This window comes from Mycobacterium sp. D16R24 (assembly GCF_002013385.1).
GTDB lineage: Bacteria > Actinomycetota > Actinomycetes > Mycobacteriales > Mycobacteriaceae > Mycobacterium.
Window position 1 is genome coordinate 1 of the sequence record NZ_MAEV01000015.1, and the last position, 57,671, is coordinate 57,671.

The window sequence follows — 57,671 nt, forward strand, 5'->3', positions numbered from 1 at the left end:
AGATCACGAGCGGTTGCAATATGCCTATGTAGGGGGAATCAAGCAAGCATGTCAGCTCCATATCACCTCTGGAATGCCGCTCGGTCATGGGCGGACTGCGAAGTCGAGACCGAAGATCAGTTCATCCCCGCGATCCGGAGTCTGTTCCCCACCGACATTCCGGACGATCAACAAGAGCTCCGACTCGATATCCAACTGATACCAGAGCTCGACCAAGGCAGTCGCGCGTCTCGAGTATCCGTCAGAGCTGGCGGCCGGACCGTCGGTTACCTCGACGAGGACGAGACCTCGAAATGGATAGCGATACTTCTACGTATCATCGGATCAGGCTTTGTACCAACGACATCTGGCCGCATCTGGATAAGCGAGTGGGATGGATGGGACGGAGTTGAGGTGAGGTGTTCAGTTCGCGTTTGCCTTGGCGCACCAAACGAGGCAATCCCAGTGAACGAACCGCCCAAAGTCGCCTACACAATGCTTCCTCAATCGTCGATCGTCCAGGTGACAAAAGAGGACGAGCACTTCGATGTCCTATCAAAATGCGTTCCTCTTGGCGGATACGGAGTACTATTCGCCACCCTCTGCGAGAACGCGCCCGGTGGTCGAGCAAAGCCGCATGTCGAAGTCCGCATAGACAACCAACGCGTAGGGCAACTGACACCGCAGATGAGCCAGCGGTATATACCGATGATCCGGCATCTCGAAGCTCGCGGTCTTGTTACCGCATGTTGGGCAGACATCACGGGCTCTGCTGTCGCAGCTGAAGTACGCATCGCAGCTGTAAAGGCCAACGAAGCATCGACGGATGTCCTCGATGGCCCTCCGATCACAATCCCAGCGCTTACGCCAGAACTGATGGATCCGCGTCAATACAACACATCACCCCTGCAATCGTTGATGACGCCACTTCCGCTGGTACCCAAGGCGACGCGACCTGTACCGCCAGAGCCCGCAGATGGGTCAGTAATTCGATTCTCAAAAAGCAAGGGCCGTTACAACTACATCGCGGTACGAAGGGGAAGTTACTGGGAGACAACAGCAACGGATAACTGGGGTTCGATCAACGAAGTGATGAGATGGACGGATCTGGCGACACGTTTGCGAGACTTTGCAGTCGTTTCGCGATGGGATGCCCCAAAACCACAGGACCAACGCCTTCGCGAAAACCTCGCGGTTGTTCGTTTCTCAATCAATGGTATGTACCTCGCGGCGATACGCATCGCCGGGTACGACGGCCAAGCAGATTGGTACACAACCATTACCAACGAAGCAGAGTTGCAACTACCTTTTGGCGACTGTGCCAGCTGGTCTGAGATATCCCAGCACGGAAGCCACATACAGATAGCCGATGGTTGGGTCTCGTCGTCTTGATGGAATCGTGGCCTCTAGAGATGCAGCCTTCACACACGGTCGGTGACTTGCTGTCGCATAGACGTGGGCACTAGGGACATGTCTTTCCGCCCGACTCCCGCTGGGCCCAACCCTCAGGAGAATCCGTCGATCTGGGATAGCACCCGCATCATCACCTCGTCGGCGCCGCCGCCGATGCTGAGCAGACGCTGATCCCGGAAGAATCGCGACGTCCACGTCTCGGTCATGTAGCCCATGCCGCCATGCACCTGCAGACACCAGTCGCCGGCCTCGCGAACCAGCGGCCCGGCGGTGAGCTTGGCGATGGTCACCTCGCGGGTCACGTTCTCCCCCGCCATGTACCGGCCGGCGATATCGCGGTTGTAGACCTCCAGCATGTCGGCCCGCGCGGCAAAACCCGCGTACTGGTAGGCCAGATGCTGATTCTTGGTGAGCGGCTTACCAAACACGTAGCGCGCCAACGCGTATTCCTTGGTGCGCTGCAGGGCCCTATTCACGCTGGCGGGGATGCCGTAGGCGCCGAACATGCGCTCCATGACGAACTGGGACATCTGCTGCTGAAACCCGCGGCCGACCTCGCCGATGGTATTGGACACCGGCACCCGCACGTCGTCGAATGTGATCAGGCCCGTGTCGGAGGCGTACATGCCGAGCTTGTCGAGCTTGCGCACCTGGTATCCGGGCGCCTTGGTCGGCACGATGATCTGGCTCATCCCCGCGTATCCGCCCTCATCGGAGGTGCGGGCCAGCACGCACAGCCAGTCGGCCTGAACGGAGTTGGTGATGAACATCTTTGAGCCGTTGATCACCCAGTCGTCGCCGTCACGGCGGGCATGGGTCTTGATACCGGCCACATCGGATCCGGCGTCGGGCTCGGTCACCGCGATGGCGGCGATCTGCTCGCCCTGCAACGCCGGCGTCAGGTACTCGCGCTTGAGCTCGTCGGTGCCGTGCTTGTGCAGCGACGGGGTCGCCATCGCGACGTGCACTCCGAAGGCCATCGGGAACGAGCCGTGATCCACCCGGCCCAGTTCCTCGGCGAGCACCAGTGTGAAGAGGTGATCGGCGCCCTGCCCGCCGTACTCGGGGTCGTATTCGAGGCCGACCAATCCGAGTTTGGCCATATCGGCGATCACGTCGTGCAGCGGCATCATCTGCTCGCGTTCCCACTCGTCGACGTGGGGGTTGATCTTCTCCTCGATGTACCGGCGGACGGTACTGCGGAAGTCGTCGTGCTCGGACGAGAACGTCATCGGTCTCTCCTTGTATCGGTGTTGGGAGCCATCTTGCCTCAGCCGGGCGAGCTAACATGGTGGCGGAGGTCTCCCATGAGGTTCGCAGCAGTGTTCGCATCGGCAGTGATGGCGCTGTCACTTGCGCCGATGGCCGTCGCGGACCCCAACTGGCCGATCGCCGGATCCGGCTCCGCCAGCGAAACCATCTCGGAATTGGAAAGCCAGGGGTACGAGGTTCAGATCAACTGGGTCAACGGCAACACCCTGACTCCGCTGGAGTTCTGCACCGTCAACGGCATCAACAATCCCGACCGCTCGGGCACGCAGGTCAAGGCCAACACGACCGTCTACGTCGATGTCTCCTGCCCCAACTACTGGGACACCGGCGACTAAGCCTCTTAGAGCCCGACCTCGGTCCATGCCTCGTCAACGGCCGTGGCGGGTGAATCAGCACCGGAGCGTGCCGCGGCGATCTGCCGGGTGAGTTTCGCGAAAGCCTTGAACGTCATGTTCTTTCTTGCCTTGGGGCTGGTCAGCGCCTCGTACCAGACCGTCCCCACGGCCTCCCAGGAATTGGAGCCGTGTTTGGTCGCCGCGAGGTAGAACGCGTGGTTGGGGATGCCGCTGCCGTCGTGCGGGTCACTGCCGGGCACGTAGTCGCGATAGTGACCCGGTTGCGGCGAGAGACAGTGTGCGGCACCGGGGTCGGCGAGATCCCGCAGACACGTGTACCCCTTGTCGACGGCACGCGGCCCCAGAATGTCCTTGCCGATCAGCCAATCGGCCGTGTCCGCGGTCTGTTCTGCTTGCCATTGCCGGAACATCGACCCGAAGACATCCGAGACACTCTCGTTCAATGCCCCGGCCTCGTTCTCGTAGTTCAGGCCTGCGGTGAATTGTGTAACCCCGTGTGTCAGTTCATGACCGATCACATCGTTGGCCTTGGTGAAGTCCAGAAACATCTGGCCGTCACCATCGCCGTAAGCCATCTGCGAACCGTTCCAGAACGCGTTGGCGTACTTGACGCCATAGTGGACGGACGAGATCAGCGTCATTCCCGCGTTGTCAACGGAGTTGCGGCCGAAGCACTCCCGGTAGAAACGCACGACCGCAGCCGTTTCGGTGAATGCCCGCGCGGCGGTGGCATCCTTGGATGTGGCCGGATTGGCGACGGCCACGCCCGGCAGCGACGTGGTCTGCCGACAATCGAACACCGGCGTTTCGGGGACCTTGGCCAACGCCGTCGCGGCCGCGCTGATGGTGTTACCGCTTGCCAACCGAGTAGCTCGCGTATGCGCATTGCGCAAGGTACGCCAAGACAATTCGGATGCCGCGGTCGACAACAGCGCGACGCGTGAATCCTCGGTGATGTCACCATCCTCAGCCAGTCGCGACAGTACGGCCGGCGGGATGATGAAACGCGTGCACATTACGAATCACCCTACCCGGCAGTGTGCATGCCCGCTCGGCTCGTGAGCGGTGAACTGTCAGGTCCGGCCGTCAGATCCGCTCTTTGACGAGCTGGCGGACGGCGTCGGGCAGCAGACTCTCCGGGATGGCCCGAGTGGTCCGATCAGACCCGCTGACCCGGGTCACCGTGTAGGTGAAGCGGTCGGCACCCGGGTCGCCCGGAAGCGACCCGGGGCTGTCCAACAATCCGTCCAGTGCGCGTCGCGCCTCGGGGTCCAAGCTCTGGTCAGTACACGTGCCGCTGGCCGGAAGCCCGGTGAATCCGCCCCGTCTGTCGATGAGGTACTCCACCATGACGGCGACGCTACAGCCCGACCGCGGTCCACGCGTCGTCTATCGCCTTATGTACAGATTCGGCGGCCGCGTTGGCTGCGGAGATCTCACGTGTCAGGTTGGCGAAGGCCTTCATCTTCATGTTCGGACGGGCCTTCGGGCTGGTCAGAGCCTCGTACCAGACCGTGCCCACGCCCTGCCAGGAGTACGAGCCGTGCTTGGTCGCCGCGAGGTAGAACGCGTAGTTGGGGATGCCGCTGCTCTCATGCGGGTCACTGCCGGGCACGTAGTCGCGATAGTGCGACGGCTGCGGTGCGAGGCAGTGCCGGGCGCCCGGATCGGACATATCGCGCAGGCAGGTGAAGCCCTTGGCGATGGCGCGCGGACCCATGATGTCCTTGCCGATCAGCCAGTCGGCTTGTTCGACCGTTTGTCCGGCGCTCCACTGCCGGAACATCGACCCGAACACATCCGACATGCTCTCGTTGAGGCCACCGGCCTCGTTCTCGTAGAGCAGGCCCGCCGTGTACTGGGTGACGCCGTGCGTCAGCTCGTGGCCGATCACGTCGTTGGATCCGGTGAAGTCGACGAAGATCTCGCCATCACCATCGCCGTACGTCATCTGCGAACCGTTCCAGAATGCGTTGGAGTAGTTCACGCTGTAGTGCACGGAGGACACCAACGTCATGCCTTCGTCGTCCACCGAGTTGCGTCCGAAGCATTCCTTGTAAAACTTTGCCACCGAAGCGGTTTCAGTGAACGCGTACTTGGCGGAGGTATCGCTGGAGGTTCCTGGATTGGTGATCGTGATGCCGGGCAGCGAGGTGGTGTGCTTGCAGTCGAACACCGGGGTACCGGGAGCCGTGGCCAGCGCCTTGGCGACGCCGAAGAATGCGTCGGCGCGGGCCAGCAGTCCGGCCTGAGTGGCCTCGGTGTGCGCGTCGCGCAATGTGCGCCAGGCCGATTCGGACGCGGCCGTCGCGGCCAGGGCCGTTCGCGAGTCGTCGGCGACGCTGTCATCGTCGGCCAATCGCAGCAGGACATCTTGGGGGATAATGAAACACATCGTGAGTCTCCTTGACATGGCCGCGCATGCGCGGGGTGGGAACATGACGAGCTCAGCGTGCGTACGGAGGTATCCCGCTGACGTGCGTACTGCACTACCCGATTACCGGCTCCGCTCTCCAGTCCGTCTGCCGGGCCCCGATGTCCTCGAGAAAGCCCAGGTCGTGGCTGGCCACGATCACCGCGCCTCGGTACTCCCCTAGCCCCGAGACCAGCGCGTCGTAGGAGGCGAAGTCCAGGTTGTTGGTGGGTTCGTCGAGCAACAGCAGCTGCGGTGCAGGGTCTGCCAGCAGCACGGCGGCCAGCGTCGCTCGGAAGCGTTCACCACCGGAGAGTGCGCCGACAAGCCTGTCGGCGGCATTGCCACGGAACAGGAATCGTGCCAGTCGCGCGCGGATGGTGTTCATATCGGCGTGCGGAGCACGGCGGGCCACGTTGTCGGCGACACTCAACGCATCGTCCAGCAGGTCAAGACGCTGCGGAAGCAGACCCAGCGGAACATGCACCGTCACAGCACCTTCGGCGGCCGGGATGCGGCCCGCGATGGTGTGCAGCAGGGTGGTCTTTCCCGAACCGTTGGGCCCCACCAACCCCACTCGCTGGGGCCCGCGCAGCTCCAGATGTGCGGCCGTACCGTGCCGCAGCACCAGGTTGTCGGTGGTGACGACGACGCGGCCGGGGGGAACCTCGGTGCCCGGCAGGTCGATACGGATGGAGCGGTCGGTACGCAGCCGGGTCTGCGCCTCATCCAGATTCTCGCGGGCCTTGTCCAACCGGTCGGTCTGCGTCTGCTTGAGTGCCGCCGCCGATTCCTGCGCGGATCGCTTGCGCAGCCCCATGACGATCTTGGGCTCACGCTTGTTGGCTTGCATCTTGGCGCCGTAGCGGCGCCGCTGCGCGATCACCCTTTCGGCCTCGGCGAGGTCGCGGCGCTCACGGCGCACCTCGGCCTTGGCTGTCGAGATCGCCTGCGCGGCGGCCTCTTGTTCGGCCGTGATCGCGGCCGCGTACTCGCTGTATCCACCCCCGTACCAGGCCACGGCGCCATCGCGTAGATCCCCGATGCGCTCCACGTGCTCCAGCAGCTCGCGGTCGTGGCTGACCACCAGCAGGGTGCGCGGCCAGGACGACACCACGTCGTACAGGTGCCGGCGGGATTGGCCGTCGAGGTTGTTGGTCGGCTCGTCGAGCAGCAGGACGTCGGGGCGTCGCAGCAGCAGCCGGGCCAGACCGAGCCGGATCACCTCGCCCCCGGACAGATCGCCCAGCGTGCGGTCCAGCACCGCGGTAGGCAGGCCGAGACGGTCCAGTTCGGCGCGCACCCGCTCGGCCAGATCCCAGTCATCGCCCACGGTGTCGAAGTCGCCCTGGTCGGTGGAGCCGTTCTCGATGGCCGCGATGGCCGCCAGCACCGGCGTCAAACCCAGCAGATCGGGTACCGACTGGTCGGCGCGGATGGTGAGATCCTGTGGCAGATAACCGATATGGCCCGAGGCATGAACCATCCCCGAGGTAGGCAGCAGCTCGCCCGCGATGAGCTTGAGCAGTGTGGACTTACCGGAGCCATTGACACCGACCAGCCCGGATCGCCCTGCCGGAACCAGCATGTCGAGCCCGTCGAGAACGACGGAACCGTCGGGATGTACGTAGGTGAGAGCGTTCGAAGAAATGACAGCAGACATGGAAAGGACTTCCTGTGAGGTGGGGTCGCCGAAATCGCGCGAGGGCGTGTCGGCGGAATGCCAGACCTCACAGATCCATGTCGTACCTTTCGTCGGGGACGAGGACGCCAGCCAGAATAGGCGCCGCGGGGTGGGGCGGCAAGGGGATTTTCCTGCCTGGTCAGGGCCGCCGCGCGTAGCATGCTCGCATGCCGGCCGAAGAAGCGTCGGAGGAGCCAGCGCGTCAATCTGCCGATGCGCCGGGGAAGCTCGCCGCTCCGGCCGCCCAGGACTCTCCGGATCCGGTGTCGATCCTTCGCCCCGTCATCGCCGTCATCACCACGGTGGGAACACCGTTGACGATGATCACGGCGCTGCTGCTGTACTTCGGCTGGGCCCGCAGCGACGCGCAGTCGCAGTGGATGGGTATCGAGGTAAGCCTGTTCCGCTTCACCACCCAGGACTACGTGCTGCGCAGCATCAGCACGCTATACCTGCCGATCCTGGCGACGGCGGTCATCGGAATCGCCTGGCTGGCAGCGCATCGCGCGTTGAGCGAGAAGATCGAGCGTGACGGCATGACCGACACGATCCGGGTGATCTGCCGGGTGACGATGCTCGGCGGGCTGGGTGTGGCCATCCTGGGTGTGGTGCTGCCCGCGCTGACGCGCAGCTGGGAACCCGGCACGGTGGTGTGGCCGCTCATGATCGCGATCGGCACGGCCCTGGCGGTGTACGGCAGGCATCTGAGCCGTCAGGGGCAGGAACGCACGCGGCCCCGCAACGCCATTGCCCGCCCCCCGGACGTGCTCGAGGCCGTGCTCGTCGGCATTGTGATTGCGGCAGCGATGTTCTGGGCGGTGCAGGGGTACGCCGATATCGTCGGACGGGGGTATGCGCAGCGCTACGAAGACTCGGTGTCCTCACTGCCCCGCGCGACGGCTGTCAGCGAGAGCCCGCTGGGCATCGACTCGCCCGTGGTGCGCACCGAGGAGATCACCACTGGGCCCAAAACGCTGTACCGCACCACGGGATTACGGCTGCTCGCCGAGTCCGGGGGCCGGCTGTTCCTGATGACCGAGGGGTGGACCGTCCGGAACGGCAGCATCATCGTGTTGGACGAGAACGACTCAGTGCACTGGCAGTTCTCGCACTGACCTCACCGCGTCGGCGTGGTGGTGGTCGTGGTTGAGGTCGTACTCGATGTTGTGGTGCTTGATGTCGTGGAACTGGTTGTGGAGGAATCGGTCTCGTCCGGTGGCACGAAGCTGTTGTTGTCCTTCGAGCATGCCGTCCGGCCGTCGGTCTGCGGGAACGTCAGCTCGGGCTGGCTGCTCGGGTGCTCCTCATGCCAGGCAAGGAGCTTGGTGACCATGGCCGCGATGGTGTCGTCGACGCACTGTGCCGGGCCGATCTCGACACCCCCGCCGCGTGCCGCAAAGGCCTTGGCCGCCACATCCCATTGGCTCGCCTCGCCGTTCACCGCGGCACGGCATACGCTCACCGCCGCTTCGTAGAGGTTGCCCTCGGGTTTCTGGACATTCTTCAGGCTGTCGCAGTCATGCTTGAGGAAGTAGACGTAGACGTCCCATCCCGGCGTCGGGAAGGCAGGGTCCTTGGGCCCGTAGGGCACCCATGCGAGCCCGTCGTCCTTGGGCGTCTTGCCGGATGTGGACGACCCACCGCCGCTGGTGCTTTCGTGCGAACCACCGTCGCCCTCATGGGTGATGGTCGTCTGATCGGTGACGGTTTGGGTGACGGTCCGCGTGACAGATTCACCGGCGCCGCCGCAGGCGACCACAACGGCGCAGACAAGCACCGCAAGAGGAGCGTGGCGGCGCACTGTCCCAACGGGAATCGGCGATGCAGGCATGGCAACCTCCCAGCAGGATCATTCGATCCGAAAGGGAAATTACTCCGGTAGAGCACCATCGCACCGGGTACTGGACTACTCAATTTCTCCCGAGTAGTGGAACAACCGTCTGGTCAGTTGACCGGCACCTGCAGAATCGGACGGTCCACACCCGCGCCGGGTCCGTCGAAATGCCACCACTCACCCGAGTACACCTGCAGCCCGCCGGCCTGCATGGCGCCGCGCAGGCGGGCCCGGTTGGCCTGCTGGTCCGCACTGACCCCGTCGGTGGCGTAGGCCAGGGAACGCGGTGAGAAATCGTCGAATCCGGTGCCCATGTCGACCAGACCCCGCGCATTGGCCAGGGTGACGTCCACCGAACGTCCGGCCTCGTGGCTGCGGGCGTACTGGCCGGGCTTGGCGACCCAGTTCGGGTTGGGCACTACCTGGAACATGCGAATCTGCACGTCGTGCGGGCGGTAACAGTCCCAGAAGACGAGCCGCTCGCCATTGGTGCGCAGCGTGTCGGCGGCGGTCTTGAGGCCCGGCGCCATCGATTCGTGCACCAGGCAGCGGGCGTCGGCCGGGTACAGCTGCACACCGGTGAAGTTGTTGGTGGTGGCGTAGCGCAGATCGATGATCGCGTCGGGGACGACGCTGCGCACGTCCAGCAGCCCCGCGGCGCGGGCGGCCTCGCTCACGGGTGGGACTCCGGGATCGGCGCTGGCGGGTGCGAACTGACTCAGAGCACACCCGAGACCGAGGGCTGCGTATCCGAGACCGAGGATGAGACGCTTCATCATCGTTTCATTGTCCCCGGTGCGCTCACAGATTCGCGTATTAGGCTCGTTTCGTGGTCGCACACAAGCTAGACCGCCGCATGTTTATGGGTCTGGTCGCCGCCGGGGCAGTCACCGTGACGGGGCTGGGTGGCTTCTTGGCTCTGGAGGGCCGAGGCGGCCTGCGACTGACCGGGCGCTCCTTCATCGACCTGTTCGAGACGACCGGTGGGAAGTTCGTCGGGTATCGACGCAACCACGCCAAAGCCCTTGCGGTGTCGGGCCGTTTCGAAAGCAATGGCGCGGGAGCGGAAGTCTCCTCGGCGTCGGTGTTCGTCAAGGGCGTTCATCCCGTCGTCGGGCGATTCTCGGTGGGCGGCCAGAATCCACACCAACCCGATACCGGTGCCGGACAGGCGCTGGCTCTGGAGTTTTCACTTCCCGGCGGGCAGCAGTGGCGCACCGCGATGGCCGCCGCGCCGGTCTTCATGGCCCCGACGCCGGAGATGTTCTACGGGCTGATCGCGGCACGAACCTCGGGTGACAAGGAGAAGGTGGCAACGTTCCTGCGGGATAACCCTGCCACGGCCGCCGCGCAGAAGCTGATCGAGGCGGCACCCAAGGCGTCGTCGTTCGCGCAGGCCAGCTATTCGAGCCTCAACGCCTTCATCTTCGTCAACAAGGACGGGGCCCGGACTCCGGTGCGGTGGCGGGTGATTCCCGACGGCGACGAGGCCGGAACCTCAGCGAAGAACGGGCCCAATTGGATGTTCGAGGCGCTGGCCCAGCGGGTGCGCCGCGGTGAGCTGCGCTACCGACTGCTGCTTCAGATCGGTATGCCGGGCGTGGATCAGACGCACGATCCGACGCTGCCCTGGCCGGCCGATCGTGAGCAGATCGATGCCGGAACACTGGTGCTTGGCCACGCGATAGCCCAAGAGCAGGAACGCATCCGGGATACCAACTTCGATCCGACAGTGCTGCCCAACGGAATTGAGATATCCGATGATCCGATCCTGGCGGCACGCGCGGCCGTCTATGCCGAGTCGTTCCGGCGCCGCGCGCGGGAAACTCCGGCGCCGGTGGAACAGTTCGGGCAGGACATCTGATGACTGAATCCACGGGTGTCGAGCGTTTCGGACTGGCCGCACAGCTTCTGCATTGGGTGATGGCGGTTTCGATCATCACGATGTTGGTGCTGGGCGCGCTGCTCGTCGGGTCACTGGGCGACTACCCGATGGTGCTGGCCTGGCATAAGGCCGTCGGCGTGCTGGTGTTGGTGCTCGCGATGCTGCGCCTCGGAAACCGGATCTGGCACAAGCCGCCGCCGCTGTCCCTGGCCCAGCCGGAACGCTTCATCGCGGCCGGTTCCGAGCTCGCGATGTACACGCTGTTCCTGGCGCAACCGGTGATCGGATGGGCGTTGGTATCGGCGTCGGGGGTCCCGGTCCAGGTCGCAGGACTGCGTTTTCCGTCGATCGTGCCGACCAGCATCGGGTGGTACGGCGTGCTGCGCGAGGCACACGCGTGGGTGGCCTACGCGTTGCTCGCCTGCATAGTTGCCCATGTCAGCGCGGTGCTGTTTCACACGATCGGGTTGCGGGACGGATTACTCGCCAGGATGCTTCCGCGCCACTAGCAGCCAAAATAGGCGGGGCTGCGTTCATCGGCGGGTTTCAACCATTATCGTTTCGGGGTGCCCGAAATGGATCGCCGTAAGTTGATACTGACCATGGGCTTCGGCATCGCCGCAGCCGCCCTGCCCCTCTCGACGGCTCAGGCCGACCCGGGACGTAGCCCGGCGGCGCCGCCCGATGCCCAATCCAGTGGCTTTGTCTTCCGCGACGAATTCGACGGTCCCGCCGGTTCGGCCCCGGATGGTTCCAAGTGGGTGGCCGCGAAGTTCCGCGAGAAGATCAAGAACCCGGTGTTCTGGGACCGCCCCGAGAACATGGGTGAGTACCGCGACAGCCGCACCAACATCTTCCTCGACGGAAACTCCAACCTGGTGATCCGAGCGACGAAGGAAGGCAGCAAGTACTTCAGCGGCAAGCTGCACGGCACCTTCCGCGGCACCATCGGCCACACCTTCGAGGCGCGCGTCAAGTTCAACTGTCTGACCGACGGTGCCTGGCCGGCGTGGTGGCTGCTGAACGACAACCCCGAGCGCGGCGGCGAGATCGACCTCGTGGAGTGGTACGGCAACCGTGACTGGCCCTCGGGCACCACGATTCACGCGCGCCTGGACGGCACCTCGTTCGAGACGCTGCCGATGCCGGTGGACAACAACTGGCACACCTGGCGCTGCACCTGGACCGATGCCGGGCTGTACTTCTGGATGGACTACCACGACGGCGCGGAGCCGTACCTGACGGTGGACGCGAATTCCCTTGACGATTGGCCGTTTAACGACCCGGGCTACACACTGCAGCCGATGCTGAACCTGGCCGTTTCCGGTTCCGGTGGCGGCGATCCGTCGGGTGGCTCCTACCCGGCTGAGATGCTCGTCGACTACGTGCGCGTCTGGTAGTCACCGAGCGGAGCTGCCGACTCCGGGAGACTGGCCGCAATGCGTGCCAGGGCGCTAAAGGCATGGCGTGATTGCGAGTTCGGGGTTGGTACCAGAAACACCAACGTTGTCTCATGGCTCTCGGCACGTTGGTAGATGTGCGAATCCAGGGTGAATTCCCCGGCAACGGGGTGCCGGTAACGCTTACGACCGGAAGTGTTGTGGTGCGCCACCGTCTGCGATGTCCACCAGAGGCGAAAATCTCGGTCGCGTGCGGAGAGCTCCCCCACTAGTTCAGCCAGGCGGGGGCTGTGCGGATTACGCGCCGCGTCCATACGCAGGTAAGCCACGCACGTACGACCCACTGACTCCCAATCGAGATACATCGCGCGAACCTGAGCGTCCAAGAATGCCAGCCAGACCAGGTTTCGATGCGCACGTGGGACCTGCGCGAAGTCCAGGAACAATGCGGACGCAAGGGTATTCCAACCCAGGATGTCCAGGTAAGGGCCGAGCACCAGTACCGGCACATCACCGAGGTGCGCTAAGAGGTTGCGGGTTGAAGCATCGACCGTCATATCGCCATTCGACATGGGGATCGCGGGCTTTCGAGCCAGCGTGCGAACGTAGGTTTCCTGATCAGCGTTGAGCCGTAACGCTTCACATACTGCGGCCAACGTGTACTCGGAAACGCTGGAAAGCCGCCCCTGCTCCAAGCGCGCGTAATAGTCGGCGCTGATCCCTGCAAGCTGTGCGACCTCCTCGCGCCGCAAGCCGGTGACTCGCCGTATCCCCGCTGCCGGGGGTAGCCCCACTTGATCTCGAGTCAGCTCCGCGCGGCGTGCCCGCAAAAACGGTCCCAGTTCGATACGGGCCTCGGAGATATCTGCCATGGGCAGAGCATGCCATCCGAATCGCATTCGCCAGTTCGGTCCGGGTAGGTAAAAAGTACCTAGGGACAGGGCCTAGCCGCGCCACGAAATCTCAACCAGGATGAGTCGATAGCGGCTAGTTGATGGTCGGTCGCAATTCCGCACGAGCAGAAGAGGCCAATAATGCCCGAGAGTGTCCGGTTCACCAGCAAAGGCCTACAACTGTCAGGGAATTTGCACTATCCCGAATCCACGGAAGACAGCCTGCCTGCGGTCGTGGTCGGCCACCCGTTCGGCGGAGTGAAGGAACAAACAGCCGGCCTGTACGCACAGGAATTGGCCGCAAAGGGTTTCGTGGCATTGACATTCGACGCGAGCTATCAAGGTGAGAGCGAGGGCGAGCCACGTTTCCTGGAAGATCCGTCCACGCGGGTCGAGGACATTCGTTCGGCGGTCTCGTTCTTGACCACCGTGGCGCGGGTAGACCCTGATCGGATTGGCGCTCTGGGTATTTGCGCATCCGGTGGCTATGTCCCCAACGCCGCCGCCACCGATCAGCGGATAAAGGCTGTCGGGACTATCAGCGCTGCCGACATTGGATCGCTGTACCGCGACGGGCTCGGCGGTGGGCAGAGTGTGGAACAGCTCCAACAAGCGCTCTCCGCGGCGGCGATCGATCGGACCGCCCAAGCCCACGGTGCCAAACCAACGCTGGCACACGTGGTTCCCGAACCAGATGAAATCACTGCCGACACCCCCTCGTTGTTCGCAGAAGGAACCAACTACTACCGCACACCCCGGGCGCAGCATCCGAACTCTCCGAATTGGTATGTGGCGTCGAGCATCGTTCCGATCGCGGCGTACTCCTCGTACGACCACGTCGATCTCATTTCTCCGCGTCCGCTGTTGATGATCGCGGGCACCGAAGCGGACACGCTGTACTTCAGCGAGCAGGCCATAGCCAAGGCCGCTGAGCCGAAGGAGCTCCACCTGATCGACGGCGCCACACACATCGACCTGTACGACAGGCCGCAATATGTCGGCCCGGCGGTCGAGAAACTCGCCGAGTTCTTCGCGAAGTACCTGTAGGCGCTAGCTGAGTGTCTCGTTGATCAAACGCGCCAGGCGATCGCCGGCCAGGCGCAGCTGCGCCTCGGCGATCGGCCGGTACTGGTTGGTGTAGTCGGTGCCGATGGTCGAGGTGTTCGGGTACGCACCCACGGCGATATGGCAGGTGTCTTGGGCCCAGTCGACGGGATCGGTGCTGCCGAGATCGGGCGCCGGCAGCGCCTGGACCACCTGGGTGTACTGGGCATCATTGAGGCCGCGGGTGTTCAGTAATCCGCTGTCCCACACCGAATGCAGGTTGGTGGACCGGCCGTTGTAGGTCAGAGGAATGTCGTTACCGCCGCGGTCGCGGGCGTACGCGTCATGCATCGGCTGATGAATGTCGCCGACGAAATGCACGACGAACTTCAGGGCCTCCTGGCGTTCGGCATCCGTTTTGGATCCATCGCCAAGGATCGCGGTCTGGGTGCGGATGGCCTCGATGACGTTATTGCCGTTGTCGCCATTGATCGCGGGCACGTATTGGCAGTTGTTCTCGGCGATATCGGCGTAGTGCCAGGGTGCGGTGTTCGGTCGGCTGGGACGCACCTGGTCAGCCCAGTTGGCTACACCGGCGAGCGTCGGGGTGGCCTGTCCGGCCAGCAGGCGCGAAACCTCTGCGCGGGCGCCGGGCGTGAGCTGCGCATCGGCCACTGCTCCCACGATGCCGTGTCCCTGCGGACCCCAGGCCGCGGCCAGCGGCGCCGTCACGAGCAGCAGCGCGGTCGCGACCATCAACGCGCCAAACTTTTTCATCACCAGTCCACGGTGACACAGTGTGGCCGCGATGACGCAAGTAGACACCTACTCGTTCTGTGAGTTCACCGCTTCGTCAGGTTGTGGCTGCCCGGAGCGCACACCAGCGCGTAGCATCCGATTCGTGAGCATCTGGCGGCGTATCGATGGCAAGCACACCGGTGTTGGTCGTGACGAGCCTGTGGCCGAGTGCGGCCAGGAAGTCGCCGAGGCCGCCGCGGCGCCCGGCCCGATCTACATCTGGGATGGCGCCACGCCGGAGGATCGGCAGGGCGGGTTCGCGATCGACGAGTACCACCCCGGTTCGGCGGTGACCGCACAGATCGTGATTGAGGCCGCGAAGAAGCCGCCGTTCGGTGAGTGGGAACAGCTCACCGACTGGCCCGCCTAGTCCTTTAGTCCTTGGTTTCAGTCCTTCGCGAAGGCGATCGCGAGTTTCTTCTCCAGGTTTTCGTACGGTTCTCCGGAGATGTCGACGACCACTTGCGCGATGGTTCCCCCGGTGAAGGCGTACGGCGCCTTGTAATCCGAGGACACCGCCGAGCCGCTGTTGCGCCCGATGGACAGGCTGGCACCGGCGAGACCGAATGTGCCCGGGTGGATTTCGACGGCACTCAGCGATCCGACGGCTTGCTCGTCGATGAAGAGCGTCACGTCCCCGAGCGGGGTGTGGCTGCCCGCGACGGTGCCGGTCTTGGCGAAACGAGCACCGAGCACATGGGCGCCCAACGGCACCGCATCGGCGGAAGAGACCCTCTGCTCCTTCTCCCCCATGAAGTTGTAGATGTAGTGCAGCTTTCCGTCCTGAATGAAGAGGACGTGCCCGCCGTGCGCGCCACCCTGTTTGAAGATGACGCCTTCGGCCTCTGAGTCCACGGTGACTTCGGCGAGGATCGAAAAGGACTGTCCGCGAATGTCGACGGCGGCGCCGATGCCCAGTTCGGCGGTGTTCGGGTAGTAGATGAAGGACTTACGCTCCCCCACCAGGTAGGGCCGCCACCGAGTCAGGGTCTCCAGGATGTTCAGGTCGGCCAAAGGTAGGCCGTTGTACTTGGCGGCCTCATCGAACCAAAGTTGTTTGAGCTCTTCGAGTTTCTCCGGGTGGACGTCGGCCAGGTCGTGGCATTGGCTGCGGTCGGATTCGATGTGGAACAGCTCCCAGCGGTCCTTGTCGAAGTTCGACCAGCCCGACGGTGTAGCGGCGTGCACGGTGTTGGCGAACCAGCCCTGGTGCCAGATGCCCCGGGTGCCGAGCATCGTGTAGAACTGGGTGTCCTTGCCGGTGTCCGCGTTTGGATCTTTCAGCGCCGCCGTGAAACTGATGCCGTCGAGCGGCTTTTGGGCGATGCCCTTCACGGTGTCGGGCGGGGTGATGCCCAGCAGGTCATAAATGGTCGGGGTGATATCGCTGACGTTCACGTAGGTGTCGCGCACCTCGCCGTGCGCGGCGATTCCCTTGGGCCAGCTGATGATTGCGGTGTCGGCGATGCCACCCTCGTGCGAGGCGTAACGCTTATAGAGCTTGTAGGGCGTGTTGAACGCCATCGCCCACCCGATTGGGTAGTGATTGTAGGTTTCGGTGCCGCCGAGGTTGTCGTAGAACCGCAGGCTTTCCTCGACGGTGTCGATGTAGCCGTTGAAGAACTTGACCTCGTTGACCGAGCCGTTGGGGCCGCCCTCGCCGCTGGCCCCGTTGTCTGAGATCACCACGATAATGGTGTTGTCGAACTGGCCGGACTCTTCCAGGTAGTCCAGGACGCGGCCGATCTGATCGTCGGTGTAGCTCAGGAAGCCAGCGAAGACCTCGGCCATGCGGGAGAAGAGGCGCTTTTCCTCGTCGTTGAGCGAGTCCCACGGGCGCACGGTGTCTTGCAGCGGCCAGGGTTCGCCGTTGGGTCCCTTGACGTCGAGATACGGGTTGACGGGCGATAATTCGGTGTCCGACGGGACGATGCCGAGCTTCTTCTGATTCTCCAGCACGATCTCGCGGTAGAGCTCGTAGCCCATGTCGAACGTGCCGGCGTACTTGTCGGCCCATTCCTTGAAGACGTGGTGCGGGGCGTGGCCGGCGCCGGGGCAGACATAGGAGAACCATGGCTTGTCGGGGGCGATCACCTTCGCGTCGCGGATGAATTCAATGGTCTTGTCGGCGATGTCCTTGGACAGGTGGTAGCCGTCCTCCGGGGTGGCGGGCGGCTGGACGGGGTGGTTGTCGTAGACCAGGTCCGGATACCACTGGTCGGTCTCCCCGCCCATGAATCCGTAGAACCGCTCGAAACCTCGACTCAGTGGCCAATGCCGTTTGGTGGCGGCGAGATTCGACTCTTCCAGCGGAGTCAGGTGCCACTTGCCGACGCAGTAGGTGTTCCAGCCCTTTTCAGCCAGCACCTCCGAGAGCAGCGCGGTGTCAAACGGGATGCGGCCGCTGCAGTTCGGGAAACCGTCGGTGAACTCCTCGATGGTGGCCATGCCGACGGTGGTGGAGTTACGCCCGGTCAGCAGCGATGCGCGGGTCGGTGAGCACAGCGCGGTGGTGTGGAACTGCGAGAGCCGCACACCGCGCTCGGCGATGCGGCTCATCGCCGGCATCTCGACCAAGCCGCCAAAGCAGTCCCAGGTGGCGATGCCGGTGTCATCCCAGACGAGGTACAGAACGTTGGGCGCACCCTCGGGCGCGGCGGGGGCGGCATAGGGAGTCCAGTCGGGCTCGGAATCCCTTATGTCCAGGGCGATTTTGCCGTTGAATCCGGAGTCTGGTGATCCCGCCATGGCTGCTCCCTCGTAGGGGTTCAAGATCCAAGAACGGTGTGATCGTAGCGAGGTAACGGGCCTGCGGAGAGCGCTTCCACCCGATTATCAGGCAACGTCAAGGCGCAGTTCAGTTCGGTGGCTCAGTTCACCGGTCCGGGCACTTGGTTCACGTTGCGAAGTTAGAGTGCAGACGTGCCCTTCTTATCCATGCGCTCTGTGAGCGCGTCCGTGCTGGCCACGGCTGCCACCATCTTCGGTTCTACTGGCGTGGCGGTGGCGGCGCCGCATGATTACTGCGCCGACCTCAAGGGCAACAACACCGGTAAGACGTGTGAGATCCGCCTCTCCGATACCGGGTACAGCGTCGACATCACCATTCCGCTGAACTACCCGGACCAGAAGCCAATCGCCGAATACGTCGCCAAAACGCGCGACGCGTTCCTCAACACAGCCAAGTCCAGTACCGCCCGCAGTACGCCGTATCAGTTGAGCATCAAGCCAACGGAATACACCTCAGCGATTCCCCCGCGCGGCACGCAGACCGTGGCGTTCAAGGTGTACCAAAACACCGGGAGCACGACGACAACGTTCAAGGCGTACAACTGGGATCAGAGCTATCGCAAACCGATTCTCTACACGGTCGCGCAGGACGACAAAGACAGTGCCGCGTTGTGGCGGGTAGACGATCCGCTGAAGACCGTCGCGCCGATTGTCCAGGCTCAGCTGCAGCAGCAGCTGGCCCCACCGCCGGCGGCGACTCCCACGCCGACGACGACCTCAGGGCAGCCGACCACCACCACGTCGACGACAACTACGACGCCACCGCCTCCCCCGCCGCCGCTGCCGTTCTCCACCGCGTCGCTATACAACCCTTCCAACTACCAGAACTTCGCCGTGCTCAACGACGGGGTCATGTTCTTCTTCGACCAAGGCGCGATACTGCCCGACTCATACGGGGCGTTGCAGGTGCTAGTGCCACGGTCAGCGATCGACCCGATGATTGCGTAGCGGCATGGGCGAAAGACGCGAGAGCAGTTAGCTTTGCGCTCAGACTGAAGGACCCAGGCAAACTGCGGTCAATCGCGGAGTACGTAGAGCGGGAAACATCGCGCGGCTCCAGAGTCTGGGTTCGGACTGATAGCAACACAAAACGGGCGAAGAATGATTTCGAGCAATTGCCCGGAACTATAGATCGATGCCAGAGGATTGCCGGGAGTGGGCCAAGTAGAGCCGGACAGCTAGTGGCGACACTGTCGTCATTCCGGTTCAACCGGTGAGAAGTTGCGCAAAGCCCTTAATTAGATCACGTAATACGATGCGATACTGCTGATCGCGCTGAACAGCAGCCCGATCACCGGGCAGAAGCACCTGATATGGCAGCCCGTCGATGGCACTTCTGCACAAAAGCAGACAGCGATGAGCCTATTAGCATGTCAGATTGACACCGAAATCACCAATAGGCGGCGGATTCAAGATCGGTGTAACTAACCGGGATCGGAGCCCCAGTCACGATGCAGGACTGCTTTCGTACCAGCGTGGCGCCAATAGGAACGCACGCCACCTACTCAAGATTCCAGTTCGGACATGTAATGGAAAATGCCGCATCAATGATGCGGCATTTTCGTAAGACCTGGGTGCGAGTACCTAAGCACTCGCAGGGACACCTCGTACCGCCGTGCTTTGGCAGCCCCAGGAGTTGCGCGCCCCACCTTCGATCGACTCAAAGCGAAGGGCCATAGTCGAATAAAGTTCAACTAAGATCTAGGATGCCACATCATTGCGAGGAGGACAACCCTGACGTCACTCATTGCCTGGGTCGCGGCTGACACGCGTGGTCCTTCGTCTCTCAATATCGCGACTGATAGCAGAATCACATGGGCGAACGGGACGCCGCAGCCCTATCGGTGGGACCAATGCAAGAAGGTATACGCGTCATCGACATCGCCCATCGTTATGGGCTTTACCGGCGACGTCCTGTTTCCAACACTGGTACTGCCAGCGATAATTGATCGAATCGATCGAGGAGTTTTCCGCGAGGACGGATCAATAACACAGGGAATAGTCGCGGCGCTTCGACGGGCTTGGAGAGACTACCCGACTGCCGTTCGCGGAGGCATGACCATTTATGTTGGGCAACGAAGCGGTAGTGGTATGTCGGCGTCGTTTGAATTGATATCAATATCGGCGACAACGACAGATTGGACAGTCACACCATTTGTTATTCCTTCTTCTTCGACGTGTATTGTTATCGATGGCTCCGGAAAAGCTCCCGTCACGAAGGCACTTGAGGCCTGGCAAGCGACAGCCGCCGCCGATACAAGCCGCGCAATTTACAGCGCGTTCGTAGATGCGGTTGTGGGTGCAATCGACACGAAATCGGGAGGCGCACCCCAGTTAGGTTCGCTCTACAGAGTAGGCGCCGGCCGCCTACTCGGCATCGTTCACAATAATCAAAGATTTTTTGCCGGATCGCATCTCATCGGCGACGAGGAGGTGAGCGGCGTCGAGTGGCGAAACGCCCTGTTCGAACGCACCGATGGGAAATCTAAAATCAGATTGATTGGCGCTCAATCACAGCCCAGGCCACTTGGCTGCCAGTAATATATGTTGCCGCCACAGTTATTATCTGTCGAAACCTACAACACAGATCGCAATGACCGGGCTAGGGTTACTCGGAACAGCGTTTCGAGCTCCGTCGTATTTTCCGGCGTGAATGCAGTCGGCGGCAAGATCGCCGTCTTGGCGAGATTAATCTTGAAAAACAGCCTCCTGAAGCCGGGCGGGCGGGGCTCGAACCCGCGAGCAATGGATTATGAGTCCGTTTTCATAGGGCCTCTACCCACCGGTCGGGGGCTTACGCTGCGTCACAAAATACCTGCTAGACCACGTTTTCGGCGTAGTTAGGGCGGGTTCCGAGCGGAGCGCGGGCGGGTTCCGATGGCCCCCTGGCGGGCGGCGAGGCTCGAACCCGCGACCAAGGGATTATGAGTCTCTAGACAAATAAGGCGACGAGCAGGTGAAACATCGCCCCATATTGGACAAAACTGCTGCAAGCGCGCGGTTTTGTCCAATATAGGGACGAGATCGGGGTCCGGTCGGGCTGAGGTTGCCCCCTGGTCGCCGGGGTGTACTGCGACACGGGAGGGCGGTTCGCCGACGTGTTAGTCGTCGATGCGACGATTAACACGTGAAGAAACGCTATCAAGTTTTCGTCAGTTCGACATATAAGGATCTGACCGAGGAGCGCGCGACGGTCATCCAGATGATCCTTAACCTGAACCACTTCCCAGCGGGCATGGAGATGTTTCCCGCGGCGAATGAGGATCAGTGGAGGCTGATCCAACGAGTAATTGACGAAAGCGACTACTACGTGGTCGTCGTAGGCGGGCGCTACGGCGCGGTGGACGAGGTATCAGGCGTTAGTTACACCGAGCGCGAGTACGACTACGCCATCAGTACCGGCACGCCCGTGCTGGGCTTCCTACACAAAGAGCCCGAGACAATTCCAGCTGGGAAGACTGACCAGAACGACGATGCACGCGAAAAACTCACTGAATTCCGCAAGAAGGTAGAGGGGCTACCGGTCAAATATTTCACCAGTGCTGCCGAACTCGGCGGCCAAGTAGCCGTCAGCTTGATGAACCTCATCGACTCTCAGCCGACCGCCGGATGGGTACGAGGCGATACTGTCCTCAGCCAAGATGCCGAGAAGGAGATCCTCACTCTCCGAGCGCAACTCGCCGAAGCGCGGGAGAAATCCCAGACTCTTGTCGTTGCGAAGGGCCAAGGAATGGACCCGTCTAAGCTCGCCCAGGGAGAAGACCTCTGCGGTTTCCCGCTACGCGTGTACTCGAAGTCCTACAACGATCCGTCCGACATGTGGGTTTGGCCCGACGTGACATGGAATGACGTCCTCGCCGCGATCGGACCCGCACTTATCGACGAAGCAACGGAAGACGACATCGAAGAAAAATTTGAGCTCTGCCTCTACAGGGGCAAGTTGAGCAAAGAAGAACGTACTGCCGTAAAGAAAGTGACGAGCACTAAGCTGCAATGTCAGCAGGCAGACTTCGAAACAGTCATTGTCCACTTTCGCACTCTCGGGATCATCGAATCCGGCACGAAGAAGCGGGTTCCAAGCGATACGAAAAAGTACCTCCGCCTAACGGCACTCGGTGAACAGAAGCTAGTGGCGCTCAAGGTAGTCACAAAAGACATACCCGATACCGCTGCCGCGGACAAGGTTTCGAAGACAGCCGCGAAGAACGCTCCCGCCAAGAAAGCCGCATCAGCCAAATAGCGGTACGACATTTCCTGGCAGCGCGCCGGGCTCTACCAGGGCAGTTGGTTCCGGCAAAGAGTTCGCCGCCGCTGCCTCATCCTTCGGGATCCAACCGCCATACACGTCCAGCGCCAGGGTGTAGGTGCTGTGCCCCAACCACTCCGGCGCGCGTATATATACCCTCCAGTTCTCCTCGGGGTCGTTTCCGGCCGCGGCCGGGGGTCGGCGTGCCTGGTCGGGAGCTTCGGGCAACGGCGGCGCCGGGAACTCAGCCGGGGCAAGGAGGCGTAATGAGCATCCGCCCGACCGCCCCGGCTGGCCTATGAAGTTGAGTTCAATCGAACGCTACGGCTGCACCTTGCCGGTGGTGAACCACCCTACGAGCGTAACTGCAAGCAACACAGCAGATTCCGCCTCGGGTTGGGTAACGGCAGGGACGCCTGCCATGGATGGACCGCCATGGCGGTCGTGCTGGCCCACCCATAGCGTCTGCATCATGCCGAGAAGAACATCGTGCGTCGGGGAATTTGCGTCCTCGCGGAGATGCGGCAGCTTCCACGATCCGCTCTTCACCTGGCCGTTGACTCGGCCCAATGTCGCGGAGCGGTCGTTCGGACACACCACAGGAATGGCAGCATCCTCAACGGCTTTCACCGCCAGCGAATACGCCTTTGAGGGATCGGGGTTGACACCGTATGCCGCCTCCCATGCCGCTCGTAAACGCCGTCCGGCATCTCCACGTTGGAACGTAGACTCCGCTCCGTCCTGAACCCCGGCAGGCAAACGCTTGACGAGGCCGATCTTGCCCGCGCGTTCTCCAACCTTCCACGAAGACCCGGACTCCAAGAGCATCTCGTTGAGGCTTGACGCGCCACTTACGGACGAATAGTTAATGGAGACCAGGTAATCCACCAAGCGCCAAGTCATCGTATCCGACCCGCTGACGGCATTCTTCACAGCCGTGAAGCTGCTTGCTGCGTACGCGCCGGAATCCGCGATGCTGATCTTCAGCACGCGCTCGCACTGCCGAGCTAGGCCCACGTTGAAGCCGCCACCGCCTGACGCCCTCAGGGTCACGCCGAACTTGCCGTTGATCCACGTCCACAGCGACCGGTACAGATAGTCGGGCACGTCGTCACGAAGCGCGGTGTACTCCGCCACCTCGTCGTTGCCATCCACACCAAGGGGCAGCCAAATCTCGCCTGTCGTCGTCATGGGGCAATCTCTCCGCTCGCGACTAGCGTCACCCTGCGCGCGCTCGTATGTTCAAGTCCGTCGCCACAACAGTATGGCCGCGCCCCGACACCGACGGGCACGACACGCCGACGCACGGTGCTTGATTCCGTCGAGGCATCTGCTTAAATCTATAGCCCGCATGTGACACACGAGGTTCATGGGGCCCATGGGACTACGCATGACGCGATTGGTGCCAGGCACTTTGTAGGGCGGGCGGGGCTCGAACCCGCGACCAATGGATTATGAGTCCACGGCTCTAACCAACTGAGCTACCGCCCCTAGCAGGTCACGACTCTAGCCGATCCCCCGCCACACCTCTGAAAGCCAGGTCACCTACCGTCGCGATCCACGTTGCACGACGCTGCCTTGACCTCGGCGGACCACACTTTCGCCCGGCTTACGTTGTACTCGTACCAGGGCGCCGTGTCCCGCAAGTGATACGCAATCTTGCCCTGCACGCAGTCCCGCACATCCTCGGGCAGCGACTTCGTCGCGGCGAACGCGTCGGACGACAAGCTCCCCATGTACCACTGGTCGATCTTGCCGGTCTGCTGGAAGAACTCTACGTTGCGCTGCGCCACATAGCCTTCCGGGTTGAAGATCGCGAGCCCTAGCATCCCAAACGCGCCAACTGCCACCACCGCAGTGGGCAGCCATCGTGCACTCATCCGAATCCCCGCCACCAGGATTAGCACCAACACGATGGCCATGCCCAGCTCGATCCAGCGCACCAACAGCCGCTCCACGCTGAACCCGTACGCCTTCTCGTACAACGACATCCGGTGAACAGCCGAGACCACGATCACCAAAGTGGTCAGGCACAGCCCACCGATCAGCACCCGCAGGTATAGCCGGTCGCGGGTATCTTGACGCCCCGCCACCCGGATGGCCACCGCGATCACACCCATCACCAGGATGGTGACGAACAGCAGCTGCCAGAAGCCCTGCCGCGCATACTCTGCATAGGTCAACCCCTCAGTGACCTGCACATGCTCATCTCCCCCGAACAACACCGAGATCTGCACGCCCACAAACGCAATGAACAGCAGATTCAGCGCCGCCAGCGGCAAGCTCCACTCCCAGCGCGGCAGCTTCTTGGGCTCCGTCGGCGCCAACCGGTCAAAGCTCGGCGGCTTGGACAGCACGTAGATGGCACCCAAGGCGAACCCGCCGACCAGCACACCAACGACCATCCGCCCGACCACCTCCCCAAAGGACACGAACGGCAAGACCCCGCTGATCAGCGCACTGAACCGTGCATCGGCGTCGGCCAGCAGCGCCCCGAACGCCGCCACCAGGCCGACGGTGATCAGCACGACGATGGCCGCCCGGTCCGGGTTGATCCTGCGGCCACGCGACATCGTGCGCGCGCCGCGGCGCATCCAGCCCGCCACCCGGAAAGGTGCCCTCAGCATCACGAACTGCCCGTAGATCAGTCCCGTCCACGTCCGCACGGGAGCCAGTGCGTAGAGGAACAAGGCCCCCGACGTCAGGACACACAGCGCGACAAGCCATCCCGCATCCCGCACGGTCGGCACTACCGCCAGGCACAGCGCGAGCACCAGCGCACCGATGCGCGTCGGCGTCCACTGCACTTTCCGAGTCGCGAAGGCCGCGAGCGCTACCGTGAACGCGGTCAGTGTCCAGCCCAGACCCGGAAGTGAGGAGCGCCAGCACAGCGCCGCGACCAGGCCCGCCCCGATACCGCTGAGCAGCGCGCCCTGCGTCATCTTCGAGCGGATGTCACGCGGCCAGGCCATCAGGAACCTCGTCGGCGGCCCCAAGATCGGCACCGGCGGGCGCGGCACGGGCGGCCCTGCAGGCGTACCCGGAACTGGAGCCCCCGGAATCGGATACGGCGGCGGCACTATCGAACCAATGGTCATGAATTCCCCTCCTCGGATTCAAACTGCGGCAACGTGACTCGGACCCGGCAGCCGGGTGCGTCCACGATTTCGATACGACCGCCATGCAGATCGACGGCCCACTGCGCGATGGCCAGCCCTAAGCCTGTGCCACCATCGCGCGATCCCCCGTGGGTGAATCGTTCAAACACTCTTGATCTTTCGTGCGGCGCGATACCGGGCCCGGTGTCGGCGACCTCCACCAGCAGCGCGTCATTCTCGGTGCGTGCGAACACCGACACCTGTCCCCCGGGCGGACTGTGCCGCGACGCATTGTCCAGCAGGTTGGCCACCACCTGATGCAGCCGGGCAGTATCGGCGACGGCTTGCAAGTCGAACGGCTCGACCGTCACGTGATAGCGCACCTGACGTCCGGTGGTCTTGGCTTCGGCCACCGCCCCGTCGACAAACTCGCGCACCCCGAACGGTTCGCGTTGCACCGGAACCGACCCGTTCTCCAGCTTCGACAGATCCAGCAGATCATCCACCAGCCGGCCCAGCCGTTCAGTCTGCGCCAGTGCGGTTTTCAGCGTCGCCGGGTCCGGCGCAGCCACCCCGTCGACGATGTTCTCCAGCACCGCCTGCAGCGCCGTGATCGGTGTGCGCAACTCGTGCGAGACATTGCCCACCAACTCACGCCGGTACTTCTCGGCGGACTGCAGCTCGGCGGCCATGTGGTTGAAAGCCGTTGCCAGCTGGCCCACTTCATCACGAGAGGTCGAGCGAATACGGCGCGAGTAGTCGCCCTGCGCCATCGAGCGCGCGGCCGCCGTCATGTCGCGCAGTGGTGAGGTCATGCCGTGCGCCAGAAACCACGTCACCCCGAAGGACACAAATAACGCGAGTGTGAGCGCGTACCGCAGCTTCCATTCGGCGGTGATCCACAGCAGGCAGGTGGCAATCAGCAGCGCCACTCCCACCAGCACCGCGGTCTTGAACTTGAAGGAGCGCAACGGATCCAGTGGGCGTGGCAGCAGTTCCAGCAGTTGGCTCATCGTGGTACCTCCAATGCGTATCCGATGCCGTGCACGGTGCGGATCAGCTCTTGACCGAGCTTGCGGCGCAGCGCCTTGATGTGGCTGTCGACGGTGCGCTGGCCCGACGGCAGCCCCTCGCTCCAACCCCACACCTGATCGAGCAGGCGCTCACGGCTGATCGCCACCCGCGGGTTATCGGCCAGATAGGCCAGCAGATCGAATTCGGTGCGGGTCAGGTGCACTTCGTCGTCACGCTGATAGACGCGGCGCTCGGAGACGTCGATGCGCACCTGCCCGATGCGCACATCGGTGCTCGGCGCCGCTACCCGATCGGTGCGGCGCAGCAGCGCCGCCACCCGGGCGACCAGCAGCCGCATGCTGAACGGCTTGGGCAGGTAGTCGTCGGCACCCACCCCCAGTCCCACCAGCATGTCGGTCTCGGTGCCGCGCGCGGTGAGCATCAGCACCGGGATCGGCGCGTGCGCCTGCACCTGGCGGCAGACCTCCAGGCCGTCGAGCCCGGGCAGCATGACATCCAGCACCATCAAATCCGGCGGGTTTTCGCGGCAATGCCGCACCGCGTCGAGTCCGTTGTCCTCGGTGTCGACGGCGTACCCCTCGGCCCTAAGCCGCGCAGAAATGGACGCACAGATGGTGGGCTCGTCGTCGACGACCAAGATTCTTCGCTGGTCTGGCACATGAACAGGTTATTTGACGGTTGTGGTGATCGCTGGAGCCTTTTGTGAAGGTTCTGTGGACGTATCGCCTCGCGAGCTGCGATAACGCGCCTACGATCGGCGCGTGAACTTCTGGCTCGATGTCGCCCACGACATGGCCGAACATTGGGTCGTTTACCTGTCGATGCCCTTCATCGCCGCGCTCATCGGGTACGTCACCAAGCTGGTGGCCGTCGAGATGATGTTCCGCCCGCTGGAGTTCGTCGGCATCCCGCCCTACCTGGGCTGGCAGGGCATCATCCCGCGCAATGCCGCGCGCATGGCACAGAGCGCGGTGTCACTGCTCATGGAACGGCTCATCGATCCGAAGGAGCTCATCGACCAGCTCGATGTCGATGACCTGATCGACAAGATGCGCCAGCCGTTGCGCAACATGATCGACGAGGTGACCCGCGAGCTCATGTTGTCGCTGGCCCCGACGGTCTGGGTGTCGCTGCCACAGGCTGTGCAGGACACCGTGATCCGCCGGGTCGAGGACGCGGTACCCGAGCTGCTCGCACAGTTCAAGACCGAGTTGCGCGACAACCTCGACGCCATCGTCAATCTCAACACCGTCGCGGTCAACGCCCTCACCAGGGACAAGTCCATGACCGTCAAGATGATTCGCACGGTCGGCCGCAACGAGATGCAATTCATTGTGCGGATTGGCATTCCGTTCGGATTCGTTCTGGGTCTGGTGCAGGCGGTGACGTGGGCGCTGACCCACTCGCCGTGGATCATGCCGCTCTTCGGTGCCTTCACCGGCCTGTTCACCGACTGGCTGGCCCTGCAGATGATCTTCCGCCCCAAGAAGCCGAAACGCTATCTCGGACTGTTCACCTGGCAGGGCCTGTTCCATAAGCGCCGGGCCGAGGTCACCCGCGACTACACACAATTGATCTCCAACGAGATCCTCACGCCCGAGAACCTTCTCGAAGACCTGCTTACCGGCCCGCGCTCGGATCGCTTCATGTCGCTCATCAGCCAGCAGATCCAGCGTGCCATCGACAACGCCACGGGAATCGCCAAACCCATCGTGGCGTTCGCCGTCGGCAATGATCGCTATGAGGCGGTGAAACAGCAAGTCGCCCAGCGGGTCATCGCGACCATGCGCGAGCGTTCCTCGGAGTTCGGATCGATGGCCGCCAATGCCATGGCGCTGCCCGAGCTTATGGAAACCAAGATGGCGACGATGACCGACGACGAGTTCGAGGGGCTGCTGCGCCCGGCGTTCAAACAGGACGAATGGAAACTCGTCACCGTCGGTGCCGTGCTCGGTTACTTCATCGGCGAGCTGCAGGTGCTGCTGCTCCTGGAGTAGCGCTGCTAGCTCCTCGCCTCGGCGAGACCGAGGTTGCGGCGAATATGTGCAAGACGAATCCGCCACAACCTCGGTTTCGGCGCACAAAGCCCTACTGCGCGGCGCTGACCGAAGACATGTGGAAGTCCGGGATCCGCAGTGCCGGCATGGCCTGGCGCGTCGCGTAATCGCTCCACTCGCGCGGCAGCGTGTACTCGGTGACGCCCACCTGCGACACCCGCCGCAACAAGTCGATCGGGCTCTCGTTGAACCGGAAGTTGTTGACGGCGCCGGTGATCTGGCCGTCGCGCACCAGGTACACCCCGTCGCGGGTCAGCCCGGTCAGCAGCAGCGTCGTCGGGTCCACATCGCGGATGTACCACAGCGTGGTCAGCAGCAGCCCGTTCTCGGTGGCGGTGATCATTTCCTCCAGTGTCGCCCCGCCTCCGCCGGTCATGATGAGGTTGTCGGCGCCCACCGTGGGGGCTGCACCGAATTCGGCGGCGTCGGCACGCGAGTAGCTCAGTGCGTTGATCACGCCGTCGCGCACCCAGTCGACCCGCTCGATGCCCACGCCATTGTCGAAGACCGACAACGATTCCCGCGAAATGGGGGTCGCCACAAACGGGCTGCTCTCCAGCCCTGGGTACGACGGGTCCGAGTACACCGTGACCGGCAGCTCGGTGAGCCGCTCCCCGATCCGGGTGCCGCCGGGCCCGGCGAAGGCGTTGCGTCCCTCGTGCGCGCCGCGCCCGCCCATCGTCCACACCAGGTACTGCATCAGGTCGCCGGTGGCCGACGGCGGCAGCAGCGTCTCGTAGCGTCCGGCCTTGAGCTCAATCTGATTCTGTGCGGCCGTGAGCCGCTCACTGAGCTGGCGCAGCAGTGATTCGGTGGGCACATCCACGAATTCGGGGGTGCACACCCCGGCCCAGGCACTGCCCACACCGCGTTTGGCGTTGATCTCCACCTGGCCCGTCGGCTGGGTGAACCTGCGGCGCAGCCCGGTGGACGAGGCCAGGAATGTGGTCTGGCGTTCGTGGCGCGCGTATCCGTACAGGGTGTCGGGGCCGTCAAAACCCGTCGACAGATCAGCGGCCAGCGATCCGAACACGTCGGCGCTGGTCGGTGAGATCGCCGCATCCCAGCTCTCCCCCGCCCCATCGCCGGGACCGAGCAGCGGCATGGCATCGCGTGACGGCGGCGCCGACGCGGCCTCGGCCTGACTGGCCGCCACCAGATCTGCGAGCGCGGCCGGATCGGCATCCTCGGTGAGCACCGAACCGACCCGGGTCTGATCCCCTTGCCGCAGAATCGATACCACCGCAATGCCGCGCTTAACCGACTCGCCGTTGGTGGTCATGGAGCTGCCCGCCCAGCGCAGCGATGCCTCGCTGCTGTCCTGGATCAAGACGATGGTGTCGTCGGCGCCGCCGCGCCGCGCGGCCTCGGCCAGGACATCCTCGGCGACCTGCTGTGCGGGGATCACGCGGCACCACCTTCCTGCTTGGTGTTCAGAACGTTGACGCCGCGGAACAGCGCCGACGGGCAGCCGTGGCTCACCGCCGCCACCTGTCCGGGCTGGGCCTTACCGCAGTTGAACGCGCCACCCAGGCGCCAGGTCGATTGGCCGCCAACGGCTTCCATCGAACCCCAAAAATCGGTGGTGGTGGCCTGGTAGGCGACGTCACGCAGCTGGCCGTCCAGCTTGCCGCCGCGAATGCGGTAGAACCGCTGCCCGGTGAATTGGAAGTTGTAGCGCTGCATGTCGATTGACCATGACTTGTCGCCCACGATGTAGATGCCGTCCTCCACACCGGAGATCAGATCGTCGGTGCTGCGCTCGTCCGGGGAGGCCTGCAGCGACACATTGGCCATCCGCTGGATCGGCACATGATGCGGCGAGTCCGCGTACGAGCAGCCGTTGGAACGCTCCTGTCCCAGTCGGGGTGCGAACACGCGGTCCAGCTGGTAGCCGACGAAGATGCCGTCGCGCACCAGATCCCAGCGCTGCGAGGCCACCCCCTCGTCGTCGTAGCCGACGGAGGCCAGGCCGTGCACTTCGTTACGGTCGGCGGTGACGTTCATGACCGGCGAGCCGTACTTCATGGCGCCGAGCTTGTCCGGGGTCGCGAACGAGGTGCCCGCGTACGCGGCCTCGTAGCCGATGGCCCTGTCGTATTCGGTGGCGTGGCCAATGGATTCGTGGATGGTCAGCCACAGGTTGGTCGGGTCGATCACCAGGTCGGTGGGGCCGGCCACAACGCTGGGCGCCTTCACCTTCTCGGTCAGCAGCTCCGGGATCTCGCGCAGCTCGGTGCTCCAGTCCCACACCCCGTCGCTACCGATGGCCTCCCAGCCACGGCCCATCGGCGGGGCCAGGGTGCGCATGGTCTCGAAGGATCCGGTGGCAGCATCAACGGCGATCGCGTCCAGCTGCGACATGACCCGGACCCGCTGCTGGGTAATGGATGAGCCGAAGGTGTCGGCGTAGAAGGTCTGCTCCTTGACCGCCGTCAGGGTCGCCGAGGCGTGGTCCACCCCGTCGGAGGCCAGCAGCCGTGCCGAATACTCCTGCAGCACCGCGATCTTGTCAGCCTGCGGCACCCCGAACGGATCGATCTCATATTCGGACACCCACTGAACGTCGGCATAGACGGGCTCGGCCGCCAGCTCGACACGCTCGCGGTTCAGGCTGCGCAGCCCGCGGGCAACGGCCACCGCCCGGCGGGCGGTCTCGGCCGCGGCGGTGGTGTCGAGCTGGACATGTGAGGCGAATCCCCAGGTTCCGTCGACGATCACCCGTACCGCCAGACCGATGGTGCGTCCGGACACCGCCGTCTCGACCTGCTCGTCGCGCAGCACCAGCTCCTCGTTGATCAGCCGGTGGATGCGAAGGTCGGCATAGCTGGCACCGGCGGCGCGCGCCGCGTTCAGGGCAGCGTCGGCGAGTGCGGCGCGAGGCAGCGCCAGGAAATCGGGATCTACGGACCGAGTCACGCGCTCAACGCTACCGGTGGCGTCCACGGTTTAATGTCCCCGTGCAGGAACACCGCGCAGGTCTCCGACGTTCTGCGCTCGCGTACGGGCTACTGGCCCCGAGCCTGTTCGGCGTGGCAGCGTTTCTACTTCTACCGATCCTGGTGGTGGTGTGGCTGAGTCTGTGCCGCTGGGATCTGCTGGGCCCCATCGAGTTCATCGGCCTGGACAACTGGCGCTCGGTGCTCACCGACGGCGCCTTTGGCCACTCTCTGCTGGTGACGCTGATTTTCGTGGCGCTGGTGATCCCGGCGCAGACGGCCCTCGGACTCTTGGCGGCAACACTGCTGGTACGCGGCCTGCCCGGCACCGTGCTGTTCCGGACCATCTACGTCATCCCGTGGATCTGCGCGCCCCTGGCCATCGGCGTGCTGTGGCATTGGATGCTGGCGCCCACCGACGGAGCGATCGGCGCTCTGCTCGGGCAGCGCATCGAGTGGCTCACCGATCCGACGTTGGCGCTGCCGGTGGTGGCGGCGGTCAGTGTGTGGACGAATGTCGGCTATGTGGCGCTGTTCTTCATGGCGGGTCTGCTGGCCATCCCAGGCGATGTGCACAACGCGGCCCGGGTGGACGGCGCGACGGCCTGGCAGCGGTTCCGCCGCATCACCCTGCCGATGCTGCGGCCCACGTTCTTCTTCGTTCTGGTCACCGGGGTGGTGGGTGCGGTGCAGACCTTCGACACCGTGTATGCACTCACCAGCGGCGGCCCGCAGAACCGCACCGATCTGGCCGCGCACCGCGTGTATGCCGAGGCCTTCGAGTCCGCCCACGTGGGACGCTCGGCCGCCATGTCGCTGATCCTGTTTCTGATCCTGGTCGCTGTCACGGTGATTCAGCACCGCTACTTCCGGACGCGGGTGAGCTATGACCTGGTGTAGAAACGGCGCGGTCTATCTGCTGCTGACCCTCGGCGCTGTCCTTACGCTGGGCCCGTTCCTGTTGGCGCTCTCGGCTTCACTGAAATCGACACGGCAATTCGCGACCGATTCTCCCCTGGCGCCGCCCAATCCGTTCACCATCGCCAACTACACGGGGCTGGCCGACGCCGGGTTCGGACGCGCCGCCCTGGTGACGGTGTTGATGACGGCGATCATCGTGATCGGCCAGCTGACGTTCTCCGTCCTGGCCGCGTATGCCTTTGCACGGCTGCAGTTCCCGGGGCGTGATGGACTGTTCTGGGTGTATCTGGCCACGCTGATGATTCCGGCGACGGTGACCGTGGTGCCGATGTATCTGATGCTGACACAGGTTGGGCTTCGGAACACGTTCTGGGCGTTGGTCATCCCGTTCATGTTCGGATCGCCCTACGCGATCTTCCTGCTGCGTGAGCATTTCCGCACCATTCCCAACGACCTGATCCGCGCGGCCCGCCTGGATGGCGCCAACACGCTCGACATTCTGTGGCATGTGGTGGTGCCGGTCAGCCGCCCCATTCTCATCACGCTGACACTCATCACCGTGGTGTCGCAGTGGAACAACTTCATGTGGCCGTTGGTGATCACCAGCGGAAACAACTGGCGGGTGCTCACCGTCGCGACCGCCGGGCTGCAGTCTCAGTTCAACGCGCAGTGGCCCATCGTGATGGCGGCGACCACCGTGGCGATCGTGCCGTTGGTGATCCTGTTCGTGGCTTTCCAGAAGTACATCGTCAGTTCCATCACCTTGAGCGGACTCAAGTGATGAAATCCTCCACCCGCGCCGCCCTGACTCTGGGGCTGATCGCGCTGCTGCTGTTCGGAATCGCGGGATGGCTAGGGATTCCGAAGACACCGCACGGGAAAACGGTCGTCACCGTCCGGGTGTGGGATGAGCGGGTGGCCGAGGCGTACCGCAGCTCGTTCGATGAGTTCACCCGGCGCGATCCCGGGATCGAGGTCGCGGTCACGGTGACGTCGTATGCGAGTTACTTCAACAGCCTGCGCACCGATGTGGCCGGGCATGGCGCCGACGATATCTTCTGGCTCAGTAACGCCTACCTGTCCGATTACGCCGACACCGGGAACCTCGTCCCCGTTGATCCGCAAGAGGATTGGGATCCCTCGGTCGTCGCCCAATTCACCCGCGGCGGCAAGCTGTGGGGTGTCCCTCAGCTCAGCGACGCCGGGATTGCGCTGTACTACAACAAGAATCTTCTCGACGAGGCGCAGGTGGATCCGGCCGAGCTGGCGGAGCTGCGATGGGACGCCGACCCCGCCGTCGATACCCTGCGCCCGATGCTGCACCGGCTCACCGGGCCCGGGCATTGGGCCTACAACGCCGCCAACGATCTGCAGGGCATCTACCTGAACTACCTCGGGTCGGCGGGGGCCGTCTTCCAGGCCGGCGACAAGTTCGCGTTCGCCAATCCTCGAGCCGAGATGGCGTTCACCTACCTGGTGCAGCTCATCAACGTCGACAAGGTGGCTCCGTCGGCCGCCGACACCAACGCCAACAACGACTTCTCACGCAACCAGTTCCTGCAGGGACGGATGGCGCTGTTTCAATCGGGCACCTACAACCTGGCCCAAATCCAGGCGAACGCCAGCTTCCCGTGGGGTGTGGCGATGATGCCTGCCGGGCCGGAAGGCCGGGTCAGCGTCACCAACGGCATTGTGGCCGCCGCTAATTCGTCATCCCCCCACATCGAGGCAACCAAGCGAGTGCTGGCCTGGATGGGTAGCACCGAGGGCAACGCCTTCCTGGGTCGCAGCGGCTCGGCGATCCCCGCGGTGCTGGGTGCGCGTGAGCCGTACTTCCAGCATTGGACCGCCCGGGGTGTCGACGTCGCCCCGTTCTTTCAGGTGCTGAACGGTGCGCAGATCGCCGCACCGGGCGGGCAAGGATTCGGAGCCGGATTCGCCGCGCTGAAGCCGTATTTCGCCGAAATGTTCCTGGGACGCCTCGATGTGCGCAGTGCATTACAACAAGCGCAGCAGGCGGCGAACACGGCGCTGGAAAAGTAGCGCCGCTACAGCACCTCGAACAACACGACCGCGGTTAGCGACAGTTCGGCGAAGCCGACTCCCGCCACGGTTTAATGCGATAGATGGTCGGCTTTCCATTGTGCATAGCGTTCGTCGAGGATTGCGTCGATGCGTGCTTGGTTTTCGAAGGTGTAGGGCACATGAAAGTAGGACGGCAGGTCTTGCGCTAGCGACGTAAGGTCGGCGTAGTAGCCGGAAGAGCTATCGAAATAACTGCGGGCGAACGCATTTGCCTCGGCGGCAAGCATGTCATCGATGAGGCTGTAGTCAAAGAACCTGTAAAGATCAACTGCGGTGTGACGGTGTTCTAGGTAGGAGTCGACTTCGCGGCGAGCGTTCTTGGCCTGGCGAGGACTCAAGAGACCGCGTGAGGCCAGCCAGCCAAGGAAGAATGCGCCCAATACAGGAGCCTGCTCGTTTGCTTGTTCGCTGGTAAAGCCCTGATCTTCCTGCAAGGAGTTGACATGGTTTTTAGCTTTGTCATAAGCGTGAGGGCCAGTTGCCACCTGCCTGGGTACGCTTGCTTCCCGTGACGCCGTGTACGCGTCATACCCGCCACTGATGGCCACTTGAGCCGAGTAGCCAAGAGTGCGACCGCTGGCTAGCCCGCGGCCAATTGTATGGAAGTCATAGATGCATTGGGCTTCGAAATCCACTGACATTTCTGTCCACAGTGGATCTTCCAGTGCCCTCGCAACAACCACCCGCCGATAGCTATCTCGGTTGCGATTTTGCTTGGCGAGGTCGAGGCGCCAGTCATACCCTGGACGTTTATCGATGACGACTTGGCCCAGGGCGATGGCGACGTCCATCAGCATCGCCAACACAATGTGCTCGCCCTCCTTGCGTAGCGGTAACCACGCTTCCGGGCTGGCCGAGAATGTCGAGACATGGACACTGGGCCACTGCGTACGTGCCCACTGATCCAGTTCTGCTAGGAAAGCATCCGGGTCAGCTGCCGCCAGCCCCGCGTGTAGATCGACATCGAATTCCCGCAACAGATCTGCCAAAATCTCAAGCCTCGCGGCTCGCTGGTCAAGCAAATACTTCAGATTGGCTTCACATTGAGCCACGTTCAATGTCTGCGGTGGTCCGGTAAAGGGAGTCTCATAGGGCGGATAGTCATCAAGCAGCCGCTGTAGGCGACCGCCGTCCGAACCGTCTGGTCGACGGCGAAACAGTCCGAACACGTCTAATCCAATCTATCCGCAATTGCTAACTGAACAAGCCTTTGACAGCGCTCCATCCCTTGCTTGCCAGGCCGCTACCGGCGACACCACCGATAACGCCTCCAATGATCCCACCGACCACGGTGCCTGCCCCAGGGACCACAGAGCCTATCGAGGCACCTATTTCGGCACCGGCCCATGCCCCGGCCGCTCCGCCGGCAAGATTGACGCCCGCCTCCACCGTCTTTTCCCCAACACGGTTTCCGTCGGCATGAAACGCCTCACCGAGCTGAACCGCATCTACCACCACTCCGATGGGGCGTGCGACCTTGCCAACTTTCTCCAGGGTCTGGCCCGCTGCCCTCAGCGCCTTGTTATCGGATAGTCGCTGACCATCTCGCTCGGCCTCACTCCGGATCAAGCTTTCTGGGTCGTTGCTGCTATTCGTCTTACCTAGCTTGGATTCAATATCGATGCGTTTGGCATTCCGGGGGTCTGCCGGGTTCGGTTGGTCTACTTGGACGTCAACACGACGTGATCCTGTCGGATACGGCTCCCCTGGGGTCACCGGGACCCGCTTACCGTTCTGGAGTACCTGCATTTGCTCCTGCACAACATTGCCGGGGGCCTGATACCGCTTGGCGGTCTCGTGTTCGGCTTCGGCGCCATTGATGTTGTTCGCCTGGCCCATCGTCTTTCCAGAATTCTTGCCTACTCCACCAGGCGGTTTGGGGTATATGGTCGGATCAACCTCAATCCCATGGCTTTCCAACATCTGTCGCAGTGGACCGGAAAACCCTCCGCCCTCGTTCCAAGGGCTTCTCGTGAATTCCCAGCGCACGGTCAGCTCTGGATTCTTGACCAGTGTCTTGTACCCTGCATGTCGGACACCCTCCGCAACACCTGTACCTGGCACCGTCGGGAAATTGGATGCTTCCTGCACAAGGTCGTTGTTGAACTGGTCGACAAAACCTGGATCACGCTCTGCGAGGGCCGAACTGATTTCCTGGTAGGCAGCATCGCTTCGAGCTGGATCCTGGCGGTCGGCATCCATCACCAACCACGCCAGAGACTGGGTATCCACCTCGCCGGTTTCTGAATTGGTCACGGCAGAAACAAGATCCGCACTGTTGGTGGCCCCCGACAATGATTCGGATGGATCAGCGGGAACCCCACCTGCACCGAGGCTAGAGACAGAGTTGACCGCCCCGGCTCCTTGCGAGGTGAGCTGGGAGCCTTGCCCCACAAGATCGGTGACCTGTGATGCTTGGTCGTTGAGCTGCGTGAACTGCTCGGCCTGGGGTTTGAGTTGTGGATTGACATCGCCGACTGTTTGAGCGACTTGATCGGCTTCCTTCTGAGCGGTTTTCACGATCTGGCTGCCCGCATTGACAGCGTCGGCCGTGCCCTGGATGCCCTGAGCAGCGCCCTGCACCAGCGTGATCGCATCCTGCGGATTCACCGCACCGGACTGCGCCGAGGAAGCCAACGAGGCGCCGGCCTGGGCGGCCGAGCCGAAGCCCTGGGCGGCCTGCCCAGATGACTGCCCGATCTGCTGACCCGACTGCACATATGTCTGAATATCGCCCGGAAGCCCCTGCACCGCTTGCGATGCATCCTGCCCCAGCGCCTCGGTGTCCGGCCCTTGCTGTTCATCTTGCTTGCGGCGGCGCGTCGAAGCCGCACCCAACAACAACGCCGTCAGATCGTTATCGCCAGACTGCTGGTCGCTATCCCGCTCGTCGTCCTTGTCGTCCTTTTTCTTGTCCTTCGACGGGAACTTCGGCGGCTGCTGCTGCTTGTTCTGCTTCTGCTGTTGCAGCTGCTTGGTGAGATCGTCCAGACGCTGACGATCCTGGCCTGCCTGCTGCTGCCGATCTTGCAGCTGACGTGTCAAGTCATCGATCTTTTGTTGATCCGACGACCGATTCGGCTGCTGCCCAGAGTTCTGCTGCCCCGGCTGTTGCGGTTGTTGCGCGGGCTGCTGCACGCCCTGATTCGGTTGCCCACCTTGCGATCCCGTATTAGTGCCAGGGTTGGCTTGTCCACCGTTGTACTCCGGATTCGGCGTACCGGGCCCTTGGGTGTAGGGGGTGGCGTTCTGATAGTTCGGGATCTGCTCACCGTTGGCCGCCCGCTGCCACGAGCCATCAGCGTTCTGCCCAGGCGACAACCCCTGCTGCGCCGAGCCGCTGTTGCTTGGGCTCGAGGCGTTCGCGCCCCGAGCGGGCTGCTGGTTGTAGATGCTGATGCCGTTGTTCTGGTCCAGACCCGGCATGCCTGAGTTGGAGCCCTGGTAGTCGGGCATCTGATTCGGCATCTGAGGCGGCTGAAACAGCTGCCCGCCCCCAGGCGGACCGTCATTACCGCCAGGGCTGCCACCGCAATCTGGCGGGCACGCAGCATGAGCCTGCGGCACCGTTGCCGGGGTAAACCAACCTAAGCCCAGACCGCCTGCGGAAAACATCAGCACCGCAACAACACCCGCAGTCGCACCTGCCTTCTGCGAGCCGCCCGCAGCCCACCTATACAGGCCTGCAAGACCGTTCCAGAGACCGGCATTCGAACACACTGCCACCGCAAGCATGACCGCGATCGCACCTGCTGCGGTAAAGAGCTGCGGTCCCATCACCACCGGCGCCAACGTGGGGGCGAGCCAGGCCGCCAGCGCAATCAAGCCAACCGCGCCTGCCACCAAAACACCCACCAACCCCGGGTGCCAGCTCCGGGTATCTTGCTGGCCGGCTCGTCCCCGCCGAGAACGCACTCCAGCCAAACCGGCATCGACTAACGCCTCTCGGGCAAGCCCGAACAAATACCGGCCGCCCGTGAACAGCGCGGCACCCGACACGACCGCGACGAGTAGCTGACCCGCGCCCATCGCGATCGACCACGTGCTCTGCCCTGTCGCCGACGCCCACCACGCGAGATAACCGCCCCGGAAAACCCACCAAGTGCCAACAGCACCTGCAAGCAGGCTCAGCGCGGCGAGTACCGCCCGCGTCGGCTCCCCGACTCGAGTCTCGACCGCACTGAACATCGCCGAAATGATCGGCTGGCGCCCCCAAACAGCCAACTTGATCCCGCCGCTCAAAGCGATCAGCAAGATCAACAACTCAGCTGCCCAAACAAGCCAAGCTCCTACCCCTTCACCGGTCCGATGGAGGCCGTGGAGCCCGGCGACCGCACCCGTTGCGACGACCACACCCGCGATCGCCGCAGCGACCCGGCGACTCGTGAAACCCGCCGACCAGTTCATTTTAGCGAACTCTCTATTAGCGAGAGAATCCGCCCTAACGATGGGCTTCTCGTCCAACTCTGCACGCATCACTGACCCCTCCAGCCATGTATGGCAACTAGTTAATGAGGACAATACGCATGCATATCACGACTGTCGAGCCATATGGCAAATACAACGAGCTGAGATCAACAACCTGGGATCTCGCCACCTATCAACCAGCACGGCGGATGGAATATCGACCAGATGGCGGCAGCAGCAAATTCAAGATCATGGCAGGATGGAACAGGTAGCGACGGTCATGGATCCGGTACCGGCCGACTCAACGCTCACCGCCGAGCTTCGCCCCGAGGAACGCCTAGTCCAACGGCATCGTCTATCGAAGGTGCCCAACCGCGGCGGACAACCGCGCAGCGGACGCCGCTTCTCACGCCAACTTGGGATACCAGACATCGACGCGGCACCCACCGACGACGACGTGGCTTGCCATCGAAAGAGCAAGGGCCACTGCAACAAAGGCGTTAAACGCCGCCAAAAGGTAAGCCTCGCACTACAGCACCTCGAACAACACGACGGCGGTCCCGATCGCAATGATGATCAGCAGCGCAACCGCATCACGCAGGCCCGGCCGCGTCGGATGCGCCGCAATCTGCCCAGTGCCACCGCGCGCGGTGATGGCATCCCCCATCTCGGAGGCGCGTCGCAGGGCGACGGTGATTGCCGCGGTAAGCATGTCGACCACCTCGGCTACCCACCGCAGCCCGCGCCTGCCCTCGCGCACCTGAGGCGGACGCAACCTGCGAGCGGCGATGAGTACCCGGAACTCGTCGGACAACATGGGGAACGAGCGCAGCGCGAGCGCCAGGGTGGCGGCGCGCTCGTCGACCGGAATCCCGAAGACCTTCAATGGTCGCCCCAGCATGGCCACAGCGGGCGCGATCTCGGAGACATTCGTGGTCCACGACACCATGGCTCCCGTACCGAGCAGCACGATCGCCACCGCGGTGGTGCGCGCCACTGCGAGCACACCGTGGAATCCGATAGTCATCCCGCCGATATGCCAGAAGGGCGGCCCGCCGCTGAAGAACACCGTGAGGCTGCCACCGATCACCAAGGCCACCATCCAGATCGGGATCGTGGGCATCGCACCGCGCGGGATATGGGCCAACCACGCAGTGAGGATCACCAGAGCCGCCACCGCGCCGATAGCCGTCCAGGTGGGGAACAGCGTCAGCAGCACCGAAATAAGGAAGACCGCAACAAGTTTGGTTCCGGCCCACAGCTCGTGGATCGGGGAGGTGCCGGGGACAGGCCGCAGCAGTACCACCGGGCGGCGCGGTGCACGTGTCGTCGTCATGAGCGGTTCCCCGAGCCCACCGATTCGGCCAGCAGCACGCCGGATTGCAGATGCACAGTCCGCGGACACAGTTCCTGCATGCCATCGAAGTCATGCGAAATGACGACGATGGTGAGCCTTTCCCGCTCGCGTACCTGAATCAGCAGTCGCAGCAGCCCGGCCTGCGACTCGGCGTCCAGCCCCGCCAGAGGCTCGTCGAGAATCAGGGCACGCGGAGAACGCGCCAACAGCCCGGCCAACACCACGCGGCGCATTTGGCCTCCGCTGAGCTGATCGATGGGGCGCTTGAGCAGGTCCGCCTCCAGCCCGACGCTGGCGAGGGCGTGCACCACCCGGTCGGTGTCACGGGCGGAAAACCCTGCCGCCGAGGCTATTTCATAGTCAACGCGGCTGCGCAGCAGCTGCAGCCGCGCGGCCTGGAAACTGATGGCCACCGAGCCCACCTGCTCGGACACCGGCTTGCCGTCCAGTAGGCACTGCCCCGAGGTTGGCTTGGTGAGTCCTGCCGCGATCCAGGCCAGCGTCGACTTGCCCGACCCGTTACCGCCATGGATCAGCACACCATCGCCCTCGTGCACCGCCAGCGACACGTCGTGCAATGCCGTTTTCGCCCAGGGAGTTCCGCTGGCGTACTGGTGCGCCACGGAATCGAACTCGAGAACAACGGGCGACTCGACGTCGGGCCGCGCTGCCGTGGTGGTGGGCACCGGCACGGTCTGTATCGCCGTGCGCGCCGTCTTGCCGTTGACCGCGCGCAGGGCGATCTCCCGGTCGGCGGCAGCGGCCTCGGACTGGAAATGGGTGATGTGCACCACCGACATCCGGTGCTGCGCGGTGAGCCGTGACAGCACGCCCAGCAGGTCCTCGCGCCCCTTCGGGTCGACCATGCTGGTGATCTCGTCAGCCACCAATAGCGCGGGGTCGCGCGCCAGGGCCGAGGCCACCGCCAGTCGTTGCAGCTCGCCACCCGAGAGCGAGGAGGTGCTGTGCTGGCCCATCCCGTCCAGACCGACCTCGCGCAGCAGACCCTCGATGTCGACGTCGTGATCGGCGGGCAGACCCCACACCACGTCGTCGGCGACCTTGGTACCCAGCACCTGACTTTCGGGGTGCTGCATGACGATTGCGGTGCCACCGATGGCGCCGAGCCCCACCGAACCCGGCCGCTCGATTTCCCCCGATGTGGGTTCACGCCCCGCCAGGATGCGCATCAGGGTGCTCTTGCCCGATCCGTTGGGACCGGTGATCGCGACATGCTCGCCGACCTCGATGCTCATTGAAAGCGGGGCCAGCGCATCGGATTCACCACGCGGATACCGGAATCGCACATCCCGTAGGCGCGCGGGCACCGGACCCACCGCACCCGCGGGCGTCGGTGGGTCGAGCTGGTGCACGTCGGGGATCACCGCCAAGCGATGGATCACGCGAGAGAGTACCCACCAGCCAAACAGCGCGTTGAACAGCACGAAGACGAAGACGATGCCACCGATGAACCACACCCAGTTGCGTATCGCGAAGTCGATCGCGCTCGTCGCGTTCACACCCACGGCTTCCAAATGCGGAAGGTGAGCGATCATCTTGAACAGGCCCTCCAGCGAGGCGCGCAGCGCGTCGAAGAGCAGGTTGCGCATGCGGTCCAGCAGGGCCAGCGCACCGACCGCCAACGCCGCGATGATCGCGCTGCAGATGACCCCGAGCACCGTCAGCAGGGGCATGCCGTGTCCGCGGCGGCGCACCACGCCGGTGAGGCCACCGATGTACACGCAATTGGCCATGGCGATGAGACCGCCGAGCCCGGCCAGCAGGAAGGCGATGACGCCGCCGGCTACGGCGGCGGCCAGCAGCACGCGGACGCGGTAGCGATATCCCAGCAAGCCCATGGGTACGGCGCCGAGTAGTTGCACGGCACCCAAAATCGGCAGGGCGACCCCGACGATGACCATGGCGGCGGTGAGCGCGGCCATGACGGCCGCTTGAGCCAGTTCATCGGGTTTCAGAGGCACCCTGGTGAAATTCACTTCACAATTCTGCCAGCAGGTTTGCCCGCTCTCAGGACATTCTCAGCTTCGCCCGGCGCACCGCTAATTCACTGCGACGCCGATCAGATGACCTATCACGTAGGTGGCGCCGATAGCGATGGCACCAAACGTCAACTGTCGCAAGGCACTCAGCCACGGGGCTCGCGCTGTGAAGCGCCCGGCGACCCATCCGGCGATCACCAGACCCACTCCTCCGCAGACCAGACCGGCCAGGAGTGACGCGAATCCCAGCAGGAATGGGATCAGCGGCACCACCGCGCCCACCGAGAACGTCACGAACGACGAGATCGCGGCCACCCACGGCGACGGCGTCTCGTTGGGATTGATGCCGAGCTCGCGGGTGAGGTGAATCGTCACCGCGGTGTTCTCGTCCTGGTGGATCTCGTCGGCGGCCGCGGTCGCCGTCTGCGGCGAGAGCCCGATATCGCCGAGCATGGCGATAAGCTCCTTCTTCTCGGCATCGGGGTGCAGCTGAATGGCGCGACGTTCCACGCTCGCCTCATGCTCGATCTGCGAGTTGGAGGTCGATACCGACGTGAATTCGCCGAGCGCCATCGAGAACGCGCCCGCCACCAGGCTGGCGGCCCCGGTCAACACGATCGCCTGAGTGTCGAGGCCGCTGGCACCCACGCCGGCGACCAGAGCAGTGTTGGTAACCAGGCCGTCCATGGCGCCGAACGTGGCCGCACGCAACCATCCCCCGGACACGTCTGGGTGCGTGTGGTCAAATTCATGCGGTAGTTCGGCAGATTCCGCAGAGCCGTCGAGTGCCACGATGAATGAATCTACTTCCAGGTAGCTGAAAACGCACTGCTCAGAGGGGAATTACCGATATGAAGCGTTCACTGACTGTTTTCGGCACCGCGGTGTTGGCCGGCGGGCTGATGCTTGCGTGTTCGAGCAATGACAAGAAGGACGAGTCCGCGAGCTCTTCAGCCAGCAGCAGCGCCACCACCTCCGCGGTGGCCGCCAGCAGCTTCGACATCGCCAAGATCGACGCCATCAAGGACCAGTTCCCCGCGGGGTACACCGTCGAGGTACAGCCCAAGACCACGGTGACCCAAGAGATGCTCGATCAGATGAAGGGCATCTTCGACAAGGCCACCTTCACCCCGCAGGAATGCGCCGACAAGATGCTGGGCGCGTTCCCACAAGTGACCGGTACGTCCATGCAGGGTGTTACCGGCGCCAAGGGCAATGGCGACCCGATGTCCAAGACGATGATCATCGCCGCGGCCATGCAGACGGTCAGCGCGATCCCCGAGGACACCACCGGTGGAGCGTGCGACAAGTTCAGCCTGTCGATCGCCGGCATGGCCGAGGGCACCGGCGAGAAGATCGACGCGCCGGCCATCGATGGCGTGAAGACGACGGGTACCTCAACGAACATCAAGATCAGCGCGCCCGGCATGGAGAAGGAGATGGTGCAGATCGCCTACTCCGCTCAGCTCGATGACCACCACGCTGTGTCGGTGTCCGGCATGGGTGATGTCGACCGCAACGAGCTCTCTGACGTCTTCGTGAAGGCCGTCAACGCCGTTAAGGGATAGGCCGTACCGGGATGCCCGCCCCGGCAGCAAGGGGCGGGTACCCGGGCGCACCCCAGTACCCGCCGGGCGGGTAGTAGCCGTAGCCATACCAGGCCGAGCTGGGCACACCCTCACATTTGGTGGTGCCTCCGGCCGAGGCGCAGACGGTCGCCTGCGCGGTACCCGCCGCGGGGCTGGGCAAGATCAATGGCGCTGAAGCCAGAGCTCCGACAATGAGTGCCGAGCAGAGAGTTCGCGCCACATTTCGTGGTCGCTTCATATTTCCAGGATAGCTCTGGTCGCCTGCGCTGAACACGGCGTTGACGTGACCCCGGTCGCCTATCGAACCGCGTCGGGAAGACTGCGCGTTGGCCGTTTCATTTCGTCCAAGTCCTCACCCGCGTGCCCGTAGATCCAGAAGATGACCCGGCTGACGAGGTGCAGCAGCACCCGCTGCTCAGGATCCTGTGTGTCCACCCCATAGATGTTCGTGACCGCCGACGTACCGCAGCCACGCTCATACAGCTCGCCGGTCAATCGCCAATGGGTACCGGGTCCATCACTCTTGGGCGCGAACGAATCAACCGAAATGAACTCGCCCGCCGCCAATTCCACGACGTGACATTCCAGCGTCCCCGCGTATCCCGTCCCCACCGCCGGCATCGATCCGATGACGAACTTCGCGCCAAGTTCTGGGCGGAATCCCCGCACGCTCACAGGCCATTGCTCTGGATCGATGATCGCGTCCCACACCTGTGTGCGCGGATGTTCGAACTCCCATATGGCGCGTACCACCCACTCCCCTTCCCCGGACAGCCTCGAAAGCCGCCTGCGTGTGGCCATCGGCTAGCAACCATGGCGAAGTAACCGTACTAGCAGTACCACCATTTCGCTACGCAACGGAGAGGATTCGGCTCAGCTATCTCGATGCCGGGCCACCGATCGTGGTGTTTCCTGATAGCCACCAGCTAAACGTAGCCTTGATGATGGAAAACGTCGATCCGAAAGGCCCCTTGGTAACTAGCTGTCGACCAGCCCACAGTTTTCAGAACGACCGTACACAATTTTCCCGGAGTTCAAGAAAGCGGGATTAGCAAATAGATGAGAGCATGGTGCGGTGGCGGAGGACTCGTCCGTGGCGCAAGCGCGGACACTGCTGATCTCACTCTATGAGCATGTCAATGAAGTAGCGCAGTCGATGGCCGAGGCCGAAGACCTGATCCGACATACCCCACGCCACAGCTCCCCGCACCGGCACCACCGACTCCGTGTGGCTGCCATGCGCAAGGACATCTACGAAGCGCAACGGCTGATTAAGAAACTGCACCAACGGTTTCCGGCGATACGCGATACGGCCTGGCCGACGACACCACGTGACGAGAATGGGAACCCGTGATGGAAGGTAACCAAAAGGCCGCAGCTGGTCCGCGGTCCAGGTTTAGCGGTTGGCGGCAGACTGCCATGTCACCTTGGATACTCGCCGCTTCGCTCTAGGCTGAGCTACCGCTGAGTATCCATCTCCGCCGCCTTAGCCTCGACGATTTGTGCCCATTCCTCGGGAAATCCGGCCACTAGCCTCACAGTTCGCACTGGCGGGCTATCCGACTCGCTAGTGTTCGGATTGGCACCGCGATCGAGCAGAAGTTTGATCATCGAACCGTCAGGGCAGTTCCGGCGTTTTCTGATTGACATCCACAGCGGCGTGTTTCCCCAGACGTTGATGGGGTCAACGTTCGCGCCAGCGTCGAGAAGTTCCTTAGCGATTTCGATGTTTCCGCGTTCAGCGGCAATATGCAGCGGCGTCATGTCTTCTGGCCCAGGAAGGTTGATGTCAACGCCGGCCGCAACCTCAGCACGAAACGCTCCGACGTCGTTGCTCATGATCGCCCGGTGGATTGGCCTGAGTGGATCAATTTTCGGTGGTTCGTCTCTCACCATGGTCTGGTCATCCTTCTCGGTTCAGTCAGTATGGGTTGCGGTCTTGGAAGAGCGTTTGGATTGAATCCCCCAGATCTGCAATGTCGTCCCTTATCCGCGCACGGTAGTCCGACTCCACGACGAAGACCTGTTAACAGTGCCAAGCGGAGTATCAGGACGGGAACCCGGATCGCCACTTCCAGACTCTGACGACAGACCGGTATCTAGTGGCACGTTTGACGGCAGCTTGGCTTCAAGACGGTCCCGGCTTCAGATCTTCTACAAGCTCAGCATTGGCAACGTCTAGAGTTCTAGGGATCAAGCTGGAGGCCGTGGACGAAACACTCTGATCACCAACGCTTCTCAGCGCTTTCGTGTCGCCTGGATCGCTAGGAGTGTTGGTACGGGCGCGAGCAGAAGAAACTCCCGGTGTCCCCTGCCCGATCGCCCGTCTTTGCAGCACCGGGATTGCAGCCGCCTGTCACCCTAACGCCAGCGCGCACGGCCCGAACATTTCTGCGAATTCACTGCGTGAATCCTGTGGCAACCTGTAAAACTTCCGAGTGTCTTTTTCACATTCGACAGACCGGGGGTTTTGATTCATGTTCAAGGCAATCGTCGTGGCACTATTCGCGCTGGTGATGTCAAGCGGCGTGGCACATGCCGACTCTCTTGACGACCAGTATCTGAAGCTGCTGGCATCACACGGCATTGAGGGCGATCCAGCCCAGTTGATCGCATCGGGCCACGACTCCTGCGATGCCCTAGATCAAGGGCGCATCGGTTACGGCGTGAGCCCCTACGGTTTGGCCATGATGAAGATCACCGGACAGCTGATGAGTCAGGGACTTTCATCACAGCAGGTGTCCCAACTGACTCACGATGCGAACACGGTGTACTGCCCGGGCAAGGCGTGAGAGTCACCACGGCTTGTAAGCCCTAGGGGCGGCGTGGCCTGGATTCTTGTGTTGCGCCCCGTCGGCCAGATTGCGGGCCTCAGCCGCAGTCTGGTTGGCGCGAACCCAAAGCCGTAGCCTCGCAATCATGTTCAATCCGCAAGGCAAGCCAACCATCACCTTCCAAGTAACGTGCTCGACCTCAGATACCTGGACAATGGTGCTTGAGCCTCCAGGCACAGGATTTGAGAATCTCTCACCCACCGAGAAGATCACCATCGAGTTTGTCGCATCGACCGAACCTCGCTACAACATTCCCTGCATCGATGTCTACGAGAAGAACTACGTTGCGGTGGAATTGGTCGCAGACTACGACGATGTTCGCATCACCAACTCCAGCGGGGTTGAACTTGAAATATGACACCGATCCCATCTAGCCCGCCTGACGCGGCCGCTCACGCCTTCGATGGGTTGGCTTCTCGTTCACGCTTGGCTGCAACGTCGTCGTAGGCGTACAGCTCTTTGCAGCCCGGTGTCCGGTGCTGATTACGCTGCCCGTCAGCATGCAGATACAGGCGCGGCACGACACGACGTAGCACCTTGTAGAACGTCGAGCGCGGTGGCGCCTCGCCGGCAAGCTTCATCATGCGCAGCACGTCCGCCCCTGTCATGGGCTGATCACGCGCGCGAGCACGCATGTCCTCGCGGAGTTCATCGACGCCGTACGTCGACCGGCACCGCGGGCATCCCACAACGCTCTCGCCCTTCTCTGCATAGAACTTCACCCCACACGTCAGCGGGACACCGTCGTCGCTCTCCCCCATCGGCTTCGAGCACTCCCCAAAGAGCTGCAACTCCGGGCGGTCAATCGCCCTGTGCGCCTTCTTGGTCAGCGCTACGAGTCCGCCGTAGAACTCGGCCGCGTTCTCCTCGGACATGATCGCCAGCAGGTTGTGGACCAGCCAGCGCGCCATGTCAGCGCTCGATGCCGTGTAGTCGGCGGGGATGCGGCGCCACCCGGGAAGAACGCCAGGTCGATGAACTCGGGTTTCACCGAGTCCAGCGGCCATGCGGGTCTGTCGGTAAGCCGCCTCCGTCAAGCGGTCCAGGCACGAATGATGCCCGACCGCTCATCGTTGGAGGCTCCCGCAGCCGAGATCTGCTGACATCCTGCGGCGGCGGCTGACGCTGCTGCTGGGCGGTGAAAGCAAAACTCCGCCCCCAGAAGGAGACGGAGTTCAAGGCGTGGAACCTACTGTGCTCCCCCGCTTGGACTCGAACCAAGAACCGTCCGATTAACAGTCGGAAGCTCTGCCAATTGAGCTACAGGGGACTATCCGGATCGCGTCGGTTTGTACCGCGAACCGAGGCATGACTTTAGCCTACGGGTGGGGGTGAAAGCCAAACCGGTCGCCAGGCCGTATCGCCCGCCTACGAGCGACAAAGACGGAGTGCACAGGGTGTTGTCGCTCATAGTCGGGCACAAGGAAGTGTCCTGGCTCAGCCGTTCACAGGTGCGTCAGGCAGGATAGGGAGAACTTCGTTAGTTGGTGGAGGGTTCGTGATTCGGGTTTTGTTGGTGCTGGCCGCTGGCTACGTGCTGGGTGCGAAGGCTGGCCGTCGTCGCTACGAGCAGATCGTCAACGGGTATCAGGCCGTCACCGGCAGCCCCGCGACCAAGAAGCTGATCGAGATCAGCCGTCGCCGCCTGGCCAACTCACTGTCTCCCGATCCGCACATGGTGGAGCTCACACCGATCGATGAGACGACCATGATCTTGGAGCCCGAGCCTCAGCTCGACAACAAGTAGCGCCGCTACACCGACGGATCGTCCCCGCTGACCTGCTCCACCAGGCTGCGCCGGTACGCCTCCAGCGCCACCAGATCACCGAACAGCGCGTGATACTCGTCGGCGTTGTCCACCGGCGACATCCGCTGCAGCTTGGACTTGACCTCGGCCACCTGCCGTCCGACCCACACCTCTTGCAGCTTGGCCAGCACCGATCCGATGTAGCGCGGCAGCCGCTCATCGTTATCCACCTGGATGGCCTCGGCGGTCAGGGCGTTGATCAGCATCACCTGGTTCTGCGACGACGCGCTCTGACGCACCTTGTCGATCCACTCCGCACCGACAATCCCCGCCGCGGCACCACCCGCCGTCTCGATCGCAGTACGCACCGCCACGTATCCGGGGTGCGTGAAGCTGTCGGGGGTCAGCGAGTCGAACACGGGTCCGGCGAAGGCCGGGAACTGCAGCGCGGCCTTGAGTGCCTCGCGCTGCGGCCACAACGTGGGGTCCTTGGCGTCGGGCATGGCGACCTTGGGTGCCGCGGCAGGTTCAGAACCGCGGGGACGACGGTCAGGCGACACCGCACCGCCCTTCGCAGCCTTACCGGCCTCCTCCCGCACCCGCGCGAGCACCTGGGCCACGTCGTCCCACCCGACCCATCCGGCCAGCTGCCGGGCGTACTCGTCGCGCAGCGTCGGGTCCTTGATCTTGGCGACCATCGGCACACACCGTCGCAACGCGTCCACTCGCCCCTCGGCGATCTCCAGATCCGAATCCGTCAGTGCCGTCCGGATCGCGAAGGCGAACAGCGGAGTGCGGCGCGCGACCAGATCCCGCAGCGCCCCCTCCCCTGACTTGAGCCTCAAATCGCACGGATCCATTCCATCCGGGGCCACCGCGACATACGACTGGCCGGCCAGGTTCTGCTCTCCCTCAAAGGCTTTCAGCGCGGCGGCCTGCCCGGCGGCATCCCCGTCGAACACGTAGATGAGCTCGCCGCGGAAGTAGGAGTCGTCCATCATCAGACGCCGCAGCATCGAGAGGTGCTCGTCACCGAAGGCAGTGCCGCAGGACGCCACCGCCGTGGTCACCCCGGCCAGATGCATCGCCATCACGTCGGTGTAGCCCTCGACTACCACGGCCTGATGCCCCTTGGCGATATCGCGCTTGGCCAGATCCAGACCGAAGAGCACCGAGGACTTCTTGTACAGCATGGTTTCCGGGGTGTTGACGTACTTACCCGGCATGGTGTCGTCCTCGAAGATCTTGCGCGCTCCGAAGCCGATCGTTTCCCCGCTGCTGGCACGGATCGGCCACAGCAGCCGCCGGTGGAATCGGTCCATCGGACCGCGGCGGCCCTCACGGGACAGCCCCGCGGCTTCGAGCTCCTTGAACTCGAAACCCTTGCGCATCAAATGCTTTGTCAGGGTGTCCCACCCGGACGGCGCGTATCCGCAACCGTATTGCTTGGCGGCGGCCCCATCGAAATTGCGCTCCGTCAGGTACTGACGCGCTGGTGCTGCCTCGGGCGAATCCAATGCGGAGGCATAGAACTCCTGCGCGGCCGCGTTGGCAGCGACGAGCCGTGCCCGGGTGCCACGGTCACGCTGCGCGGCCGTGCCGCCACCCTCGTAGTTGATGGTGTAGTTGATGCGGTCGGCCAGCCGCTCGACGGCCTCCACGAACGTGATGTGCTCGATCTTCTGAATGAAGGTGTAGGCGTCGCCGCCCTCACCGCAGCCAAAGCAATGGAATTGGCCATGATTGGGCCGCACATGAAAGGACGGCGACTTCTCGTCATGGAAGGGGCACAACCCCTTGAGGGAGTCGGCACCCGCGCGCTTGAGCTGAACGTAGTCGCCGACGATGTCCTCGATCTGCGTGCGCTCACGGATCGCCGCGATATCGCGATCAGGAATCCGGCCGGCCACTGAGTCAGCTTAGCCAACCGCGCCGTCAGGCCCAGCTGGCTTGCACACCCTGGCTATCGCGGTCCACCCGCTCAAGCCGGCTTTCGGTGTACGAGGCGATCTGATCCACCACCACCCGGGTGCGCGCCGCATCGTCCGCGGCGGCCTCGAACGCGGGCACAAACACCGGATCCAACGTCGCAGGAGCCCCTGCCCCTAGCCATTGCGCCACCCGATGGATGCGTTCACGCTGACGGCCCTGTCCCGCGATATGTCGCGGATCGGACATGATGAATTGCAGCGCAAGCATTTTCAGCACTGCTACCTCGGCGGCGACCACCTCGGGCACGGTCAGCTCGGCCTCGAATCGGACCAACGCCCCATCCCCGGCCACCTCACGGGTGGCACCGATCGCGGCCGAGGCGAACCGGCCCACCAATTCGCTGGTCAGTCGCTTGAGGTTGGCCGACGCACTCAGGGTGCCGTCATACGGGCCGATGGCCGCGACCACCGGCAGTGTGGCCAGGCGCGCGGCGGCCTCCTCCAGCGCGCCCTGCTCCACCCCGCCGAAGGACTTCACTCCCAGCTCCGCGAGCACCTGCGCCTCCCCCGGCGACGCCAGCACCCGCAGATCGATGCGCCCGGAGATCACGCCGTCCTCGACGTCGTGCACCGAGTAGGCGACGTCATCGGACCAGTCCATGATCTGCGCTTCCAGGCAGCGCCGCCGCGGTGGCGCCCCGGCCCGCACCCAATCCAGGGCCGTCGCGTCCTCGACGTAGGCGCCGAACTTCCCGCCGCCCGGCGGACGCAGCCACGGGTACTTCGTCGCCGCATCCAGGGCCGCTCGCGTCAGGTTGAGCCCGGCACTATTACCTTCGGCGTCAACGACTTTAGGCTCCAGCCGGGTGAGGATGCGCAGATTCTGGGCGTTGCCCTCGAACCCGCCGCAGTCGACAGCCACCTCGTCGAGCGCGCGTTCACCGTTGTGTCCGTACGGCGGATGGCCGATGTCATGTGCCAGCCCGGCCAGGTCCACCAAGTCCGGGTCGGCGCCCAGCCCGGTGGCGATACCGCGGCCGATCTGCGCCACCTCCACCGAGTGCGTGAGCCGCGTGCGCGGCGTATCCCCCTCGCGCGGGCCCACCACCTGTGTCTTATCGGCCAGACGCCGGAACGCAGCACTGTGCAGGACGCGGGCCCGGTCACGCGCGAAGTCGGTCCGGTGCTCCGATGATGGAATCTCAACGATCGCCGCCGTCTTCGGCGTCTCGGTGACGACGCGTTCACGGTCGAAATCGGTGTAGGCGTCCTTATGGGCATCCGGAGTACGCATCGTGGGCACCAGTCTGCCAGGACGGGTCCACGCGCCTCGCGAGGCATTAGATTGGCGACCATGCGTCTGCTGCGTGCCCTCGGGAGCCTGCTGGGAGTCATGATCGCGGTACTCACGGTGTTTGCCCCGACCCTGCTGCTGGCACCAGTGGCGAGCGCCGACCCACCCTTCCGGGTACCCGGCTATGTCACCGATCGGGCCGGGGCGCTCAAGAACCCCACCAAGGTGCGCGCCGCCATCGATCAGCTCTACGACAAGCAGCATGTGCGGCTCTGGGTGGTGTACGTCAAGGATTTCGACGGCGCCGATCCCGTGACATGGGCGAACAAAACCCTCAAGACAAGTGGATTGGGCGATCGCGACGCCCTGCTGGCCGTGGCAACGCAAGAGCGCAGCTACGCGTTCCTCGTCGCGTCAGAGATCAAGAACGTCAGCGACTCCGAGATCGATGAGCTGCGCACCAACACGATCGAACCCGCGCTACGCGCATCGAATTGGGATGGCGCGGCCATCAACACCGCCAACGGCCTGGAGTCGGCCGCCGCCTCGTCATCCTCCATTCCCTGGAAGCCCATCCTGGTCGCGCTGGCCTTCGGCGCCGTCGTGGTCGGCGCCTTCATGCTGTATTCCTGGTTCCGCAGTCGCTCCCGTCGCCGCGCGGAGGTCGAGGCCGCCAAGGGCATCGATCCGACCAACGCCGAGGCCCTCGCCGCGCAGTCGGTCGATGCACTCGATGGCTTGTCGAAATCGATCGTGGTGAATGTCGACAACGCGGTCCGCACCAGCGAGGCCGAGCTCACGCTGGCCGTCGAGGAATTCGGCACCGACCAGACCGCACCCTTCCAGCAAGCCGTCGACTCCGCGAAAAAGGCGCTGGCCCAGGCATTCTCCGTGCGTAAACAACTCGACGACGCCGTCCCGGAGACGCCCACGGAGCAGCGCCGTCTGCTGATCGACGTCATCACCGCGGCCGCACGCGCCGACCGCACCCTCGACGATCAGTCCAACGCCTTCGACGCGTTGCGCAACCTGGTGATCAACGCGCCCACGAAGCTGGACACCCTGACCCAGCAAGTGGTCGCAACGACCGCTCGGGTGCCCGAGTCGCAACGGGTTCTCGAACAGCTGCGCACCCAGTTCGATGCCGCGGCGCTGGCCTCGATTGCCGACAACATCACCGAAGCCACCGAACGCACCACGTTCGCAGACTCCCGGATCACCCACGGTCGGGAACTGGCCGCCCGCCCCCTGGAGGGCCAACAGATGAATCTCGTCGACGCCGTGCGCGGCGCCGAATCGGCACTGACCCAGGCCGCCGCGCTCTTGGACGCGGTGGACAACGCCGCCAACAACATCCGGCGCGCCACCGACGCACTGCCCGCGGCGATCGCGGACACGAAGTCCGGTATCGCCCAGGCCGAAGAACTCCAACGGCAGGGTTCGGTGCCGCGTGCCGAAGAGCTGACCAAGGCCCACGACACCGCCGTCGCCGCCGTGGCCGATGCCGAGCGCGTGGGGGCCACCGATCCGCTGACCGCCTTCACACACCTCGCCACCGCCGATGCCGAGCTGGACAAGCTCCTGGCTGCCGTGCGGGAGGAGAAGGACGCCGCCCAACGCCGCGCCCGGGCGCTCGATCAAGCGATCGGCACCGCGCGTCAGAAGGTGAACGCGGTCAGCCAGTACATCGGCCTGCACCGCGGAGCCGTCGGTGCCGCCGCGCGGGGATACCTCGCGGAGGCCGAGCGCAGCATCGCCACTGCCGAGTCCGCCCGCCAGTCGGATCCCTCGAACGCCATTCTGTGGGCCAACCGGGCGGCCGAACTGGCGACGCGCGCCGAGGGCGGCGCGATCCAAGAGGTGCGCGCGGCCCAGTCCTACTACAGCAACGGCTATGGCAACTACGGCGGTTCCGCCGGATACTCCGTCGCGGGCGATGTGGCCGGCAACGTCGCGGGCGCCGTGATCGGCGGCATCCTGCGCGGCATGCTCAGCGGCGGATCAAGCCACCACAGCTCCTGGTCCGGGTCCGGGTCGTCGTCTTACGGCGGGTCGTCCCGATCCTCGGGGTCGAGCTTCCGGGGCGGCGGCGGCCGCTTCTAGCGAGCCGTCTCTTTCCGAAAATTTCCCGCAGCACTTGACGGCACGCCGCTATCGATGTGCAATATATTGCATGCCAGTACCCCCGTCCGAGGGTGTCGTCGCGCGGTCCCTGCTCCGCGACGACGCCTACAAAGCCCTGCGTAAGGCCATCGTGGACGGCACCCTGGCCCCCGGTGAGCGGCTACGGGACGACGAACTGAGTCGCTGGCTGGGCGTGAGCCGAACCCCGATCCGCGAGGCCCTCGCCCGTTTGGAGCAGGCCGGTCTGGTGCAGACCCAACCGGGCCGGCACACCATCGTCAGCCCCGTCGACGTCCGAGAGGCACGCGCGGCGCAGTCCGTCGCCGCGGCGATGCACGAGCTCGCCGTACGGGAAGCGATCACCAACATCTCCGCCGGTGACCTCGCCGCGATGCGGCACGCCAACGCGCGTTTCGCCGCCGCGCTCGACGCGCACGATCCCGATGCCGCGCTCGCCGCGGACGACGAGTTTCACGCCATCGCCGTCGAGGCCAGCGCCAACCCGTACATCGCGGCGGTGCTCGAGCAGGTCACCCCCGTGTTGCGCCGCCTCGAGCGCATCCGGTTCGCCAGTCGCGATGGGCGCCACTCCGTGGCGCTGCACGAGCAGATCATCGCCCGGTGCGAGGCCGGTGACGGCGAGGGCGCCGGTCATGCCGCGCGCGCCAATTGGCACACCCTCATCCCGACGCCGGAAACTGCCGAAGCCAGGAGAACGTCTTGACGATCCACGATTTCCCCCGCTACCCACTGACCTTTGGGCCCAGCCCCGTCCACCCGCTGCAGCGCCTGAGCCGACACCTCGGCGGAGCCCAGATCTGGGCCAAACGCGAGGACTGCAATTCCGGACTTGCGTTCGGCGGCAACAAGACACGCAAGCTCGAATACATCGTCCCGGACATCTTGGCCAGCGGCGCCGACACCCTGGTGTCGATCGGCGGCTACCAGTCCAATCACACCCGCCAGGTGGCCGCCGTGGCGGCGGTGCTCGGTATGCGATGCCACCTGGTGCAGGAGCGCTGGGTGGACTGGGACGATCCGGTCAACGACAAGGCAGGCAACATCCTGCTCTCACGAATCATGGGAGCCCGGACTCAGCTGGACCCTGCGGGCTTCGATATCGGCATCCGCGGGTCGTGGGAGGACGCACTGTCCGCGGTCGAAAAGGGCGGCGGCAAGCCCTATCCCATCCCGGCAGGTGCATCCGAACACAAGTACGGCGGACTGGGTTTCGCCAACTGGGCCTATGAAGTGGCCGCGCAGGAACGACAGCTCGGCGTCTTCTTCGACACCATCGTCGTGTGCACCGTGACCGGTTCAACGCATGCCGGGATGATCGCGGGATTCGCCGCGCTCGCCGATGCCGGCGGCCCACCGCGGCGGGTACTGGGTATCGACGCGTCGGCCACGACGCCGAAGACCGTCGACCAAGTCACCCGCATCGCCCGACACACCGCAGGCCTGATCGGCCTCGAACGCGACCTGAGCACCGATGAGATCACCGTGCTCGAGGGTTGGGCAGGCGAAAAATACGGCGTGCCTGTCGATTCCACCATCGAAGCGATCGAGCTGTGCGGGCGCCTGGAGGCGATGATCACCGACCCGGTGTACGAGGGTAAATCGATGGCAGGCCTTATCGACCTGATCACCGACGGGACCATCGAACCGGGCTCCACCGTCCTGTACGCCCACCTGGGCGGCCAGCCGGCCTTGAACGCCTACAGCGGCGTCTTCACCGGCTAGTCGGCATACCCGTCGGCGACGTTCAGTGCTTCGTCGATGATCGACAGCCCGCGCCGCAGATCCTCTTCGCTGATGATCAGCGGAGGAGCCACGTGCGTGCGGTTGAAGTGCGTGAACGGCCACAGGCCATCCTTCTTGCACGCCGCCGCGAAGGCGTTCATCGGCGCGGCCGCCTCACCGCTGGCATTGAACGGCACCAGCGGCTCACGAGTTTCCTTGTTGCGCACCAGTTCCACGGCCCAGAACAGGCCACGGCCCCGGATCTCGCCAACGCTCGGATGGGTTTGCACCCAGCGCTCCAGCTCGGGACGCACCACGCGCTCGCCGAGGTCGCGCACCCGCTCGAGGATCTTCTCGTCCTCGAACACCTTGATGGTCTCGACGCCGACCGCACAGGCCAGCGGGTGACCGGAGTACGTCAGCCCACCCGGGTACGGACGATGATCGAAGCTGGTGGCGATGGCATCGGAGATCACCACACCGCCCAGCGGGACGTAACCGGAGTTGATGCCCTTGGCGAAGGTGATGAGGTCCGGGGCGACGTCAAAGGCGTTGATGGCGAACCATTCCCCGAATCGCCCGAAGCCGACCATCACCTCGTCGGCGATGAACACCAGCCCATACCGGTCGCAGATCTCGCGAACGCCGGCCAGGTAGCCCGGCGGCGGCACCAGCACGCCGTTGGTACCGACCACCGATTCCAGGATGATCGCGGCGATGGTGGGCGGACCCTCCAGGTTGATCACCTGCTCCAGATGCTCCAGCGCCCTTTGGGTTTCCTCCTCGGGCGAGGTGGCGTGGAAGACCGAACGGTAGGCGTACGGACCGAAGAAGCGCACCACCGAGTTGTCACCCGGGTCATTGGCCCAGCGACGCGGCTCACCCGTCAGCGACATCGAGGTGGTGGTACCGCCGTGGTAACTGCGGTATGCGGCAAGCACCTTGCGGCGACCGGTGTGGTGGCGCGCCATGCGCACCGCGTGCTCCACGGCCTCGGTGCCGCCGTTGGTGAAGAACACCTTGTTCAGCGTTCCGGGCGCACGCTCGGCGACCAGCCGCGCGAGCTCACCGCGCACATCGTTGGCGAACGCGGGCGCGATGGTGGCCAGCCGGCCGGCCTGACACTGAATGGATTCGATCAGACGCGGATGCTGATGTCCCAGATTGAGGTTCACCAGCTGCGAGGCGAAGTCCAGGTACTCCTTGCCGGTGTAATCCCAGAACGTGGCACCCGAACCTCCGGCGACCGGCAACGGGTCGATGGCCGCCTGGGCGGACCACGAGTGGAAAACATGTCCACGGTCGTCGGCGCGGACCTGCGCCTCGGCCGCCGGCGCCTCGATGGGCGCGCTGGCGGGATCGATTCCGATGTGATTCTGAACGTCAGTCATTTCTGCTCCTCGGCTAGCAGCCCTTGAGAGATTTGGCGAGATGATCGGCCACGCCGCCGATCGGAATACGCTGCTGGGTCATCTCATCGCGGTCGCGAATGGTGACGGAGTCGTCTTCGAGCGAGTCGAAATCGACTGTGACGCAGAACGGGGTGCCGATCTCGTCCTGTCGACGATACCTGCGACCGATGGCACCGGCGTCATCGAAGTCGACATTCCAGCTCTGGCGCAGCTCGGCGGCCAGCGCCTTGGCGCGCGGGCTCAGGTCGGCATTGCGCGAGAGCGGCAGCACCGCGACCTTGACCGGAGCCAGACGCGGATCCAGGCGCAGCACAGTGCGCGTGTCCACACCGCCCTTGGCGTTGGGGGCCTCGTCCTCCTGGTAGGCGTCGACGAGGAAGGCCATGAACGAGCGGGTGAGACCGGCCGCGGGCTCGATCACGTACGGCGTGTAGCGCCGGTCTTCGGCCTGGTCGTAGTACGACAGGTCTTCACCGGAATGCTTGGCGTGCGTGGACAAGTCGAAGTCGGTGCGGTTGGCGACACCCTCCAGCTCGCCCCACGGATTGCCGCTGAAACCGAACTTGTACTCGATATCGACGGTGCCGTCCGAGTAGTGCGACAGCTTTTCCTTGGGGTGGTCGTAGAGCCGCAGGTTCTCCGGGTCGATACCCAGATCGATGTACCACTGCAGGCGGGCGTCGATCCAATACTTGTGCCACTCCGGCGCCGTCGACGGCTCGACGAAGAACTCCATCTCCATCTGCTCGAACTCGCGCGTGCGGAAGATGAAGTTGCCGGGGGTGATCTCGTTGCGGAAGCTCTTGCCGATCTGGCCGATGCCGAACGGAGGCTTCTGGCGCGAGGTGGTGACGACGTTCTTGAAGTTCACGAAGATGCCCTGCGCCGTCTCGGGACGCAGGTAGTGCAGGCCCTCTTCGGTTTCGATGGGACCGAGGTAGGTCTTGAGCATCATGTTGAAGTCGCGCGGCTCGGTCCATTGGCCCCTGTTGCCGCAGTCCGGGCACACGATCTCGGTCATCGCGACCGACTCGGGGTTGTCGATGCCCTTCTTCTCCGCGTACGCCTCCTGCAGGTGGTCCTGACGGTGG

The 57,671-nt window shown here is 63.8% G+C and carries 52 protein-coding genes and 2 tRNA genes (1 of these 54 running past the window's edge); 23 read left to right on the forward strand and 31 right to left on the reverse strand.

Going from position 1 to position 57,671, the window contains the following annotated elements; all coding sequences use genetic code 11:
• The first annotated feature begins 444 nt into the window (after positions 1-444).
• Positions 445-1,371, forward strand: a complete 927-nt coding sequence (locus B4383_RS26325) for a hypothetical protein (protein ID WP_139360761.1) — start codon at positions 445-447, stop codon at positions 1,369-1,371.
• Between the two features lie 113 nt (positions 1,372-1,484).
• Here the strand turns inward: B4383_RS26325 and B4383_RS13600 are convergent, their stop codons facing one another.
• On the reverse strand, positions 1,485-2,624 hold the full coding sequence (locus tag B4383_RS13600; RefSeq protein WP_078290882.1) for an acyl-CoA dehydrogenase family protein: 1,140 nt from the start codon (positions 2,622-2,624) through the stop codon (positions 1,485-1,487).
• Between the two features lie 75 nt (positions 2,625-2,699).
• Between B4383_RS13600 and B4383_RS13605 the strand changes: the two genes are divergently transcribed.
• A complete protein-coding gene (locus tag B4383_RS13605) occupies positions 2,700-2,999 on the forward strand; it encodes a hypothetical protein (protein ID WP_078290884.1) in 300 nt (99 codons plus the stop codon).
• A 5-nt stretch (positions 3,000-3,004) separates the two neighbouring features.
• On the opposite strand, the gene B4383_RS13610 is transcribed toward B4383_RS13605, so the two are convergent.
• The 4 genes from B4383_RS13610 to B4383_RS13625 form a co-directional block, all read right to left on the reverse strand.
• Positions 3,005-4,036 (reverse strand): M4 family metallopeptidase, encoded by a 1,032-nt coding sequence (locus B4383_RS13610; protein WP_078290886.1) that lies wholly within the window; start codon positions 4,034-4,036, stop codon positions 3,005-3,007.
• 70 nt (positions 4,037-4,106) lie between these two features.
• On the reverse strand, positions 4,107-4,370 hold the full coding sequence (locus B4383_RS13615; protein ID WP_078290888.1) for a protealysin inhibitor emfourin: 264 nt from the start codon (positions 4,368-4,370) through the stop codon (positions 4,107-4,109).
• A 10-nt stretch (positions 4,371-4,380) separates the two neighbouring features.
• Entirely contained in the window at positions 4,381-5,415 is a 1,035-nt protein-coding gene (locus B4383_RS13620; RefSeq protein ID WP_078290891.1) for a M4 family metallopeptidase, read from the reverse strand.
• A 94-nt stretch (positions 5,416-5,509) separates the two neighbouring features.
• Positions 5,510-7,096 carry an ATP-binding cassette domain-containing protein gene (locus B4383_RS13625; RefSeq protein WP_078290893.1) on the reverse strand — a complete coding sequence of 529 codons (1,587 nt, stop codon included), beginning with the start codon at positions 7,094-7,096 and terminating at the stop codon, positions 5,510-5,512.
• A 188-nt stretch (positions 7,097-7,284) separates the two neighbouring features.
• On the opposite strand from B4383_RS13625, the gene B4383_RS13630 reads away from it, so the two are divergent.
• The gene (locus B4383_RS13630) at positions 7,285-8,232 is read left to right on the forward strand and encodes a hypothetical protein (protein WP_286150619.1); all 948 of its coding nucleotides are present in this window, start codon (positions 7,285-7,287) and stop codon (positions 8,230-8,232) included.
• A gap of 2 nt (positions 8,233-8,234) precedes the next feature.
• Here the strand turns inward: B4383_RS13630 and B4383_RS13635 are convergent, their stop codons facing one another.
• Positions 8,235-8,948 (reverse strand): hypothetical protein, encoded by a 714-nt coding sequence (locus tag B4383_RS13635; RefSeq protein WP_078290896.1) that lies wholly within the window; start codon positions 8,946-8,948, stop codon positions 8,235-8,237.
• 113 nt (positions 8,949-9,061) lie between these two features.
• Positions 9,062-9,730: a M15 family metallopeptidase gene (locus tag B4383_RS13640; protein WP_078290898.1), complete on the reverse strand. Its 669-nt coding sequence runs from the start codon at positions 9,728-9,730 to the stop codon at positions 9,062-9,064.
• A gap of 50 nt (positions 9,731-9,780) precedes the next feature.
• Here B4383_RS13640 and B4383_RS13645 point away from each other — a divergent pair, with 50 nt between their 5' ends.
• The 3 genes from B4383_RS13645 to B4383_RS13655 all read left to right on the forward strand — a co-directional run bounded on the left by B4383_RS13645 (position 9,781) and on the right by B4383_RS13655 (position 12,236).
• Complete coding sequence (locus tag B4383_RS13645; protein WP_078290900.1) at positions 9,781-10,815, forward strand: catalase family peroxidase; 1,035 nt, start codon at positions 9,781-9,783, stop codon at positions 10,813-10,815.
• Positions 10,815-11,345, forward strand: coding sequence for a cytochrome b/b6 domain-containing protein (locus B4383_RS13650; RefSeq protein WP_078290902.1), 531 nt, complete (start codon positions 10,815-10,817; stop codon positions 11,343-11,345). Before B4383_RS13645 ends, B4383_RS13650 begins: the two co-directional genes overlap by 1 nt.
• 66 nt (positions 11,346-11,411) lie before the next feature.
• Positions 11,412-12,236, forward strand: a complete 825-nt coding sequence (locus B4383_RS13655; RefSeq protein ID WP_078290905.1) for a glycoside hydrolase family 16 protein — start codon at positions 11,412-11,414, stop codon at positions 12,234-12,236.
• Here the strand turns inward: B4383_RS13655 and B4383_RS13660 are convergent.
• Positions 12,218-13,108 (reverse strand): helix-turn-helix transcriptional regulator, encoded by an 891-nt coding sequence (locus B4383_RS13660; RefSeq protein ID WP_176138399.1) that lies wholly within the window; start codon positions 13,106-13,108, stop codon positions 12,218-12,220. The genes B4383_RS13655 and B4383_RS13660 overlap by 19 nt on opposite strands.
• Before the next feature lie 162 nt (positions 13,109-13,270).
• Between B4383_RS13660 and B4383_RS13665 the strand changes: the two genes are divergently transcribed.
• Positions 13,271-14,176 (forward strand): alpha/beta hydrolase, encoded by a 906-nt coding sequence (locus B4383_RS13665; protein ID WP_078290910.1) that lies wholly within the window; start codon positions 13,271-13,273, stop codon positions 14,174-14,176.
• 3 nt (positions 14,177-14,179) lie between these two features.
• Here the strand turns inward: B4383_RS13665 and B4383_RS13670 are convergent, their stop codons facing one another.
• Positions 14,180-14,950: a S1/P1 nuclease gene (locus B4383_RS13670; RefSeq protein ID WP_078290913.1), complete on the reverse strand. Its 771-nt coding sequence runs from the start codon at positions 14,948-14,950 to the stop codon at positions 14,180-14,182.
• Positions 14,951-15,074: 124 nt separating this feature from the next.
• Here B4383_RS13670 and B4383_RS13675 point away from each other — a divergent pair, with 124 nt between their 5' ends.
• A complete protein-coding gene (locus tag B4383_RS13675) occupies positions 15,075-15,341 on the forward strand; it encodes a hypothetical protein (protein ID WP_078290916.1) in 267 nt (88 codons plus the stop codon).
• Positions 15,342-15,358: 17 nt separating this feature from the next.
• Here the strand turns inward: B4383_RS13675 and B4383_RS13680 are convergent, their stop codons facing one another.
• Positions 15,359-17,719 (reverse strand): arylsulfatase, encoded by a 2,361-nt coding sequence (locus B4383_RS13680; protein WP_078290918.1) that lies wholly within the window; start codon positions 17,717-17,719, stop codon positions 15,359-15,361.
• Positions 17,720-17,893: 174 nt separating this feature from the next.
• Between B4383_RS13680 and B4383_RS13685 the strand changes: the two genes are divergently transcribed.
• From B4383_RS13685 to B4383_RS13690, 3 genes are all read left to right on the forward strand, one after another.
• Entirely contained in the window at positions 17,894-18,709 is an 816-nt protein-coding gene (locus B4383_RS13685) for an RsiV family protein (RefSeq protein ID WP_139360762.1), read from the forward strand.
• A gap of 1,107 nt (positions 18,710-19,816) precedes the next feature.
• Positions 19,817-20,302, forward strand: a complete 486-nt coding sequence (locus tag B4383_RS26330; protein WP_139360763.1) for a hypothetical protein — start codon at positions 19,817-19,819, stop codon at positions 20,300-20,302.
• A gap of 586 nt (positions 20,303-20,888) precedes the next feature.
• Entirely contained in the window at positions 20,889-22,001 is a 1,113-nt protein-coding gene (locus B4383_RS13690) for a DUF4062 domain-containing protein (protein ID WP_078290921.1), read from the forward strand.
• 327 nt (positions 22,002-22,328) lie between these two features.
• On the opposite strand, the gene B4383_RS13700 is transcribed toward B4383_RS13690, so the two are convergent.
• The 5 genes from B4383_RS13700 to B4383_RS13720 form a co-directional block, all read right to left on the reverse strand.
• The gene (locus B4383_RS13700; RefSeq protein WP_078290927.1) at positions 22,329-23,198 is read right to left on the reverse strand and encodes a hypothetical protein; all 870 of its coding nucleotides are present in this window, start codon (positions 23,196-23,198) and stop codon (positions 22,329-22,331) included.
• A gap of 226 nt (positions 23,199-23,424) precedes the next feature.
• Positions 23,425-23,498 (reverse strand) — tRNA-Ile (locus B4383_RS13705).
• Positions 23,499-23,548: 50 nt separating this feature from the next.
• Complete coding sequence (locus B4383_RS13710) at positions 23,549-25,105, reverse strand: DUF4173 domain-containing protein (RefSeq protein ID WP_078290930.1); 1,557 nt, start codon at positions 25,103-25,105, stop codon at positions 23,549-23,551.
• Positions 25,102-26,118 (reverse strand): HAMP domain-containing sensor histidine kinase, encoded by a 1,017-nt coding sequence (locus B4383_RS13715; protein WP_078290933.1) that lies wholly within the window; start codon positions 26,116-26,118, stop codon positions 25,102-25,104. Before B4383_RS13715 ends, B4383_RS13710 begins: the two co-directional genes overlap by 4 nt.
• Positions 26,115-26,777, reverse strand: coding sequence for a response regulator transcription factor (locus B4383_RS13720; RefSeq protein WP_078291253.1), 663 nt, complete (start codon positions 26,775-26,777; stop codon positions 26,115-26,117). Before B4383_RS13720 ends, B4383_RS13715 begins: the two co-directional genes overlap by 4 nt.
• A gap of 124 nt (positions 26,778-26,901) precedes the next feature.
• On the opposite strand from B4383_RS13720, the gene B4383_RS13725 reads away from it, so the two are divergent.
• Entirely contained in the window at positions 26,902-28,137 is a 1,236-nt protein-coding gene (locus tag B4383_RS13725) for a DUF445 family protein (protein WP_217697791.1), read from the forward strand.
• Between the two features lie 91 nt (positions 28,138-28,228).
• On the opposite strand, the gene B4383_RS13730 is transcribed toward B4383_RS13725, so the two are convergent.
• Positions 28,229-29,605, reverse strand: coding sequence for a metallopeptidase TldD-related protein (locus tag B4383_RS13730; protein ID WP_078290936.1), 1,377 nt, complete (start codon positions 29,603-29,605; stop codon positions 28,229-28,231).
• On the reverse strand, positions 29,602-31,116 hold the full coding sequence (locus tag B4383_RS13735; protein WP_078291256.1) for a TldD/PmbA family protein: 1,515 nt from the start codon (positions 31,114-31,116) through the stop codon (positions 29,602-29,604). Before B4383_RS13735 ends, B4383_RS13730 begins: the two co-directional genes overlap by 4 nt.
• Before the next feature lie 41 nt (positions 31,117-31,157).
• Between B4383_RS13735 and B4383_RS13740 the strand changes: the two genes are divergently transcribed.
• Genes B4383_RS13740 through B4383_RS13750 form a run of 3 tightly spaced genes read left to right on the forward strand, consistent with a single transcriptional unit; the run spans position 31,158 to position 34,100 of the window.
• A complete protein-coding gene (locus B4383_RS13740) occupies positions 31,158-32,036 on the forward strand; it encodes a sugar ABC transporter permease (protein ID WP_078290938.1) in 879 nt (292 codons plus the stop codon).
• On the forward strand, positions 32,023-32,838 hold the full coding sequence (locus tag B4383_RS13745) for a carbohydrate ABC transporter permease (RefSeq protein ID WP_078290940.1): 816 nt from the start codon (positions 32,023-32,025) through the stop codon (positions 32,836-32,838). Before B4383_RS13740 ends, B4383_RS13745 begins: the two co-directional genes overlap by 14 nt.
• The gene (locus tag B4383_RS13750) at positions 32,838-34,100 is read left to right on the forward strand and encodes a sugar ABC transporter substrate-binding protein (protein WP_078290942.1); all 1,263 of its coding nucleotides are present in this window, start codon (positions 32,838-32,840) and stop codon (positions 34,098-34,100) included. Before B4383_RS13745 ends, B4383_RS13750 begins: the two co-directional genes overlap by 1 nt.
• 71 nt (positions 34,101-34,171) lie before the next feature.
• Here B4383_RS13750 and B4383_RS13755 read toward each other — a convergent pair whose 3' ends face one another.
• The 5 genes from B4383_RS13755 to B4383_RS13775 form a co-directional block, all read right to left on the reverse strand.
• Positions 34,172-35,311 carry a hypothetical protein gene (locus tag B4383_RS13755; RefSeq protein WP_078290945.1) on the reverse strand — a complete coding sequence of 380 codons (1,140 nt, stop codon included), beginning with the start codon at positions 35,309-35,311 and terminating at the stop codon, positions 34,172-34,174.
• Between the two features lie 25 nt (positions 35,312-35,336).
• Positions 35,337-38,618, reverse strand: coding sequence for a methyl-accepting chemotaxis protein (locus tag B4383_RS13760; RefSeq protein WP_078290948.1), 3,282 nt, complete (start codon positions 38,616-38,618; stop codon positions 35,337-35,339).
• Positions 38,619-39,078: 460 nt separating this feature from the next.
• Positions 39,079-39,885, reverse strand: a complete 807-nt coding sequence (locus B4383_RS13765) for an energy-coupling factor transporter transmembrane protein EcfT (protein ID WP_078290951.1) — start codon at positions 39,883-39,885, stop codon at positions 39,079-39,081.
• Positions 39,882-41,882 (reverse strand): ATP-binding cassette domain-containing protein, encoded by a 2,001-nt coding sequence (locus tag B4383_RS13770; protein WP_078291257.1) that lies wholly within the window; start codon positions 41,880-41,882, stop codon positions 39,882-39,884. Before B4383_RS13770 ends, B4383_RS13765 begins: the two co-directional genes overlap by 4 nt.
• Positions 41,883-41,966: 84 nt before the next feature.
• Positions 41,967-42,698 carry a VIT1/CCC1 transporter family protein gene (locus tag B4383_RS13775; protein ID WP_078290953.1) on the reverse strand — a complete coding sequence of 244 codons (732 nt, stop codon included), beginning with the start codon at positions 42,696-42,698 and terminating at the stop codon, positions 41,967-41,969.
• Between the two features lie 59 nt (positions 42,699-42,757).
• Here B4383_RS13775 and B4383_RS13780 point away from each other — a divergent pair, with 59 nt between their 5' ends.
• Positions 42,758-43,474 (forward strand): DUF5642 family protein, encoded by a 717-nt coding sequence (locus B4383_RS13780; protein ID WP_078290955.1) that lies wholly within the window; start codon positions 42,758-42,760, stop codon positions 43,472-43,474.
• Here the strand turns inward: B4383_RS13780 and B4383_RS26335 are convergent.
• Entirely contained in the window at positions 43,464-43,733 is a 270-nt protein-coding gene (locus tag B4383_RS26335; protein ID WP_134148696.1) for a hypothetical protein, read from the reverse strand. The two genes, B4383_RS13780 and B4383_RS26335, sit on opposite strands and share 11 nt — an antisense overlap.
• 59 nt (positions 43,734-43,792) lie before the next feature.
• Positions 43,793-44,248 carry an SRPBCC domain-containing protein gene (locus B4383_RS13785; protein ID WP_078290958.1) on the reverse strand — a complete coding sequence of 152 codons (456 nt, stop codon included), beginning with the start codon at positions 44,246-44,248 and terminating at the stop codon, positions 43,793-43,795.
• A 322-nt stretch (positions 44,249-44,570) separates the two neighbouring features.
• Between B4383_RS13785 and B4383_RS13790 the strand changes: the two genes are divergently transcribed.
• Positions 44,571-44,849, forward strand: coding sequence for a hypothetical protein (locus tag B4383_RS13790; RefSeq protein WP_286150626.1), 279 nt, complete (start codon positions 44,571-44,573; stop codon positions 44,847-44,849).
• A gap of 104 nt (positions 44,850-44,953) precedes the next feature.
• Here the strand turns inward: B4383_RS13790 and B4383_RS13795 are convergent, their stop codons facing one another.
• Positions 44,954-45,391: an ankyrin repeat domain-containing protein gene (locus B4383_RS13795; protein WP_078290960.1), complete on the reverse strand. Its 438-nt coding sequence runs from the start codon at positions 45,389-45,391 to the stop codon at positions 44,954-44,956.
• A 581-nt stretch (positions 45,392-45,972) separates the two neighbouring features.
• On the opposite strand from B4383_RS13795, the gene B4383_RS13800 reads away from it, so the two are divergent.
• On the forward strand, positions 45,973-46,287 hold the full coding sequence (locus B4383_RS13800; protein ID WP_078290963.1) for a DUF732 domain-containing protein: 315 nt from the start codon (positions 45,973-45,975) through the stop codon (positions 46,285-46,287).
• Positions 46,288-46,414: 127 nt separating this feature from the next.
• Positions 46,415-46,687, forward strand: a complete 273-nt coding sequence (locus B4383_RS13805; RefSeq protein WP_139360767.1) for a hypothetical protein — start codon at positions 46,415-46,417, stop codon at positions 46,685-46,687.
• A gap of 34 nt (positions 46,688-46,721) precedes the next feature.
• On the opposite strand, the gene B4383_RS13810 is transcribed toward B4383_RS13805, so the two are convergent.
• Positions 46,722-47,336, reverse strand: coding sequence for a hypothetical protein (locus B4383_RS13810; RefSeq protein WP_078290968.1), 615 nt, complete (start codon positions 47,334-47,336; stop codon positions 46,722-46,724).
• A 190-nt stretch (positions 47,337-47,526) separates the two neighbouring features.
• Positions 47,527-47,599: transfer RNA gene (locus tag B4383_RS13815), tRNA-Asn, on the reverse strand.
• Positions 47,600-47,827: 228 nt separating this feature from the next.
• Between B4383_RS13815 and B4383_RS13820 the strand changes: the two genes are divergently transcribed.
• The gene (locus tag B4383_RS13820) at positions 47,828-48,076 is read left to right on the forward strand and encodes a hypothetical protein (protein WP_030095233.1); all 249 of its coding nucleotides are present in this window, start codon (positions 47,828-47,830) and stop codon (positions 48,074-48,076) included.
• A 5-nt stretch (positions 48,077-48,081) separates the two neighbouring features.
• On the opposite strand, the gene dnaG is transcribed toward B4383_RS13820, so the two are convergent.
• Positions 48,082-49,986 (reverse strand): DNA primase, encoded by a 1,905-nt coding sequence (gene dnaG, locus B4383_RS13825; RefSeq protein WP_078290970.1) that lies wholly within the window; start codon positions 49,984-49,986, stop codon positions 48,082-48,084.
• Between the two features lie 25 nt (positions 49,987-50,011).
• On the reverse strand, positions 50,012-51,301 hold the full coding sequence (locus B4383_RS13830) for a deoxyguanosinetriphosphate triphosphohydrolase (RefSeq protein WP_078290973.1): 1,290 nt from the start codon (positions 51,299-51,301) through the stop codon (positions 50,012-50,014).
• Positions 51,302-51,361: 60 nt separating this feature from the next.
• Between B4383_RS13830 and B4383_RS13835 the strand changes: the two genes are divergently transcribed.
• From B4383_RS13835 to B4383_RS13845, 3 genes are all read left to right on the forward strand, one after another.
• Entirely contained in the window at positions 51,362-53,404 is a 2,043-nt protein-coding gene (locus B4383_RS13835; RefSeq protein ID WP_078290975.1) for a TPM domain-containing protein, read from the forward strand.
• A 70-nt stretch (positions 53,405-53,474) separates the two neighbouring features.
• Positions 53,475-54,149, forward strand: coding sequence for a GntR family transcriptional regulator (locus B4383_RS13840; protein ID WP_078290978.1), 675 nt, complete (start codon positions 53,475-53,477; stop codon positions 54,147-54,149).
• Positions 54,146-55,168 (forward strand): 1-aminocyclopropane-1-carboxylate deaminase, encoded by a 1,023-nt coding sequence (locus B4383_RS13845; RefSeq protein ID WP_078290981.1) that lies wholly within the window; start codon positions 54,146-54,148, stop codon positions 55,166-55,168. Before B4383_RS13840 ends, B4383_RS13845 begins: the two co-directional genes overlap by 4 nt.
• On the opposite strand, the gene B4383_RS13850 is transcribed toward B4383_RS13845, so the two are convergent.
• Both B4383_RS13850 and B4383_RS13855 read right to left on the reverse strand, forming a co-directional pair.
• Complete coding sequence (locus B4383_RS13850; RefSeq protein WP_078290983.1) at positions 55,165-56,559, reverse strand: aspartate aminotransferase family protein; 1,395 nt, start codon at positions 56,557-56,559, stop codon at positions 55,165-55,167. The two genes, B4383_RS13845 and B4383_RS13850, sit on opposite strands and share 4 nt — an antisense overlap.
• Positions 56,560-56,572: 13 nt before the next feature.
• Positions 56,573-57,671: the 3' portion of a glycine--tRNA ligase gene (locus B4383_RS13855; RefSeq protein ID WP_078291261.1), read on the reverse strand. The gene runs 308 nt beyond the window's last position; 1,099 of the gene's 1,407 nt are visible here — the last part of the coding sequence; its start codon lies off the right edge, out of view; its stop codon occupies positions 56,573-56,575.

Bases quoted from the DNA above. Each gene is read 5' to 3' on its own strand.
- B4383_RS13600 (WP_078290882.1), bottom strand. From the start codon at position 2,624: ATGACGTTCTCGTCCGAGCACGACGACTTCCGCAGTACCGTCCGCCGG.
- B4383_RS13605 (WP_078290884.1), top strand. From the start codon at position 2,700: ATGAGGTTCGCAGCAGTGTTCGCATCGGCAGTGATGGCGCTGTCACTT.
- B4383_RS13610 (WP_078290886.1), bottom strand. From the start codon at position 4,036: ATGTGCACGCGTTTCATCATCCCGCCGGCCGTACTGTCGCGACTGGCT.
- B4383_RS13615 (WP_078290888.1), bottom strand. From the start codon at position 4,370: ATGGTGGAGTACCTCATCGACAGACGGGGCGGATTCACCGGGCTTCCG.
- B4383_RS13620 (WP_078290891.1), bottom strand. From the start codon at position 5,415: ATGTGTTTCATTATCCCCCAAGATGTCCTGCTGCGATTGGCCGACGAT.
- B4383_RS13625 (WP_078290893.1), bottom strand. From the start codon at position 7,096: ATGTCTGCTGTCATTTCTTCGAACGCTCTCACCTACGTACATCCCGAC.
- B4383_RS13630 (WP_286150619.1), top strand. From the start codon at position 7,285: ATGCCGGCCGAAGAAGCGTCGGAGGAGCCAGCGCGTCAATCTGCCGAT.
- B4383_RS13635 (WP_078290896.1), bottom strand. From the start codon at position 8,948: ATGCCTGCATCGCCGATTCCCGTTGGGACAGTGCGCCGCCACGCTCCT.
- B4383_RS13640 (WP_078290898.1), bottom strand. From the start codon at position 9,730: ATGATGAAGCGTCTCATCCTCGGTCTCGGATACGCAGCCCTCGGTCTC.
- B4383_RS13650 (WP_078290902.1), top strand. From the start codon at position 10,815: ATGACTGAATCCACGGGTGTCGAGCGTTTCGGACTGGCCGCACAGCTT.
- B4383_RS13655 (WP_078290905.1), top strand. From the start codon at position 11,412: ATGGATCGCCGTAAGTTGATACTGACCATGGGCTTCGGCATCGCCGCA.
- B4383_RS13660 (WP_176138399.1), bottom strand. From the start codon at position 13,108: ATGGCAGATATCTCCGAGGCCCGTATCGAACTGGGACCGTTTTTGCGG.
- B4383_RS13665 (WP_078290910.1), top strand. From the start codon at position 13,271: ATGCCCGAGAGTGTCCGGTTCACCAGCAAAGGCCTACAACTGTCAGGG.
- B4383_RS13670 (WP_078290913.1), bottom strand. From the start codon at position 14,950: ATGAAAAAGTTTGGCGCGTTGATGGTCGCGACCGCGCTGCTGCTCGTG.
- B4383_RS13680 (WP_078290918.1), bottom strand. From the start codon at position 17,719: ATGGCGGGATCACCAGACTCCGGATTCAACGGCAAAATCGCCCTGGAC.
- B4383_RS26330 (WP_139360763.1), top strand. From the start codon at position 19,817: ATGACCATTTATGTTGGGCAACGAAGCGGTAGTGGTATGTCGGCGTCG.
- B4383_RS13700 (WP_078290927.1), bottom strand. From the start codon at position 23,198: ATGACGACGACAGGCGAGATTTGGCTGCCCCTTGGTGTGGATGGCAAC.
- B4383_RS13710 (WP_078290930.1), bottom strand. From the start codon at position 25,105: ATGACCATTGGTTCGATAGTGCCGCCGCCGTATCCGATTCCGGGGGCT.
- B4383_RS13715 (WP_078290933.1), bottom strand. From the start codon at position 26,118: ATGAGCCAACTGCTGGAACTGCTGCCACGCCCACTGGATCCGTTGCGC.
- B4383_RS13745 (WP_078290940.1), top strand. From the start codon at position 32,023: ATGACCTGGTGTAGAAACGGCGCGGTCTATCTGCTGCTGACCCTCGGC.
- B4383_RS13750 (WP_078290942.1), top strand. From the start codon at position 32,838: ATGAAATCCTCCACCCGCGCCGCCCTGACTCTGGGGCTGATCGCGCTG.
- B4383_RS13760 (WP_078290948.1), bottom strand. From the start codon at position 38,618: ATGCGTGCAGAGTTGGACGAGAAGCCCATCGTTAGGGCGGATTCTCTC.
- B4383_RS13765 (WP_078290951.1), bottom strand. From the start codon at position 39,885: ATGACGACGACACGTGCACCGCGCCGCCCGGTGGTACTGCTGCGGCCT.
- B4383_RS13780 (WP_078290955.1), top strand. From the start codon at position 42,758: ATGAAGCGTTCACTGACTGTTTTCGGCACCGCGGTGTTGGCCGGCGGG.
- B4383_RS26335 (WP_134148696.1), bottom strand. From the start codon at position 43,733: ATGAAGCGACCACGAAATGTGGCGCGAACTCTCTGCTCGGCACTCATT.
- B4383_RS13795 (WP_078290960.1), bottom strand. From the start codon at position 45,391: ATGGTGAGAGACGAACCACCGAAAATTGATCCACTCAGGCCAATCCAC.
- B4383_RS13800 (WP_078290963.1), top strand. From the start codon at position 45,973: ATGTTCAAGGCAATCGTCGTGGCACTATTCGCGCTGGTGATGTCAAGC.
- B4383_RS13805 (WP_139360767.1), top strand. From the start codon at position 46,415: ATGTTCAATCCGCAAGGCAAGCCAACCATCACCTTCCAAGTAACGTGC.
- B4383_RS13810 (WP_078290968.1), bottom strand. From the start codon at position 47,336: ATGGCCGCTGGACTCGGTGAAACCCGAGTTCATCGACCTGGCGTTCTT.
- B4383_RS13830 (WP_078290973.1), bottom strand. From the start codon at position 51,301: ATGCGTACTCCGGATGCCCATAAGGACGCCTACACCGATTTCGACCGT.
- B4383_RS13835 (WP_078290975.1), top strand. From the start codon at position 51,362: ATGCGTCTGCTGCGTGCCCTCGGGAGCCTGCTGGGAGTCATGATCGCG.
- B4383_RS13840 (WP_078290978.1), top strand. From the start codon at position 53,475: ATGCCAGTACCCCCGTCCGAGGGTGTCGTCGCGCGGTCCCTGCTCCGC.
- B4383_RS13850 (WP_078290983.1), bottom strand. From the start codon at position 56,559: ATGACTGACGTTCAGAATCACATCGGAATCGATCCCGCCAGCGCGCCC.